At 59.2% G+C, this 57,671-nt stretch carries 52 protein-coding genes, 4 tRNA genes and 1 pseudogene (2 of these 57 only partly in view); 10 read left to right on the plus strand and 47 right to left on the minus strand.

The window, feature by feature from the left end; translation table 11 throughout:
* The 8 genes and pseudogenes from QRN38_RS06020 to QRN38_RS06055 form a co-directional block, all read right to left on the minus strand.
* A pseudogene (locus QRN38_RS06020) lies at nt 1–745 on the minus strand (AI-2E family transporter); it reaches 319 nt to the left of the window's first position.
* 91 nt (nt 746–836) lie between these two features.
* Nucleotides 837–1,667: a DUF4892 domain-containing protein gene (locus tag QRN38_RS06025; RefSeq protein WP_024666989.1), complete on the minus strand. Its 831-nt coding sequence runs from the start codon at nt 1,665–1,667 to the stop codon at nt 837–839.
* A 139-nt stretch (nt 1,668–1,806) separates the two neighbouring features.
* On the minus strand, nt 1,807–2,661 hold the full coding sequence (locus tag QRN38_RS06030; RefSeq protein ID WP_005765844.1) for an alpha/beta hydrolase: 855 nt from the start codon (nt 2,659–2,661) through the stop codon (nt 1,807–1,809).
* Entirely contained in the window at nt 2,658–3,467 is an 810-nt protein-coding gene (locus tag QRN38_RS06035; RefSeq protein ID WP_054090901.1) for an alpha/beta fold hydrolase, read from the minus strand. The genes QRN38_RS06030 and QRN38_RS06035 overlap by 4 nt, the downstream gene beginning before the upstream one ends.
* Nucleotides 3,468–3,586: 119 nt before the next feature.
* A complete protein-coding gene (locus QRN38_RS06040; protein ID WP_005618719.1) occupies nt 3,587–4,030 on the minus strand; it encodes a hotdog fold thioesterase in 444 nt (147 codons plus the stop codon).
* Nucleotides 4,031–4,097: 67 nt separating this feature from the next.
* Complete coding sequence (sixA, locus tag QRN38_RS06045; protein ID WP_057418878.1) at nt 4,098–4,553, minus strand: phosphohistidine phosphatase SixA; 456 nt, start codon at nt 4,551–4,553, stop codon at nt 4,098–4,100.
* On the minus strand, nt 4,550–4,840 hold the full coding sequence (locus tag QRN38_RS06050) for a DUF4389 domain-containing protein (RefSeq protein ID WP_230678149.1): 291 nt from the start codon (nt 4,838–4,840) through the stop codon (nt 4,550–4,552). Before QRN38_RS06050 ends, sixA begins: the two co-directional genes overlap by 4 nt.
* 93 nt (nt 4,841–4,933) lie before the next feature.
* Nucleotides 4,934–5,959 (minus strand): NAD(P)H-dependent glycerol-3-phosphate dehydrogenase, encoded by a 1,026-nt coding sequence (locus QRN38_RS06055; protein ID WP_057418879.1) that lies wholly within the window; start codon nt 5,957–5,959, stop codon nt 4,934–4,936.
* Between the two features lie 320 nt (nt 5,960–6,279).
* Here QRN38_RS06055 and QRN38_RS06060 point away from each other — a divergent pair, with 320 nt between their 5' ends.
* The 3 genes from QRN38_RS06060 to fabB all read left to right on the plus strand — a co-directional run bounded on the left by QRN38_RS06060 (nt 6,280) and on the right by fabB (nt 10,175).
* Entirely contained in the window at nt 6,280–8,205 is a 1,926-nt protein-coding gene (locus QRN38_RS06060; RefSeq protein WP_007244762.1) for a response regulator, read from the plus strand.
* Between the two features lie 220 nt (nt 8,206–8,425).
* Nucleotides 8,426–8,941, plus strand: a complete 516-nt coding sequence (fabA, locus tag QRN38_RS06065; RefSeq protein ID WP_003379759.1) for a 3-hydroxyacyl-[acyl-carrier-protein] dehydratase FabA — start codon at nt 8,426–8,428, stop codon at nt 8,939–8,941.
* Nucleotides 8,942–8,951: 10 nt separating this feature from the next.
* A complete protein-coding gene (fabB, locus tag QRN38_RS06070) occupies nt 8,952–10,175 on the plus strand; it encodes a beta-ketoacyl-ACP synthase I (protein WP_005769613.1) in 1,224 nt (407 codons plus the stop codon).
* Between the two features lie 187 nt (nt 10,176–10,362).
* Here fabB and QRN38_RS06075 read toward each other — a convergent pair whose 3' ends face one another.
* Together QRN38_RS06075 and htpG are read right to left on the minus strand one after the other, a co-directional pair.
* Complete coding sequence (locus tag QRN38_RS06075; protein WP_005769615.1) at nt 10,363–11,091, minus strand: dienelactone hydrolase family protein; 729 nt, start codon at nt 11,089–11,091, stop codon at nt 10,363–10,365.
* Between the two features lie 90 nt (nt 11,092–11,181).
* The gene (gene htpG, locus QRN38_RS06080) at nt 11,182–13,089 is read right to left on the minus strand and encodes a molecular chaperone HtpG (RefSeq protein ID WP_005769616.1); all 1,908 of its coding nucleotides are present in this window, start codon (nt 13,087–13,089) and stop codon (nt 11,182–11,184) included.
* Between the two features lie 313 nt (nt 13,090–13,402).
* Between htpG and QRN38_RS06085 the strand changes: the two genes are divergently transcribed.
* Nucleotides 13,403–13,663 (plus strand): lipoprotein, encoded by a 261-nt coding sequence (locus tag QRN38_RS06085; protein WP_005738079.1) that lies wholly within the window; start codon nt 13,403–13,405, stop codon nt 13,661–13,663.
* A gap of 97 nt (nt 13,664–13,760) precedes the next feature.
* On the opposite strand, the gene brnQ is transcribed toward QRN38_RS06085, so the two are convergent.
* On the minus strand, nt 13,761–15,074 hold the full coding sequence (gene brnQ, locus QRN38_RS06090; RefSeq protein WP_057418880.1) for a branched-chain amino acid transport system II carrier protein: 1,314 nt from the start codon (nt 15,072–15,074) through the stop codon (nt 13,761–13,763).
* Nucleotides 15,075–15,375: 301 nt separating this feature from the next.
* On the opposite strand from brnQ, the gene QRN38_RS06095 reads away from it, so the two are divergent.
* Entirely contained in the window at nt 15,376–15,951 is a 576-nt protein-coding gene (locus QRN38_RS06095; RefSeq protein WP_005769620.1) for a GNAT family N-acetyltransferase, read from the plus strand.
* A 90-nt stretch (nt 15,952–16,041) separates the two neighbouring features.
* On the opposite strand, the gene sucD is transcribed toward QRN38_RS06095, so the two are convergent.
* The 9 genes from sucD to sdhC form a co-directional block, all read right to left on the minus strand.
* Nucleotides 16,042–16,923: a succinate--CoA ligase subunit alpha gene (sucD, locus tag QRN38_RS06100; protein ID WP_005617294.1), complete on the minus strand. Its 882-nt coding sequence runs from the start codon at nt 16,921–16,923 to the stop codon at nt 16,042–16,044.
* Nucleotides 16,923–18,089 (minus strand): ADP-forming succinate--CoA ligase subunit beta, encoded by a 1,167-nt coding sequence (gene sucC / locus QRN38_RS06105; protein WP_002552981.1) that lies wholly within the window; start codon nt 18,087–18,089, stop codon nt 16,923–16,925. Before sucC ends, sucD begins: the two co-directional genes overlap by 1 nt.
* Before the next feature lie 208 nt (nt 18,090–18,297).
* Nucleotides 18,298–19,734 carry a dihydrolipoyl dehydrogenase gene (gene lpdA / locus QRN38_RS06110; RefSeq protein WP_007244767.1) on the minus strand — a complete coding sequence of 479 codons (1,437 nt, stop codon included), beginning with the start codon at nt 19,732–19,734 and terminating at the stop codon, nt 18,298–18,300.
* Between the two features lie 172 nt (nt 19,735–19,906).
* Complete coding sequence (odhB, locus tag QRN38_RS06115; protein ID WP_057418881.1) at nt 19,907–21,127, minus strand: 2-oxoglutarate dehydrogenase complex dihydrolipoyllysine-residue succinyltransferase; 1,221 nt, start codon at nt 21,125–21,127, stop codon at nt 19,907–19,909.
* 41 nt (nt 21,128–21,168) lie between these two features.
* Nucleotides 21,169–24,000: a 2-oxoglutarate dehydrogenase E1 component gene (locus QRN38_RS06120; protein ID WP_005769626.1), complete on the minus strand. Its 2,832-nt coding sequence runs from the start codon at nt 23,998–24,000 to the stop codon at nt 21,169–21,171.
* 259 nt (nt 24,001–24,259) lie between these two features.
* Nucleotides 24,260–24,964, minus strand: coding sequence for a succinate dehydrogenase iron-sulfur subunit (locus QRN38_RS06125; RefSeq protein WP_057418882.1), 705 nt, complete (start codon nt 24,962–24,964; stop codon nt 24,260–24,262).
* 12 nt (nt 24,965–24,976) lie between these two features.
* Complete coding sequence (sdhA, locus tag QRN38_RS06130; RefSeq protein ID WP_005769628.1) at nt 24,977–26,749, minus strand: succinate dehydrogenase flavoprotein subunit; 1,773 nt, start codon at nt 26,747–26,749, stop codon at nt 24,977–24,979.
* Between the two features lie 3 nt (nt 26,750–26,752).
* The gene (gene sdhD / locus QRN38_RS06135; RefSeq protein ID WP_003382006.1) at nt 26,753–27,121 is read right to left on the minus strand and encodes a succinate dehydrogenase, hydrophobic membrane anchor protein; all 369 of its coding nucleotides are present in this window, start codon (nt 27,119–27,121) and stop codon (nt 26,753–26,755) included.
* On the minus strand, nt 27,115–27,489 hold the full coding sequence (gene sdhC / locus QRN38_RS06140; protein ID WP_007244768.1) for a succinate dehydrogenase, cytochrome b556 subunit: 375 nt from the start codon (nt 27,487–27,489) through the stop codon (nt 27,115–27,117). The genes sdhD and sdhC overlap by 7 nt, the downstream gene beginning before the upstream one ends.
* Nucleotides 27,490–27,852: 363 nt before the next feature.
* Between sdhC and gltA the strand changes: the two genes are divergently transcribed.
* Nucleotides 27,853–29,142, plus strand: a complete 1,290-nt coding sequence (gene gltA / locus QRN38_RS06145; protein WP_007244769.1) for a citrate synthase — start codon at nt 27,853–27,855, stop codon at nt 29,140–29,142.
* Nucleotides 29,143–29,211: 69 nt separating this feature from the next.
* On the opposite strand, the gene QRN38_RS06150 is transcribed toward gltA, so the two are convergent.
* The 9 genes from QRN38_RS06150 to QRN38_RS06190 form a co-directional block, all read right to left on the minus strand.
* Entirely contained in the window at nt 29,212–29,817 is a 606-nt protein-coding gene (locus QRN38_RS06150) for an START domain-containing protein (protein ID WP_005769634.1), read from the minus strand.
* A 57-nt stretch (nt 29,818–29,874) separates the two neighbouring features.
* Nucleotides 29,875–30,132, minus strand: a complete 258-nt coding sequence (locus QRN38_RS06155) for a YkgJ family cysteine cluster protein (protein ID WP_005769636.1) — start codon at nt 30,130–30,132, stop codon at nt 29,875–29,877.
* A 94-nt stretch (nt 30,133–30,226) separates the two neighbouring features.
* Nucleotides 30,227–30,874 (minus strand): translation initiation factor 2, encoded by a 648-nt coding sequence (locus tag QRN38_RS06160; RefSeq protein WP_275576023.1) that lies wholly within the window; start codon nt 30,872–30,874, stop codon nt 30,227–30,229.
* Between the two features lie 115 nt (nt 30,875–30,989).
* Nucleotides 30,990–32,429 carry an aminotransferase-like domain-containing protein gene (locus tag QRN38_RS06165; RefSeq protein ID WP_003382014.1) on the minus strand — a complete coding sequence of 480 codons (1,440 nt, stop codon included), beginning with the start codon at nt 32,427–32,429 and terminating at the stop codon, nt 30,990–30,992.
* A 217-nt stretch (nt 32,430–32,646) separates the two neighbouring features.
* Nucleotides 32,647–33,462, minus strand: a complete 816-nt coding sequence (locus tag QRN38_RS06170; RefSeq protein WP_005769641.1) for an OmpA family protein — start codon at nt 33,460–33,462, stop codon at nt 32,647–32,649.
* Nucleotides 33,459–33,812, minus strand: a complete 354-nt coding sequence (locus tag QRN38_RS06175) for a DUF4398 domain-containing protein (protein WP_005769643.1) — start codon at nt 33,810–33,812, stop codon at nt 33,459–33,461. The genes QRN38_RS06170 and QRN38_RS06175 overlap by 4 nt, the downstream gene beginning before the upstream one ends.
* A gap of 10 nt (nt 33,813–33,822) precedes the next feature.
* Nucleotides 33,823–34,650 carry a substrate-binding periplasmic protein gene (locus QRN38_RS06180; protein ID WP_024667534.1) on the minus strand — a complete coding sequence of 276 codons (828 nt, stop codon included), beginning with the start codon at nt 34,648–34,650 and terminating at the stop codon, nt 33,823–33,825.
* Nucleotides 34,651–34,770: 120 nt separating this feature from the next.
* Nucleotides 34,771–35,700 (minus strand): electron transfer flavoprotein subunit alpha/FixB family protein, encoded by a 930-nt coding sequence (locus tag QRN38_RS06185; RefSeq protein WP_005769647.1) that lies wholly within the window; start codon nt 35,698–35,700, stop codon nt 34,771–34,773.
* Nucleotides 35,701–36,450, minus strand: coding sequence for an electron transfer flavoprotein subunit beta/FixA family protein (locus QRN38_RS06190; protein ID WP_005769649.1), 750 nt, complete (start codon nt 36,448–36,450; stop codon nt 35,701–35,703).
* 523 nt (nt 36,451–36,973) lie between these two features.
* Between QRN38_RS06190 and QRN38_RS06195 the strand changes: the two genes are divergently transcribed.
* Entirely contained in the window at nt 36,974–38,629 is a 1,656-nt protein-coding gene (locus tag QRN38_RS06195; RefSeq protein ID WP_007244774.1) for an electron transfer flavoprotein-ubiquinone oxidoreductase, read from the plus strand.
* A gap of 46 nt (nt 38,630–38,675) precedes the next feature.
* On the opposite strand, the gene QRN38_RS06200 is transcribed toward QRN38_RS06195, so the two are convergent.
* On the minus strand, nt 38,676–39,569 hold the full coding sequence (locus tag QRN38_RS06200; protein WP_057418883.1) for an AraC family transcriptional regulator: 894 nt from the start codon (nt 39,567–39,569) through the stop codon (nt 38,676–38,678).
* 181 nt (nt 39,570–39,750) lie between these two features.
* Between QRN38_RS06200 and QRN38_RS06205 the strand changes: the two genes are divergently transcribed.
* Nucleotides 39,751–40,803 carry an NAD(P)-dependent alcohol dehydrogenase gene (locus QRN38_RS06205; protein ID WP_007244776.1) on the plus strand — a complete coding sequence of 351 codons (1,053 nt, stop codon included), beginning with the start codon at nt 39,751–39,753 and terminating at the stop codon, nt 40,801–40,803.
* Nucleotides 40,804–40,814: 11 nt separating this feature from the next.
* On the opposite strand, the gene QRN38_RS06210 is transcribed toward QRN38_RS06205, so the two are convergent.
* The 9 genes from QRN38_RS06210 to leuC all read right to left on the minus strand — a co-directional run bounded on the left by QRN38_RS06210 (nt 40,815) and on the right by leuC (nt 50,731).
* Nucleotides 40,815–41,624, minus strand: a complete 810-nt coding sequence (locus QRN38_RS06210) for an IclR family transcriptional regulator (RefSeq protein WP_057416826.1) — start codon at nt 41,622–41,624, stop codon at nt 40,815–40,817.
* 81 nt (nt 41,625–41,705) lie between these two features.
* Nucleotides 41,706–43,016 carry an MFS transporter gene (locus QRN38_RS06215; protein ID WP_005769658.1) on the minus strand — a complete coding sequence of 437 codons (1,311 nt, stop codon included), beginning with the start codon at nt 43,014–43,016 and terminating at the stop codon, nt 41,706–41,708.
* Nucleotides 43,017–43,237: 221 nt separating this feature from the next.
* Nucleotides 43,238–44,386, minus strand: a complete 1,149-nt coding sequence (dgoD, locus tag QRN38_RS06220; protein ID WP_057418884.1) for a galactonate dehydratase — start codon at nt 44,384–44,386, stop codon at nt 43,238–43,240.
* Between the two features lie 60 nt (nt 44,387–44,446).
* The gene (locus QRN38_RS06225) at nt 44,447–45,082 is read right to left on the minus strand and encodes a 2-dehydro-3-deoxy-6-phosphogalactonate aldolase (protein WP_007244779.1); all 636 of its coding nucleotides are present in this window, start codon (nt 45,080–45,082) and stop codon (nt 44,447–44,449) included.
* A gap of 1 nt (nt 45,083) precedes the next feature.
* Entirely contained in the window at nt 45,084–46,088 is a 1,005-nt protein-coding gene (locus tag QRN38_RS06230) for a 2-dehydro-3-deoxygalactonokinase (protein ID WP_057418885.1), read from the minus strand.
* A 165-nt stretch (nt 46,089–46,253) separates the two neighbouring features.
* Nucleotides 46,254–47,366 (minus strand): aspartate-semialdehyde dehydrogenase, encoded by a 1,113-nt coding sequence (asd, locus tag QRN38_RS06235; RefSeq protein ID WP_007244780.1) that lies wholly within the window; start codon nt 47,364–47,366, stop codon nt 46,254–46,256.
* Nucleotides 47,367–47,436: 70 nt separating this feature from the next.
* Complete coding sequence (gene leuB / locus QRN38_RS06240; protein ID WP_057418886.1) at nt 47,437–48,519, minus strand: 3-isopropylmalate dehydrogenase; 1,083 nt, start codon at nt 48,517–48,519, stop codon at nt 47,437–47,439.
* Between the two features lie 146 nt (nt 48,520–48,665).
* Nucleotides 48,666–49,307, minus strand: a complete 642-nt coding sequence (leuD, locus tag QRN38_RS06245; protein WP_005738101.1) for a 3-isopropylmalate dehydratase small subunit — start codon at nt 49,305–49,307, stop codon at nt 48,666–48,668.
* The gene (leuC, locus tag QRN38_RS06250; protein ID WP_057418887.1) at nt 49,304–50,731 is read right to left on the minus strand and encodes a 3-isopropylmalate dehydratase large subunit; all 1,428 of its coding nucleotides are present in this window, start codon (nt 50,729–50,731) and stop codon (nt 49,304–49,306) included. Before leuC ends, leuD begins: the two co-directional genes overlap by 4 nt.
* Before the next feature lie 145 nt (nt 50,732–50,876).
* Between leuC and QRN38_RS06255 the strand changes: the two genes are divergently transcribed.
* Together QRN38_RS06255 and QRN38_RS06260 are read left to right on the plus strand one after the other, a co-directional pair.
* Nucleotides 50,877–51,749, plus strand: a complete 873-nt coding sequence (locus QRN38_RS06255; protein ID WP_057418888.1) for a LysR family transcriptional regulator — start codon at nt 50,877–50,879, stop codon at nt 51,747–51,749.
* 68 nt (nt 51,750–51,817) lie between these two features.
* Entirely contained in the window at nt 51,818–53,983 is a 2,166-nt protein-coding gene (locus tag QRN38_RS06260; RefSeq protein ID WP_057418889.1) for a putative bifunctional diguanylate cyclase/phosphodiesterase, read from the plus strand.
* A gap of 82 nt (nt 53,984–54,065) precedes the next feature.
* Here the strand turns inward: QRN38_RS06260 and QRN38_RS06265 are convergent, their stop codons facing one another.
* The 8 genes from QRN38_RS06265 to gltX form a co-directional block, all read right to left on the minus strand.
* Nucleotides 54,066–54,509, minus strand: a complete 444-nt coding sequence (locus QRN38_RS06265) for an Hsp20 family protein (protein WP_005769669.1) — start codon at nt 54,507–54,509, stop codon at nt 54,066–54,068.
* Between the two features lie 129 nt (nt 54,510–54,638).
* Nucleotides 54,639–55,592: a tRNA dihydrouridine synthase gene (locus QRN38_RS06270; protein WP_005769670.1), complete on the minus strand. Its 954-nt coding sequence runs from the start codon at nt 55,590–55,592 to the stop codon at nt 54,639–54,641.
* Between the two features lie 28 nt (nt 55,593–55,620).
* Nucleotides 55,621–56,082 carry an acyl-CoA thioesterase gene (locus QRN38_RS06275; protein WP_005769671.1) on the minus strand — a complete coding sequence of 154 codons (462 nt, stop codon included), beginning with the start codon at nt 56,080–56,082 and terminating at the stop codon, nt 55,621–55,623.
* Nucleotides 56,083–56,833: 751 nt separating this feature from the next.
* A tRNA-Glu gene (locus QRN38_RS06280) sits at nt 56,834–56,909 on the minus strand.
* A gap of 44 nt (nt 56,910–56,953) precedes the next feature.
* Nucleotides 56,954–57,029: transfer RNA gene (locus QRN38_RS06285), tRNA-Ala, on the minus strand.
* Between the two features lie 52 nt (nt 57,030–57,081).
* Nucleotides 57,082–57,157: transfer RNA gene (locus QRN38_RS06290), tRNA-Glu, on the minus strand.
* Between the two features lie 89 nt (nt 57,158–57,246).
* Nucleotides 57,247–57,322: transfer RNA gene (locus tag QRN38_RS06295), tRNA-Ala, on the minus strand.
* A gap of 149 nt (nt 57,323–57,471) precedes the next feature.
* On the minus strand, nt 57,472–57,671 hold the final stretch of the coding sequence (gene gltX, locus QRN38_RS06300) for a glutamate--tRNA ligase (RefSeq protein WP_007246316.1). The gene runs 1,282 nt beyond the window's last position; only the last 200 of its 1,482 coding nucleotides appear in the window; its start codon lies beyond the right edge, outside the window; it ends in the stop codon at nt 57,472–57,474.

Raw genomic sequence — 57,671 nt, forward strand, 5'->3', positions numbered from 1 at the left:
GGATGAGGCTGAACAGGAAAGTCAGAATGCCCAGCACCAGCGCTCCAGGAATGCCTGCGATCAGAAAACCGATCAGCGCGAGCAACGCCTGCGCCGCTGCGGTGCCAATCACACCGTTGACTACCCGCTGCACCGTGCCTGCAACCAGGTCCAGATAATACTGCGCCCTGTCACCGATCAAGCGTTCCAGCAGGCTCAACACGAACGCCGCCAGACGCGGACCGTCGCGATAGAAGAAAAAGGCGAAAACGATACTCAGAGTCAGCTCGAGGATGCCGCCACCGATCTGCGCGCTGCGCGCCAGCAACCAGTTGCCGACCTCGCCCAGGTACGGCTTGACCGTGGTCATGAACGCCGCGCCCTGCTGATCAATGGTGGTCCACAACCCCACCAGGCGCTCGCCCACCAGCGGAATACCCGCCAGCCATTGCGGCGGATCAGGCAGCCCGTCGACCTGTATATCCTTGATCAACGCCGTGGCGTCACGCACATGGTCGGCGAGATTGAAGCCCAGCCAGACGAGTGGTGCCGCGACCAGCAACATCCAGCACAAGCACATCACCAGCGCAGCCAGCGACTCACGGCCCTTGAACCAGCGCGTCAGCAAACGCATCAACGGCCAACTGGCAAACGCCAGCACCGCGCCCCAGACCAGCGCCGACCAGAACGGTGCCATTACCCAGAGACAGGCGCCGAATAGCGCCAGCAGCAGAATCTGCACCAGCAAACGATCATTGTTGAACATGCGGCATCCATCAGAAGGGCTCGGAGGTAGCGAGCATAAAGGCGAACAGGGCTGGCGTCAGCCGTTGTTCGCCATGTTCGCCAATCAGTGACTAGCGGATGACCTCGATTTTCAGCCCTTTGCCATCGAGCGCCCCGGTTTCCAGCCGGGCAGCGCGAACACCTTTGCCGATCAACGCGTCACGCCAGGCACCTGCGCTGACGCCGGACACGATCAAACGCAGTGAACTGTCGAGGTTGAGGCCGCGAGAAACCAGCGTGACCCAAGCCTCTTGTGGCTCGCCGGCAAGCCGGGGCAGTTCCAGCTTGCCGGTGCTTTTCAATTGACGCAGCAGCGTCGCCGAGGTGGGCAGCAGCTCGCCCAGTGGCGCAGCGGCTTCGAACTGCTCGACGTGCAGATAGGCTCGACGATTGCCGCGGGTAATGCTGTAGAGCGCCACCAGAGTGTCATTGCGGGGCTCTGCCATGCGCAACAGCAGATACGCCTGCCGGTCGTCCGCGCCGAACAGCTTGGCGTTGCCGAACACTTCGTTGGCCCACAGGCTGCTTTCTCCGCAGTCGCGTGCCTGACACCAGAACAGCAATTCAGCGCCCTGCTGCTGCAAGGCTTCGCGCGCGGCGGTAAAAGCGTCGTCGGACGTATGTTCGGCAGGTAACTGATAGGTGACCGAGGTCAGGTTGCCGCGCGCGCTGACCTGTCCGTCGAATCGCAACTGGCCACTGATCTTGCGGATCGAGCCCATCGGGTAGACACGCTCCAGTTCGGCGACGGGACGGTAGTCAACGATCTCGGCATCGGCCAGACGCGGCACAATGTCCAGATCACGGCTGCCTTCCAGATCGGCGGCGCTGAGTGCGCTGCTGAACAGGCCGCTGAAAATGACTGCGCACAACGCGGCGACTGGAACACGTGTTAAAAGCATGAGTGCTCTCATCGGCAGGCAAGCGTAAAGAAAGGATGTGGGTAATCGCCTGCAAGGCGATCATGGCGGGCTGCGGGTTGATCCATCACGGTTGACTCCTGTTTCAACCCGCCCAGCGTCGGCAGTTGCCGGCCTCAAGTCAAGAAGCAGCGAAAAAGCGATTGATACAGTGTGCAACAGAGCGCGCTCCCTCCTCGTCGTCCAGGTGCAAATGATGCCCGCCGGGCAGCCGTGCAACGTCAAACGGCAGGCCGGACAGCAGCTCGTGTTTTTTCGCCAGCATGCCGTCCGACGCAATCACCAATTGTGTCGGACAGCGAATGCCGTGAACGAACGCCATCGCCTGGCGCTCGGTAAACCGTATCGCTGAGGGCAAAGTCAGGCGGCTGTCGCTGCGCCAGGTATAACCGCCCGGCACCGGCATCAAACCCCGTTGAGCGAGCAGTTCGGCCGCCCCACGACTGACCGCCAGCATGCCTTTCATGCGCGCCTGAACGGCGCGCTCCTGATCCCGATAGACCGGTTTTTTCTTGTTCGACAGCGCCAGTTGCGCCTGCAAGGCTGCGCCCATACGCTCGGCGGCAGACTGGGGGTCACCGGTCAGCGGCACAAGCCCGTCAATCAGAGCCAAGCGCGTAACCCGCTCGGGCAGCGAACTTGCGAGCAACACCGCAATGATCGCGCCCAGCGAGTGCCCTAACAAGGCAAAGCGCTGCCAGCCCAGTTGTTCGGCGACCTGCAGGACGTCAAACACATAGTCGGCCAAGGCATAGGCAGCACCCGCCGGGCGATGATCGGAGTGGCCATGCCCGGCCAGATCCAGCGCGACGATCCGCAAACCGTCAAGGTGCGGGGCCAGCCGGGCAAAACTGTTGGCGTTGTCGAGCCAGCCGTGCAGCGCGATGACCGGCTGGCCGTCTTCAGGGCCGAACAGATGGGCCGCCAGCTCTATATGCCCAAGGTTCAAGCGCACTTCCTCGACAGCCAGCCTCATGCGCCCGCCCGTTGCAGCTGTCGCGCATCCCAGCGTGCGAACAGCGATTTGAGTAACTGCGCCGTTTCATCGGGGCGTTCCAGTGGAAACATGTGCCCTCCGGGCATGGACAGGTATTCGCCATCGCGCATACGCCGGGCCAGATAGCCATGATGCGGCATGATGACCCGGCTGTGCTTGCCGCGCACCATCGCCAGCGGCACCTTGAGCTGACGCGACGGCAACGGGCTGGTGTGGGGAATGCTGCGATAGATGCTGATCTCTGTCGCCGGATCGAAGCGCAGACGCAGTTGCTCACCGTCCTGCTGTAAGCCGTGTTGCAGGTACGCCGTCAGGCAGTCGGGGTCGAACCGGCGAAACAAGGTTTTGCTGGCAAAATAAGTACGGGCCGCATCAAGGTCGGCGAAGGCCTCACGACGGCCCAGTGTGCGACCTGCCGGGGTGATGCGGTCAATGAAACCCAGGCGTTTGGCTGCGCGGATGAACAGCTTGTCCGCCAGCCCCAGCACCGGAGAATCAAGCATCACTACCCCACGGTACAGCTCAGGGCAACGCAGCGCGGCATGAAAATGCAGCACTCCGCCAAGCGAGTGCCCCACGCCCCATACCGGACCGGCCTGCTCGCGCAGGTGATGGATCAGCTCATCCACCAGGTTCAACCAGTTGTCATCCACCGGAAAACGCGGGTCGTGAGCATGCAGCTCAAGGTGGGCTACTTGATATTCCGGCGCCAACGCGCAGAACAACTTGCCGTAAGTGGCGGAAGGGAAGCCGTTGGCGTGAGCGAAGAACACCGATTGCGACATGCCACTACTTCCAGAGGCCGTATGAGTCGCAATTGTGCGCAGCCGCCTTGCGCAACGGCAATGACTGGAACTGCCATCACAGACGGCACTCCGGCCATCGCGTACCGAACCATACATACTCAGCGGGCAGGCGGCTCCTGGCCATGCGGCACGACTGCCACGGTCAGTCGCGAAATGCAGCTCAACTTGCCTTCGTCATTGCTGATGCGGATGTCCCAGACGTGGGTGGTACGGCCGATGTGCACGGGACGCACGACCCCAGTCACGCGCCCGGTACGCACGCCACGCAAATGGTTGGCGTTGACCTCGATCCCGACGCAGAAGTGCGTACCCGGATCGACCAGCAGATAGCTGGCCATCGAGCCCAGTGACTCGGCCAGCACCACTGACGCGCCGCCGTGCAGCAGCCCGAACGGCTGGTGGGTACGTTGATCGACCACCATACTGGCAGTCATCGAGTCTTCGGTGAACGACTCGAAACGAATGTCGAGCACTTCGCCGATGGTGTTTTTCTGAGCCGCCATGAGGGCTTCGATGTCGGGAGCCTGACGCCATATGCTCATGTCAAATCCTTTTTAGAGTGGGTTACGCTTGCTTCACAAGCGCGAGGTCGATGTTCGGACAGCCTGTTCAGACGTGTCGAACGCTGTTGAGTGTCAGGGTGCCGGCCGCCACGAATTCGCCTTCCAGCTCGGCCAGGCTGGCAGTGCTCATGGGTTCGGCCTGCTGCGCGCTGCCATGCACCAGCACGCCCATCAGTTCACCCACCAGAGGCTGATGACTGACCAACAGCACGTTGTCGACACCCAGCGTGTCGAGCTGTGCCAGCACCTGACTCGGGCTGCTATCCGGCGTCAGCCAGGGCACTGTCACCACCGGCGCGTCGAAACCCAACGACTGACGCACCAGTTCTGCGGTCTGCTGGGCGCGTACATAGGGGCTGGCGAGAATGCGCTGGAGGGGCTTGCCGGTCAGATGCAGGGCGCTTTTCTGCACTTCCTCGCGGCCATGCGCCGTCAGCTCGCGCTCGGCGTCGCTGCGCGCACGGGACTGGGCTTCGCCATGACGCAACACCCAGACCTTCACAGTCTGGGCTCTTCGTCGCGAACCGGGTGCGGCGCAGGCGCGACGTGATGCGCGGCTTCACCGTTCGGGTCACGGGGTGCAGGCCAGTCGGCAAACGGCCAAGGCTTCTGATCACTGTGAAACGTACCGAAACGGCCAATCTGCGCCAGATACTGGCTCAGGCTGTCGCCGAAGTTCATCAGGCTGCCACTCGGCGCGCCGTAGATAAGGCGATACCCCAGTTGCACCAGCACCACGCCCGCCAGCACGATCTGGGCCACGTGCCACACACACAGAAACAGCAGCATCCAAAGGATACGCAGAAGGATCGATTCGTTATCAGCAGTTTTCGACTCGTTCAAAACCTTCTCCCTGATGAAGTTGAATGGAGCAAATTGAATTCAATTGAAGCCGGTAATCGAAATAAAATCGACGTCGGTCTTCGGCTCGGCACGCATCAGCGCCTCGATGACCTGACTGAGCGTACGGCCTTCAAAAAGAATCGCATGCAGTCCCGCGACCAACGGCATGTAGGCCTGAACCTCCTGCGCCTTGACCTTGAGCACCTTGAGGGTGTTGACACCCTCAGCCACTTCGCCCAGGCGAGTCACCGCTTCTTCCAGCGAGAGGCCCTGCCCCAAGGCAAAACCGACCTGATAATTACGGCTTTTGGGCGAGGAGCAGGTCACGATCAGATCGCCCACCCCCGCCAGCCCCAGAAAGGTCATCGGATTGGCGCCCTGACTCACAGCAAAACGGGTCATTTCCGCCAGCGCACGGGTAATCAGCATGCTCTTGGTGTTTTCGCCCATGTCCAGCGCCACGGCCATACCGGCAATGATCGCGTAGACGTTCTTCAATGCCCCACCCAGTTCGACGCCAAACCGGTCGTTGCTGGCATAGACCCGGAAGGTTCGCCCGTGCAGGGCAGCCTGAACCTGCTGACACAGGTCTTCATCTTCACTGGCCACCACGGTGGCAGTCAGGGCGTGCTCGGCTATTTCGCGCGCAAGATTGGGCCCGGACAACACGCCGATACGCGCCTGGGGGACAATTTCTTCAAGAATCTGACTCATCAGTTTGAAGCTCTGCGCTTCAATACCTTTGGTCAGGCTCACCAGCATCTTGCCGCTCAGGCGCTCGATATGCGGCGACAGCACGGAACGCAACGCACTGGAGGGCAAGGCGACGAAGATCAGTTCGCTGACCTCGAGCGCCGCGGTCAGGTCGGTTACCGGCTCGACCTCAGGGCGCACCTTGATGCCTTTGAGGTAACGAGGGTTTTCGCGATTGACGCGAATCGCCTCTGCCTGCTCCGGATCGCGCATCCACTGACGAACCTGATGACCGTTTTCGGCCAGCAGATTTGCAATGGCGGTACCGAAGCTGCCGCCACCAAGAACCGCTACGGGCTGCTGCGTGGTCATAAAACTATCCATCCAGGGCCATCAAATGGCGATGCTGGCATTATACGGAGCGCTGCGCCACGAGCCAGCACCAAAAAGCAGCCAGCAACATGAAGAGAGATGATCTGCCACAAAGATGGCCTTCAAGGGCCGTACGTCTTTACCAGGCAACAAGTTGGCTGGAAAGCCGCGCCATCTCGGTTAACATGCGCGCACTGCACGAATTATCGCCACGACCGGCTTGTTACAGGGCCAGGACGATGCGCGACCACTGAGCGAACAGGCATGGATGCATCAAGCGTAGTTCCGGCGTATCGTCTTGCGTGCAAGGCGCGCCGCCGATGAAGTTCCGTCAATGGGATATCAATACCCGCACCCAGATCATCAGCCTCGGCCCTGCCCTGTTGCTGACCGTTATGCTGATCAGCTTCTTTACGTTCGTGCGGCTTCAGGACCTGCGTCAGGAGCTCAATCACACCGGGCAGCTCATCGCCAATCAACTCGCCCCGGCGGTCGAACCCGGCGTGACGGCAGGCGACATCGACGGGCTCAAGTCGCTCATGCGCGCAACCCTGTCCATGCCCAGCGTGCGTTATGTAGAAATACAGGACGCCTCCAACACCGTCATGGTCTACATCGACCAGACCCGCGAAAACGAGCATCAGCCCAGGCAGATGGAAATCTTCCAGGCGCCCATCCGTCACCAGCGCGCAGCGGCGCACACCGCTCCCGCAGCACGCAGGGAAACGCAGGACGCCGCGTCGCCCGACTATCTGGGTCGCGTACTGGTGGGCATGTCCAGCGAGGCGTTCAATCGACGCCAGCAGGAGATACTGCTCAAGGCAGGGATTCTGGCGTTGTGCGCCCTGCTGTTCACCTTTCTGCTGGCCCGACGCCTGTCATTGAGCCTGTCCAGACCTATCAGCGACATGGGTGAAGCCCTCAAGGCCATTCAGCAGGGCGACTACCACACACCCATGCCGGTCAGCGACGACGCCGAGCTGGGAGCGCTGGCTCGGCATATCAATAGCCTGGCGGAGAACCTGCACCGCACCAGCCTTGAACAGCAGCGCTCGGTGGCGCAACTGATCCAGACCCGCGAAGAAGCCGAACGGGCCAACCGCGCCAAGTCGGATTTTCTGGCGATGATGAGTCATGAGCTGCGCACCCCCATGAACGGCGTTCTGGGCATGCTGCAACTCATGGAAACCACGCGCATGACCGATGAGCAGAGCGAGTACGCGACGCTGGCCACCGAGTCCACCGAACATCTGTTGAAGGTCATCAACGACATCCTCGATTTTTCCCGCATCGAGCGCGACGCTCTGCAAATGGAAGGCATCGCGTTCAACCTCGCCGAACTGGTCAGCGTCTCGACCCATGCGTTCAACCACAGTGCACTGCAGCGCAAGCTGTTGCTGGAACTGCACGTCCAGCCGGGCCTGGAGGCAATGACGGTGATCGGCGACCCGACCCGCATCCGTCAGATCCTGGTGAACCTGATCGGCAACGCGCTGAAATTCACTGAAGAAGGCAAGGTCTGCGTCGAAGCCGACTGGTTGATGCTTGACGATGAACAGCTGCGTTTTACCTGCAAGGTGCATGACAGCGGCATTGGCATCGATGCCGAGCGACTGGAGTCCATGTTCGATGCCTTCAAGCAGGCAGACAGTTCGATTTCCAGACGCTATGGCGGCACCGGGCTGGGGTTGCCGATTGCCCGTAAGCTGGCGGAACGCATGGGCGGCACGCTTTACGCAGAAAGCGTGGAAGGTGCTGGATCGGCGTTCACCCTGCAGATCGCTCTGCCGGTTTCGCGCTATGTTTCGGTCGATGTCGTCCCGCCGCCATCTGCACTCTATGCGTATGGCAAGGAGCGCAGCATATTGCTGGTCGAGGACAACCCGGTAAACCGCACCGTGGTGCAGGCCATGTTGCATAATCTGGGCTGCAAAGTGGATGTCGCGGTCGATGGTGTCGACGCCGTCATGAAAGCCGGTGCAGGAAACTACGCGCTGATCCTGATGGATTGCCGACTGCCGGTCATGGACGGTTATGAGGCCACACGCAAAATCAGGCAACTTTCCGGACTGGAAAGGATCCCAATCATCGCCTTGACTGCCAACGCGCTGCATGGGGATCGGGACGCCTGTTTACAGGCAGGGATGGATGATTATCTGCCGAAGCCGTTCAAACATGCTGATTTGCAGCAGGTTTTGCAGCGCTGGTTGTCCTTTCAAGCACCTGCGACTGGCGATAAATGTTAAATTGCGGCAGTCTTGGTTACCCCATCGGCCAGCAAAATCGGCTGGATGACAAAATTCAGTGTACAGGTGTACTTTGATTTCACCTGAGCTGTGACTTTCATTACAACGCAACAGTCTATGAGTAGGCTGCCGGACAGGGTCCTGGCGAATTGGTACGTCAGAACCGGCGTTCGAGCCAGTGGCGCCACAACCTGCCACACAAGATTATTGAGGAGCTCGCATGACCAAACAACACGCCTTTACCCGGGAAGACCTGCTGCGCTGCAGTCGCGGCGAGCTGTTCGGCCCAGGTAATGCGCAACTGCCCGCCCCCAACATGCTGATGGTTGATCGCATCACCCACATCAGCGAAGAAGGCGGCAAGTTCGGCAAAGGTGAATTGGTCGCCGAACTGGATATCAACCCGGACCTGTGGTTCTTTGCCTGCCACTTCGAAGGCGACCCGGTCATGCCCGGCTGCCTGGGCCTGGATGCCATGTGGCAACTGGTCGGTTTCTACCTCGGCTGGCAGGGTAATCCTGGCCGTGGCCGCGCCCTGGGTTCGGGCGAAGTGAAGTTTTTCGGTCAGGTGCTGCCTACTGCCAAAAAAGTCACCTATAACATTCAAATCAAACGCACCATGCGCGGCAAACTGGTCCTGGCAATCGCCGAAGGCACCGTGAGCGTCGATGGTCGCGAAATCTACAGCGCCGAAGGCCTTCGCGTCGGTCTGTTTACTTCCACTGAAAATTTCTAAGGGTACTCGCATGCGCCGCGTCGTTATCACTGGTCTGGGTATTGTTTCCTGCTTGGGCAATGACAAAGAGACCGTCACCGCAAACCTGCGTGCTAACCGCCCTGGCATCCGCTTCAACCCGGAATATGCCGAAATGGGTCTGCGTAGCCAGGTTTCCGGCTCCATCGACCTGAATCTGGAAGAACTGATCGATCGCAAGATCTATCGCTTCGTCGGCCATGCGGCAGCCTATGCCTATCTGGCGATGAAAGATGCCATCACCGACTCCGGCCTGTCCGATGACCAGGTGTCAAACGTTCGTACCGGCCTGATCGCCGGCAGCGGCGGCGCGTCCACCCTCAACCAGATGGAAGCGCTGGACACTCTGCGCGAAAAAGGCGTGAAACGCGTCGGCCCTTACCGTGTCACGCGGACCATGGGCAGCACCGTTTCGGCCTGCCTGGCCACGCCCTTCAAGATCAAGGGAGTGAATTACTCTATCTCGTCTGCCTGCGCCACCAGCGCCCACTGCATCGGCAACGCTGTGGAGCAGATCCAGCTCGGCAAGCAGGACATCGTCTTTGCCGGCGGCGGTGAAGAAGAGCACTGGAGCCAGTCGTTCCTGTTCGACGCGATGGGCGCATTGTCCACCCAGTACAACGAGACACCGGAAAAAGCCTCCCGCGCCTACGACGCCAAGCGTGACGGTTTCGTCATTGCCGGTGGCGGCGGCATGGTGGTAGTCGAGGAGCTGGAACACGCTCTGGCACGTGGCGCGAAGATCTACGCAGAAATCGTGGGCTACGGCGCAACATCCGACGGCTACGACATGGTTGCGCCAAGCGGTGAAGGTGCGATCCGCTGCATGCAGATGGCCCTGGCTGACGTCGACAAGAACGATGTCGACTACATCAACACCCACGGCACCTCGACCCCGGTTGGCGACGCCAAGGAAATGGAAGGCGTGCGAGAAGTGTTCGGCACCAACGCGCCGGCCATCAGCTCTACCAAGAGCCTGTCAGGTCACTCGCTGGGTGCTGCAGGTGTTCACGAAGCGATCTATTGCCTGCTGATGATGGAAAATAACTTCATCGCCGGTTCCGCGAACATCGACGAACTGGACCCGGCCATCGCCGACATGCCGATCCTGCTCAAGACGCGTGAAGACGCCAAGCTTGATCTGGTCATGAGCAACAGCTTCGGTTTCGGCGGCACCAACGCCACGCTGGTACTGAAACGCTGGGCGGGCAAGTAATACTGCTTTTGCCACAAACAAAGAAGGCGCCTTTCGAGGCGCCTTTTTTGTGGTTCGGGCAAAGTAGCTAATGCTCCCAGGTATGCCTGAGGGGAAGATGGATCTTCAGAGCATTTCTCGCTCCTCACGCTCCAGCGTGGGCACGATAGTGTTTTCCAGCACGCCTTAGGGGAAGATAGCTGTTCCTTCAGCCGAACACTTCTTTCAGCAAATCATGCATCGACTTGAACGCGCGGGCCGACACTTTGGCGTCGTACATCATCATGCCTGGCACATTGGCGTGCGGGTCGGTGAATGAGTGGAATGCACCGCCGTGGCTGTGCAGTTGCCAGTCCACGCCAGCGGCGTTCATTTCTTCCTCGAAAGCAGGCAACTGCTCTTTCGGCACCAACGGGTCAGAAGCGCCGTGCAGGACCAGCACCGAGCCCTTGATGTTGCTGGCATCAGCCGGGTTTGGCGTGTCCAGCGTCCCGTGGAACGAGATGGCTGCTTTCAGCTCAGCCCCGGTACGCGCCAGCTCCAGCGAACAGCAGCCGCCGAAGCAGAAACCGAACGTTGCGATTCTGCTCACATCCAGCGACACATCCGCCTGACTCAACAACTGGTCGAGCCCCGCCTGCATGCGCTTGCGCAGCAGGCCACGGTCGTTCTTGAGCGGCGTCATGGCAGCGCCCGCCTCGTCATTGTTACTCGGGCGAAGCTGCTGACCGTAAAGATCCGCCAGCAGCACCACGTAGCCCTTCGCAGCCACAGCCCTGGCAATGTCCTCGGCACCCCGACTGACACCCATCCAGTTAGGCGCCATCAAGAGACCGGGCTGCAGGGCGGTAGCGCTGCTGTCATACACCAGTCGGCTTTCATAAGGCTGACCTTCAATCTGATAGACCACAGAACGGATTTCGATAGTGCTGCTCATTACTGACTCCTGGTCATACGCAAGATGAGAGTGGGTGGTTACTGCCCCCAACAAAAAACCCGCCGAAGCGGGTTTCTTGTCAGTCGGCTATCAAACCGACAGTTCTACCAACAGCTTGTTCAACCGGCGCACATAAGCGGCCGGGTCTTTCAGGCTGTCGCCGGCAGCCAGCGCCGCCTGGTCAAACAGGATGTGCGACAGGTCGCCAAAGCGCTCTTCGCTCTGCTCGGCGTCGAGCTTGCCGATCAGCGGGTGAGCCGGGTTGAATTCGAAGATTGGCTTGGAGTCCGGAACCTTCTGCCCGCTGGCTTCCAGAATCTGACGCATCTGCAAGCCCATGTCCTGCTCACCTATGGCCAGAATCGCTGGAGAATCGGTCAGGCGATGGGAGACTCGCACCTCACTCACAGACTCGCCCAGTGCAGCCTTCAGACGTTCGATCAGGCCTTCTTTGTCCTTGGCAATCTCTTCCTGCGCTTTCTTGTCCTCTTCGGAATCAAGGTTGCCCAGATCAAGGTCGCCACGCGCCACATCGACGAAGTTCTTGCCGTCGAAATCGCTGAGGTAGCTCATCAGCCACTCGTCGATACGGTCGGTCAGCAGCAACACTTCGATGCCCTTCTTGCGGAAGACTTCAAGGTGCGGGCTGTTTCTGACCTGCGCGTAGGATTCGCCAGTAAGGTAGTAGATCTTGTCCTGACCTTCTTTGCCGCGCGCCAGGTAATCGGCCAGAGAAACGCTTTGCTCGCCGCTGTCGTCGGAAGTCGATGCAAAACGTAGCAGACCCGCGATTTTTTCCTTGTTGGCGAAGTCTTCCGCCGGGCCTTCTTTCAGCACCTGACCGAAGTTCTTCCAGAAGCCCTTGTACTGCTCGGGTTCGTTCTTCGCCAGCTTCTCGAGCATGTCCAGCACACGCTTGGTCAGCGCCGATTTCATCGAATCGATGATCGGGTCTTTCTGCAGGATTTCGCGGGACACGTTCAGCGACAGGTCATTGGAATCGACCACGCCCTTGACGAAGCGCATGTACAGCGGCAGGAACGATTCGGCCTGATCCATGACGAACACGCGCTGCACATAGAGCTTCAGGCCGCGCGGTGCTTCGCGCTGATACAGATCGAACGGCGCACGCGCAGGCACGTACAGCAGCGAGGTGTATTCCAGCTTGCCTTCGACCTTGTTATGGCTCCAGCTCAGCGGGTTCTCGTAGTCGTGGGCGACGTGCTTGTAGAACTCCTGATACTCCTCGTCCTTCACCTCGGTGCGAGGGCGTGTCCAGAGTGCGCTGGCGCGGTTGACGGTTTCCCATTCCTGCGCCGGTGCTTCTTCGCCTTCTGCGGCAGGAGCCTGCTCTTTGGGCAGCTCGATCGGCAAGGCGATGTGGTCGGAGTACTTCTTGATGATGTTGCGCAGACGGTAACCGTCCGCGAACTCTTCTTCACCGTTTTTCAGGTGCAGCACGATACGCGTACCGCGCTCGGCCTTGTCGACGTTGGCGACTTCAAACTCGCCTTCGCCTTTGGAGGACCAGTGCACGCCTTCGCTGGAGGGCGAACCGGCGCGGCGGCTGAACACTTCGACCTGGTCAGCAACGATGAATGCCGAGTAGAAGCCCACGCCGAACTGACCGATCAGGTGCGAATCCTTTTTCTGATCGCCCGACAGGTTTTTCATGAAATCAGCGGTGCCGGATTTGGCGATGGTCCCCAGGTGGGTGATCACATCTTCACGGCTCATACCGATGCCGTTGTCTTCAAGGGTAACGGTCTTCGCGTCCTTGTCGAAGCTCACGCGGATCTTCAGCTCGGCGCCGCCTTCCAGCAGCTCAGGCCTGGACAACGCTTCAAAACGCAATTTGTCGACCGCGTCAGACGCGTTCGAGATCAATTCGCGAAGGAAAATTTCCTTGTTGGAATACAGCGAATGGATCATGAGGTGCAGCAGCTGCTTTACCTCGGTCTGGAAGCCCAGGGTTTCCTTTTGAGTTTCCACACTCATAATCATCAAACTCCGATCTGGATGGTATAAGCCGTCACAATCAGGCTAAAGCCTCTATGACAGCGGGTAGTCATCAAGGTGGGGGCTGGGTCAGGGATTTCAAGAGCCAATGATGCCCGACGCGTGTTTCATGCTTGGAATGCGACCGGCGAGGCATTGAACGCTGCTCGTTTGAAACCGGCGCAATGGGGTCAACGTCTTCGGTCTGCCCCCACGATGAAACAGGTGTTTCCAATATTGTCGTCACGGTTGGAACTTAACTCTCGGGGGCAGGCTCTTAGGCACGTGAATACTTAATAAGGAGAAACACCCCATGCGTAAATCTTTAGCCTATGCCTTGATGCTTTCTGCCACCCTGGGCCTCGCCGCCTGTGACAAGAAGTCCGAAAACACCCAACAAGATGCCAACAAGGCAGCTCAGCAGTCCCAGGAGTCGATGGAAAAGGCTCAGGACAAAGTGAATGACGCGGCCAAGGAAAGCCAGGAAGCTGCCCAGAAAAACGCGGAAGCTGCTCAGCAGCGCGCCGCTGAAAACGCCAACAAGGCGCCAGAAGCAGCTCCAGCCACCAAGTAAGGCTGGCCTGCTCGCTGAACTGAAAAGGCCCGCTTCGAGCGGGCCTTTTCATTGACTACGATTTACCCGGCAATCAGCCGGCGCAATACCCGAGCACTCAAGCCAGCGCCTCGCTACGCTTGCCCATGACCCGGTCGATCACCACTGCGCCCGCCAGGGTGATGACCGATGGCACCAGCCACGCAAGCCCCTGATCACTCAGCGGCATACTGGTCAGCGCACCCGGCAGGTACTCACCAAAACCTGCCCCCTTGAGCGCGTCGACAAGGCCGAAAACGAACGACACCAGCATGACTGGCGCGACCACCCTGCCCTGACTCTGCCAGAGGCCTTTGCAGAAGCTCAGCGCGACCAGCACGATGCACGGCGGATAGATCGCTGTCAGCACCGGAATCGAAAACTGGATCAGCCTGGTCAGCCCCAGATTGGACACCAGTAACGAGAACACCGCCAAAATGATCACCAGCGTTCGATAGGACAACGGCAGCACCTTGGCGAAGTATTCCGCACAGGCGCAGGTCAGGCCCACCGCCGTGACCAGACAGGCCAGAGAAATCAGCACGGCAAGAAAGCCGCTGCCCAGCGAACCGAAGGTGTGCTGCACGTAGGCATGCAGGACCGCAGCGCCGTTGCTCGCGCCTGCTGCGACCGCATGACTGCCGGAGCCCAGACGAAACAGGCTGACATACACCAGCGCCAGCCCGACACCGGCAATCAGCCCGGCGATGATCGCGTAGCGAGTGATCAGATGCGGCGACTCGACACCGCGAGAGCGGATGGCATTGACGATGACAATGCCGAAGACCAGCGCACCCAGCGTGTCCATGGTCAGATAGCCATTGATGAAACCCTGAGAAAACGGCGCGATCGCATAAGCCGGCTCGGCCTCGCCTATGCCGCCTGCTGGCAAGGCGAACGCCGCAACCCCCAACACCGCCAGGGCGAAGATCTTGAGTGGTGCCAGAAAGCGCCCGACCGTATCCAGCAAGCGCCCCGGATACAGCGAGACCCAGAACACCACCAGGAAATACACCAGACTGTAGAGGAGCAGCGCCATCGGGCTGTCGCCGGTCAGCGGGGCCAGACCGACTTCAAACGAAACGGTGGCTGTGCGCGGGGTCGCGAACAGCGGACCGACCGCCAGATAGCAGACCGCCGCAAGTGCCCCGCCGGCAATCTTGCCGATCGGGCTGCTCAAAGCATCCATCGCGCCGCCAACCTTGGCCAGGGCGATCACGGTGATCACCGGCAGGCCGACCGCCGTGACCAGAAAACCGAGCGCCGCCATCCACACATGCGGCCCGGCCTGCAGGCCTACGATGGGCGGAAAGATGATGTTGCCAGCCCCGACAAACAGGGCAAATGTCATAAAACCGAGTGCCAGGATGTCCTGGCCTTTCAAGACTTTCATTACGAGGGACCACACGGATTCGAGATGAGGGATGGGACGTCACCCATGAATGAGGTAGACGCAGCCCGTCGGCGTAAGACGTGGCAGTACCTTGCGAAACACCCCTCGTGAGGGCACCGCAAAAACGGCGGACAGGGTAGCCAACTTCGACCAAAAATGCACTGTCTCAGGGCGTATCACCCGACGACGCACCGTTGAACAGCAGTCGAACAAGCTGCCGGATATTCGGAAATATCCGACAGACCCACCGTTGATTGATCGGTAGATTGACGGTCATCTCTGCTGCCAATGACTGATGTCCATGCCCGAAACGAAAACCCGGTCTGTAGCCCTCACCCCGCCCCTGCACACGCCACGTCTGCTCCTGCTGCCACTGCAACTCGAAGACGCGCCCGCCATGCAGAGCCTGTTCAACCACTGGGAGGTCGTGCGCTACCTGACCCATCACGTGCCCTGGCCCTATCCAGAAGGCGAAGCACTGCGCTACCTGCGCGAAGACGCTCTGCCTGCGATGCAGGACGGGGAAGAATGGCATTGGTCGATTCGTCTGCGCAGCCAACAGGACCGCTTGATCGGCAGTGCCTGCATGATGGACGAGCAGGATAACAATCGTGGCTTCTGGCTTTCACCGGCCTATCAGGGGCTGGGGCTGATGTCAGAGGTCTGCGTGGCGATTGATCGCTTCTGGTTTGAAACACTCAAACGCCCTGTTCTGCGCGTGGCCAAGTGCGCCTTGAATGAAGCGTCCTGCCGCCTGTCGCAGCGCGAAGGCATGCGCCTTGTGACCGTTCAGGAATCGCAGTTTGTCTGCGGCACGACGCAGGAACAGCTATGGGAATTGACGCGGGACGAATGGCGGGCAAATAACGGCGGTTAGCCAAGCTGGCCTGGGTATGACTTTTAACTCGCCCAAACAAAAGCCACCCGAAGGTGGCTTTTGTCGATTGCTCGAATCAGTAAGCGAAGCTTACTTGGTCGGCCAACCGGTCAGCTCGGCCAGGGCCTTGCCGATGTCTGCCAGGGAGCGCACGGTTTTTACGCCAGCGTCCTGCAGTGCAGCGAATTTCTCGTCTGCAGTACCTTTACCACCCGAGATGATTGCACCGGCATGGCCCATGCGCTTGCCCGGAGGAGCAGTCACACCAGCGATGTAGGAAACAACCGGCTTGGTCACGTGTGCCTTGATGTAGGCAGCCGCTTCTTCTTCAGCCGAACCGCCGATCTCGCCGATCATGACGATCGCCTCGGTCTGCGGGTCTTCCTGGAACAGTTTCAGGATGTCGATGAAGTTCGAGCCAGGGATCGGGTCACCGCCGATGCCGACGCAGGTGGACTGACCGAAACCGGCGTCAGTGGTCTGCTTCACAGCTTCGTAAGTCAGGGTGCCGGAGCGCGACACGATGCCGACTTTGCCTGGCAAGTGAATGTGACCTGGCATGATGCCGATCTTGCACTCGCCCGGAGTGATGACGCCTGGGCAGTTAGGACCGATCAGGATCACACCCAGTTCGTCACACTTGACCTTGGCTTCGAGCATGTCGATGGTCGGAATGCCTTCGGTGATGCAGACGATCAGCTTGATGCCGCCGAACGCTGCTTCAAGGATGGAATCCTTGCAGAAAGGAGCTGGAACGTAGATAACGCTGGCGGTAGCGCCAGTGGTGTCTACCGCTTCTTTCACAGTGTTGAACACTGGCAGGTTCAGGTGCGTAGTGCCACCCTTGCCTGGCGTCACGCCGCCAACCATTTTAGTGCCGTAGGCAATGGCTTGCTCGGAGTGGAAAGTACCTTGCGAACCAGTGAAACCCTGGCAGATAACCTTGGTGTCTTTATTGATCAGGACGCTCATTACTTGCCCTCCGCGGCTTTGACAACTTGTTGAGCAGCGTCGGTCAGGCTGGTAGCAGCGATGATGTTCAAACCGCTTTCTGCCAGTACTTTAGCGCCCAGTTCAGCGTTGTTGCCTTCAAGGCGCACAACAACCGGGATTTTCACGCCGACTTCTTTCACTGCACCGATGATGCCTTCGGCAATCATGTCGCAACGAACGATGCCGCCGAAGATGTTGACCAGTACTGCGGCGACATTGGTGTCGGACAGAATGATCTTGAACGCTTCGGTAACGCGTTCCTTGGTGGCACCGCCGCCAACGTCAAGAAAGTTTGCAGGCTTGCCGCCATGCAGGTTGACGATGTCCATGGTTCCCATGGCCAGGCCAGCACCATTGACCATGCAGCCGATGTTGCCTTCCAGCGCAACGTAGTTCAGTTCGAACTTGGCAGCGTGAGCTTCGCGAGGATCGTCCTGCGAAGGATCGTGGAAGCCCTTCAGCTTAGGCTGACGGTACATGGCGTTGGCGTCGATGTTGATCTTCGCGTCCAGGCAGTGCAGATCGCCGTCGGCCTTGATCACCAACGGGTTCACTTCCAGCAGAGCCAGGTCATGGTCCTGGAACAGTTTGGCCAGACCAGTGAAGATCTTGGCGAACTGAGTGACCTGCTTGCCTTCCAGACCCAGCTGGAAAGCCAGATCGCGACCCTGGAATGGCTGAGCGCCAACCAGTGGATCGATCGTGGCCTTAAGAATCTTTTCAGGAGTGTCGTGAGCAATCTTCTCGATGTCCACGCCACCTTCGGTGGAAGCCATGAACACGATACGACGGCTGGAACGATCGACCACAGCGCCCAGATACAGCTCTTTGGCGATGTCGGTGCAGGACTCGACCAGGATCTTGGTCACTGGCTGACCGTTGGCGTCAGTCTGGTAAGTCACCAGGCGCTTGCCCAACCACTGTTGAGCGAACGCTGCAGCGTCTTCCTTGCTACGAACCAGCTTTACGCCGCCCGCTTTACCGCGACCACCTGCGTGAACCTGGGCTTTGACGACCCACTCGGTCCCGCCGATCTTGTCGCAGGCTTCTGCTGCTGCTTCCGGGGTGTCTACCGCGTAACCTTTGGATACTGGCAGGCCGTACTCAGCGAACAGCTGCTTACCCTGATACTCGTGAAGATTCATGCTTATTACCGTCTTCGTTTAGGTACTGCGCATTCGGTGCTGCACGTCAGCGTGCCGCACCACCTGTGACCGCTACTCCGGGTGGACCCCGCAAATGCCGTCGGGCACTCGTGAAGCCGCCTGAGAGGTCGAGTCCGGCGCAGATTCCGCGGTAAGCCCTGCTGGCAAGGCTCACGACGGGCACTGCGTCGTGGTTTCTCTTGTTGTCTTAGCGTTTCTTGCGATTCTGAATGTGGATGGCGCCGCCATTCACAGCCAGTGCAGCTTCATGCAGTGCCTCGGACAGAGTCGGGTGCGAGAAGACCATCATGCCGATGTCCTCTGCGCTGCTGCCGAATTCCATCGCGATGGCGCCCTGCTGTACCAGTTCGGCAGCGCTCGGGCCAATAACGTGAACACCCAGAACGCGGTCGGTCTTGGCATCGGCAATGATCTTGACGAAACCACCGGTGTCGTTGGCTGCCATGGCACGGCCGCTGGCTGCGAACGGGAACGTACCGACATTGACTTCAACGCCTTCGGCCTTGAGGGTCTGTTCGGTCTTGCCTACCCACGCGATTTCCGGGTGGGTGTAGATAACCGACGGGATCAGGTTGTAGTTCATCTGGGCCTTGTGACCCTTGATGCGCTCGACAACCATGATGCCCTCTTCCGAGGCCTTGTGCGCCAGCATCAGGCCGCGAACCACGTCACCGATGGCATAGACGCCCGGAACGCTGGTGGTGCAGTAGTCATCGACGTAGATGAAACCGCGCTCGTCGAGGTCGACACCGCTGTCGGAGGCCAACAGGTCGGTGGTCACAGGACGACGTCCGACAGCAACGATCAGACGGTCGAACGTGATCGACTGCTCGCCTGCTGCGTCGGTGTAGCTGACCACCACTTCTTCGCCGTTGACCTTGGAGCCGGTCACACGAGCGCCCAGCTTGATGTCCAGGCCCTGCTTGGTGAAGGTTTTCAGCGCTTCCTTGGAAACGGCTTCGTCAGCGGCCGGGATGAACTTGTCCAGCGCTTCCAGAACAGTGACCTGAGCGCCGAGGCGAGCCCAGACCGAACCCAGTTCCAGACCGATCACGCCTGCGCCGATAACGCCCAGTCGCTGTGGAACCTGTTGGAATTCCAGCGCACCGGTGGAATCAACGATGACTTTCTGATCAACCGGAGCTGGCGGAATATCGATAGGACGCGAGCCCGAAGCAAGGATCACGTGGTCCGCTTCGATGATTTCAACAGTGCCGTCGGCCGCTGTCAGCTCGACTTTCTTGCCGGCCAGCAATTTGCCGTGGCCTTGCAGAGTGGTCACGCCGTTGGCTTTGAACAGACTGGAAACGCCGCCAGTCAGGCCTTTGACGATAGTCGACTTGCGACCGATCATGGCGGGCACGTCGATGGCCACTTCAGATGTCGAAATACCATGCACGGCGAAACCGTTCTTGGCTTCGTAGAATTTCCAGGAGCTGTCGAGCAGCGCCTTGGATGGAATGCAACCTACGTTCAGGCAGGTACCACCGAGGGCCAGTTTGCCCTCCTTGTCCTGGTATTTCTCGATGCAGGCAGTCTTGAGACCAAGTTGCGCTGCCTTGATGGCGGCAACATAGCCGCCAGGGCCTGCGCCAATCACTACCACGTCGAATTTCTGGGACATAACAAAGAGTTCCTCTTTAGCTGCAAGCTTTTAGCTGCAAGCTGCAAGTCAGTCCGCGTTTCAACGCGAGGCCGACTTGCGACCTATTGATTAGGTAAAACACATCAGCCCCGACTGCACGCCCTTTCGCTTCTGACTTGAAGCTGGAAGCTTGCGACTCGAGACTGCCTCATCAGATATCCAGCAACAGACGAGCTGGATCTTCCAGCAGGTTCTTGATGGTAACGAGGAAAGTTACTGCTTCTTTACCATCGATCAAACGGTGATCGTAAGACAGCGCCAGATACATCATCGGGCGAATCACAACCTGACCGTTGACTGCCATCGGGCGTTGCAGAATGTTGTGCATTCCCAAAATTGCAGCCTGTGGCGGGTTGACGATCGGCGTCGACATCATCGAACCGAAAGTACCACCATTGGTGATCGTGAAGGTGCCACCGGTCATCTCATCAATGGACAGCTTACCGTCACGGGCTTTTTTGCCGAAGGTGGCGATGCCGCCTTCGATTTCAGCCAGGCTCATGTGCTCGGCGTTACGCAGAACCGGCACAACCAGGCCGCGATCGCTGGAAACCGCTACACCGACGTCGGCATAACCATGGTAAACGATGTCAGAACCGTCGATCGAAGCGTTGACTGCCGGGAAGCGTTTCAGCGCTTCGGTGGCCGCTTTTACGAAGAAGGACATGAAGCCCAGACGTACGCCATTGTGCGACTTCTCGAACAGGTCCTTGTACTTCGAACGCAGCGCCATGACTTCGGTCATGTCGACTTCGTTGAACGTGGTCAGCATCGCCATGTTCGACTGGGCTTCGACCAGACGCTTGGCAACGGTTGCACGAACGCGGGTCATCGGCACGCGCTTCTCGGTGCGGTCGCCAGCGGCAACGACCGGAGCAGCAGCGGCGGCAGGCTTGGCAGCAGGCGCAGCGGCTGGAGCGGATTTCTTCGCTTCAACGGCAGCAACGATGTCTTCCTTGGTGATACGGCCGTCTTTACCGGTGCCCTTGACGCTGGCCAGGTTGATGCCGTTCTCTTCAGCCAGTTGACGCGCAGCAGGCGCGGCAATCGGGTCTTCTTCGCCAGCGGCAGCCGGTGCAGCGGCAGGTGCCGAAGCAGGCGCAGCAGCGGGTGCTGGAGCAGAAGATGCCGTGGCACCGTCATTCAACGTGCCAAGCACTTCATTGGACAGGACGATAGCGCCCTCTTCCTTGGTGATCGCGCCCATCACGCCATCAGCTTCGGCCAGTACTTCCAGGACAACCTTGTCAGTCTCGATGTCAACCAGCATCTCGTCGCGCTTTACCGCATCACCCTCTTTTTTGTACCACTTGGAAATGGTGCCATCGGCAACGGATTCCGGGAAAGAGGGGGCTTTGATATCGATAGCCATTATCTGTAATTCCTTAATTCGGTTTCTAATGCTCGAAGGCGTTAAACAGTGAAGGCATCGCGCAGGAGTTTTTCCTGCTGCTCAGCGTGCATCGAAGCGTAACCACAGGCTGGTGCGGCAGAAGCATCACGACCGGCGTACTCGAGAACGAGTTCGCGTTTGTGGTTGCCCATGCTGCGACGCAAATGGTGTTGGCTGCTGTACCAGGCACCCTGGTTCATCGGCTCTTCCTGACACCAGACCACATGCTGCAGGTTGGTGTACGGCGCGATGGTTTCCATCAGGTCGTCTTCAGGGAACGGGTACAGCTGCTCGAGACGAACGATAGCGATGTCTTCACGACCTTCGGCACGGCGTTTTTCCAGCAGGTCGTAGTAGACCTTGCCGCTGCACAGCACCAGACGCGTGACCTTGGCCGGATCGAGGGTATCGATTTCCGGAATGACGGTCTGGAACGAGCCTTCGGCCAGATCTTCCAGCGTCGAAACAGCCAGCTTGTGACGCAGCAGCGATTTCGGAGTCAGCACGATCAACGGTTTGCGCAGCGGACGGATGACCTGACGACGCAACAGGTGGTAGATCTGCGCCGGAGTCGTCGGTACGCACACCTGAATGTTGTGCTCTGCGCACAATTGCAGGTAGCGCTCAAGACGTGCCGAAGAGTGCTCCGGCCCTTGGCCTTCGTAGCCGTGAGGCAACAGCATGGTCAGACCGCACAAACGGCCCCACTTGTGTTCACCACTGGTGATGAACTGGTCGACAACCACCTGGGCGCCGTTGGCAAAGTCGCCGAACTGCGCTTCCCAGATAACCAGTGCATCCGGCTGGGTAGTCGAGTAACCGTATTCAAATGCCAGCACGGCCTCTTCCGACAGGAACGAGTCGTACAGGTCGAAACGCGGCTGACCGGCGTACAGATTCTGCAGCGGAATGTACGTCCCGGCGTCTTTCTGGTTGTGCAGCACAGCGTGACGGTGCGAGAACGTACCGCGACCGATGTCCTGGCCTGTCATGCGGATCGGGTGGCCTTCGAACGCCAGCGTGGCGTATGCCATGGTTTCGGCGTAGCCCCAGTTGATCGGCAAGCCACCGGCCTGCATCTTCTGGCGATCTTCGTAGATCTTCTGCACCTGACGCTGCACGACGAAGCCTTCTGGCAACTCCATCAGTTTGGCGGACAGTTCCTGCAGGGTCTTGAGATCGAATCGGGTGTCGTGACGCGCAGTCCAGGCATGGCCCAGATACGGACGCCAGTCGACGAACAATTCCTTGTTCGGCTCCTTGACCAGGCTTTTCACCACGTGCAGGCCGTTGTCCAGCGCGCTGCGGTAGTCATCGACCTTGGCCTGAACGCGGGCTTCATCGAGGACGCCGGTCTTGATCAGATGCTCGGCGTACAGCTCACGGGTGGTGCGCTGCTTGGTGATCTGCTGATACATCAGAGGCTGGGTGCCGCTAGGCTCGTCAGCTTCGTTGTGACCGCGACGGCGGTAGCAGACCAGATCGATGACGATGTCCCGCTTGAACTGCATGCGGTAGTCGATCGCCAACTGGGTGACGAACATCACGGCTTCCGGATCATCACCATTTACATGGAGGATCGGCGCCTGAATCATCTTGGCAACGTCGGTGGCGTACTCGGTGGAACGCGAGTCCAGCGGGTTGCTGATGGTGAAACCGACCTGGTTGTTGATAACGATGTGGATCGTGCCGCCCGTCTTGAAGCCGCGAGTCTGCGACATCTGGAAGGTTTCCATGACCACGCCCTGACCGGCAAAAGCCGCATCGCCGTGGAGGGAAATCGGCAGAACCTTGTCACCGTTCGGATCGTTGCGACGATCCTGACGCGCACGCACTGAACCCTCGACCACCGGAGAAACGATCTCCAGGTGAGACGGGTTGAATGCCATGGCCAGGTGAACTTCACCGCCTGCGGTCATGACGTTGGACGAGAAGCCCTGGTGGTATTTGACGTCACCGGAACCCAGTTCCACTTTTTTCTTGCCTTCGAACTCGTCGAACAGGTCGCGCGGGTTCTTGCCGAAGGTGTTGACCAGTACGTTCAGACGACCACGGTGGGCCATGCCGATCACGACTTCCTTGGTGCCATAGGACCCGGAACGCTGAATCAGCTCGTCGAGCATCGGAATCAGACTTTCGCCGCCTTCCAGACCGAAACGCTTGGTGCCTGGGTATTTGGTGCCCAGGTATTTCTCGAGACCTTCCGCCGCAGTGACACGCTCAAGCAAGTGGCTCTGGATGTCAGCCGAAAACGCCGGACGACCACGAACACTTTCGAGACGCTGCATGAACCAGTTGCGCTGCTCGGAATCCACGATGTGGGTGAACTCGGAGCCTATGGTGCGACAATATGTCTGCTGCAACGCTTCGTGAATTTCGCGTAGGCTCGCTTCCTCTTTGCCGATGAACAAGTCGCCAGCGCGGAAAGTCGTGTCCAGATCGGCATTGGTCAAGCCGTAGTGATTGATCGACAGATCTGCGGGTGCAGGACGCTGCCACAGGCCCAGCGGATCGAGCTGAGCAGCCTGATGGCCACGCATCCGGTACGCCTGGATCAGTCGCAGCACTTCAACCTGCTTCTTTTCGTGCTCGCTGCTCACACTGCCGGCGGACACCGGTTGAGCGCGGCGCTGGTTTTTAGCCAGCAACACGAAATGATCGCGAATAGTCGAATGCGATACATCAGTGGCAGAGCTGCCGTCTGCTGGCAACTTCTGAAAGTAGGTGCGCCATTCTTCTGGCACAGCGTTAGGGTCGTGCAGGTAGAGCTCATAGAGCTCTTCCACATAGGCAGCGTTACCACCGGATAGGTGGGCACTGTTCCACATGCGCTGCATCACGCTTTCTTGCATGCTTGGTCACCCTCGGTAAGGGGACACCACCGGCGAAGACACCAGAGCAATCCTGAAATAGTCGTGTGCAGCGACTGTATCAAGTCACCAGGGATCACGCAGATAGTCCGGGTACCAGCCCGGATGCCCCTGCTGGTCTCATTTCTTCAAAATAAGAGCGGCAGCTTTGCGAGCTACTGCTCAGGTTAAAACTACGGCGCCGGTTGAAGCCTGCGCCGCAGCCACTTCTGTGCAACGGTGTAACAGATAAAGCGATGAATCAGATGCCGCTTTGCAACAACATGTTGCGCACGTGACCGATAGCCTTGGTTGGGTTCAGGCCCTTCGGACATACGTTGACGCAGTTCATGATGCCGCGGCAGCGGAATACGCTGAACGGGTCATCAAGCGAAGCCAGACGCTCGTTGGTGCGGGTGTCACGGCTGTCAGCCAGGAAACGATAGGCTTGCAGCAGTGCAGCTGGACCGAGGAACTTGTCGGGGTTCCACCAGAAGGACGGGCAGGAGGTCGAGCAGCAAGCGCACAAAATGCACTCGTACAGACCATCGAGCTTTTCGCGCTCTTCTGGCGTTTGCAGACGTTCGATGGCCGGAGCCGGCATGTCGTTCTGCAGGAATGGTTTCACCTTCTCGTATTGCTTGTAGAAGATGCTCATATCGACGACCAGGTCACGAATAACCGGCAAACCTGGCAGAGGGCGGACAACCAGCTTGTTCTTGGCGACAACCGCAGACAGCGGCGTGATGCACGCCAGGCCGTTCTTGCCATTGATGTTCATGCCATCGGAGCCGCACACGCCTTCACGGCACGAACGACGGTACGAAAAGCCTTCGTCCTGTTCTTTGACCAGCGCCAGCACGTCCAGCACCATCAGGTCCTTGCCACCGGTATCGACCTGAAACTCCTGCATGAACGGAGCAGCGTCCTGATCAGGGTTGTAACGATAAACACTGACTTGCAACATATCGGTCACCCCTTAATAAGTCCGAATCTTGGGTTCAAACGTCGGGACAGTCTTCGGTGAGAAGTTCACGGCACGCTTGGTCACGCGCTTGTCACCCGGGAAATACAGGGTGTGGCACAACCAGTTCTCGTCATCGCGATCTTCGAAGTCTTCACGGGCGTGAGCGCCGCGGGACTCTTTACGATGCTCTGCGGCGATCGCCGTGGCTTCGGCAACTTCCAGCAGGTTTTGCAGTTCAAGCGCTTCGATACGGGCAGTGTTGAAAGCCTGGCTCTTGTCGTTGATCTTGACGTTGGCGATACGAACGCGCAGGTCAGCCAGTTGGGCAATACCCTTCTGCATGTATTCGCCGGTACGGAACACACCGAAATAGTTCTGCATGCAGCTTTGCAGCTCTTTACGCAGCGTGGCCACGTCTTCGCCGGTGGTGCGCTCGTTCAGGCCGGCAAGGCGTGCGAGAGCAGCATCGATGTCGGACTCGGAAGCGCGGGTGTAGTCGATACCCTCGCTCAGCGCCTTCTCCAGGTGGATACCCGCAGCACGACCGAACACCACCAGGTCGAGCAGCGAGTTGCCGCCCAGACGGTTGGCACCGTGCACCGATACGCAAGCCACTTCGCCCACCGCAAACAGACCCGGGATGATGTGATCGACGCCATCAGCGTCCTGAGTGATCGCCTGACCATGAATGTTGGTGGCAACGCCGCCCATCATGTAGTGGCAGGTTGGAACTACCGGAATCGGCGCTGTTGCAGGGTCTACGTGGGCAAACGTCTTGGACAGCTCCATGATGCCTGGCAGGCGGCTGTGCAACACTTCTTCACCCAGGTGATCGAGCTTGAGCATTACATGGTCGCCATCCGGACCACAGCCGTTACCGGCAATGATTTCCTTGACCATGGAACGCGCGACCACGTCACGACCGGCAAGGTCCTTGGCGTTCGGAGCATAACGCTCCATGAAACGCTCGCCGTGCTTGTTGATCAGGTAACCGCCTTCACCACGGCAGCCTTCGGTAACCAGTACACCTGCGCCGGCAATGCCGGTCGGGTGGAACTGCCACATCTCGATGTCCTGAACCGGGACACCGGCACGCAGTGCCATGCCGATACCGTCACCGGTATTGATCAGGGCGTTGGTGGTGGACGAGTAGATACGCCCTGCACCGCCGGTTGCCAGCACGGTGGCGTTGGCACGGATGTAAGAGGTTTCGCCGGTTTCAATGCAGATGGCGATGATGCCGACAAAGGCGCCATCCTGATTCTTGACCAGATCCACACCGTAGTATTCGTTGAGGAATACGGTGCCGGCCTTGAGGTTGGCCTGATACAGGGTATGCAGCAGTGCGTGACCGGTACGGTCGGCAGCAGCACAGGTACGTGCAGCCTGACCACCCTTGCCGAAGTCCTTGGACTGACCACCGAACGGACGCTGATAGATGCGACCCTGCTCGGTACGAGAGAACGGCAGACCCATGTGCTCGAGTTCGAAAACGGCTTCCGGGCCTACGGAACACATGTATTCGATAGCGTCCTGGTCGCCGATGTAGTCGGAACCCTTGACGGTATCGTACATGTGCCAGCGCCAGTCATCGTTAGGATCGGCAGAGGCGATTGCGCAGGTGATGCCACCCTGTGCGGAAACGGTGTGCGAGCGGGTCGGGAACACCTTGGTGACCACGGCAGTCTTGTGACCGCCCTGGGCGAGCTGCAGGGCAGCGCGCATGCCGGCACCGCCACCACCAATGATGATGGCGTCGAAGGAAAGCGAGTTTATATTAGCCATGAATCAGATACCCCAAAGAATCTGCACACCCCAGACGAAGTAGGCGAACATCAGAACGCCGCATACCGCCTGAAACAGAAAACGTACCGCAGTGGCGGACTTGCCCAGCGCCATCGGCGTCAGGTAGTCGGTCGCGATGGTCCACATGCCGACCCAGGCGTGAGCGCCAAGGGCAACGAGGGCCAGCAGACTGAAGATACGCATCCCGTTGTGTGCGAACAGATCATGCCATTGGGCGTAGCTCAGACCCGGATGAAAGACCATGTACCCGATCAGGAATATGAAATAAGCCGCGAGCACGACCGCAGATACACGCTGGGCCATCCAGTCGTAGAGGCCCGAACGCGAAAGGTTGGTGACGTTGGTTACCATATCCATACTCCCGCCAGAAGAATCAGTACCACGGAAACCGCGATAACGATTTTGGAGCCCAGCTTGCCGCCCTCGAGCGTCTCGCCTACCCCGGTGTCCATGATCAGGTGACGGATACCGGCCACCATGTGATACAGCAGGGCAGACAGAAGCCCCCAGATGATCAGCTTGGCCAGCGGGCTGGTCAGACACGCCTTGACTTCACCAAAGCCTTCTTCGGACGCCAGCGACTTGTCCATTGCATACAGCATGATTGCAATACCGACAAAGAGGATGACACCGGAGACGCGGTGGAGAATGGACGTGTAAGCGGTGACTGGGAGCTTGATGGTCCTTAGGTCTAGATTTACAGGTCGTTGGCTATTCACGGCTTTTTTTCACACTGAAGAGCCCCTAACAATCAGGGCAAGTTGTTGGGAAGTGCACTGGTCAGGTACCCACCACCCAGGAAGTGACGACCCCCTTGAAACAGGCCAAAAAGCCTCTGGCGGTCGGACGTCGAGTATAGACAGTTAGGTCGCTAATGACAACGCGCAGACTTACCGCCAATAGCGCATTGCTTTGCCAGCACAAAAGGCGTAAACGGCAGGAAATGCCCTGAAAAATTTCACGGCCCGGGCCTTGTGGAACACGACTTTAGGCAAATTGACTTTAGAATTTATCTCACTATAGTGATGCGGGCCCTGCGTGGGGGGCCTGTCTGATGATTTGAAGCATAAATAGGAGGCCACATGGCTGACAAAAAAGCGCAGTTGATCATCGAGGGCGCTGCCCCCGTCGAGCTGCCAATACTGACCGGTACAGTGGGTCCGGACGTGATCGACGTACGCGGTCTGACCGCCACCGGCCGCTTCACATTTGACCCTGGCTTCATGTCCACGGCCTCTTGCGAGTCGAAGATCACCTACATTGATGGTGACAACGGAATTCTGCTGCACCGCGGCTACCCGATCGAACAACTGGCCGAGCAGTCCGATTACCTCGAGACCTGCTACCTGTTGCTCAACGGCGAGCTGCCAACCGCCGAACAGAAAGCCCAGTTCGTGGCCGTGGTCAAGAACCACACGATGGTTCACGAACAACTCAAGACCTTCTTCAACGGCTTTCGCCGTGACGCCCACCCGATGGCCGTCATGTGCGGTGTAGTCGGCGCCCTGTCGGCGTTCTACCACGATTCGCTCGACATCAATAACCCGCAGCACCGCGAAATTTCGGCTGTACGCCTGGTCGCCAAGATGCCGACCCTGGCAGCGATGGTCTACAAGTACTCCATGGGCCAACCCATGATGTACCCGCGCAACGACCTCAGCTACGCCGAAAACTTCCTGCATATGATGTTCAACACGCCGTGCGAGATCAAACCGATCAGCCCGGTGCTGGCCAAGGCGATGGACAAGATCTTTATCCTTCACGCCGATCACGAGCAGAACGCGTCGACCTCTACCGTGCGCATGGCAGGCTCCTCGGGTGCCAACCCGTTCGCCTGTATCGCAGCCGGTATCGCGGCACTCTGGGGCCCGGCTCACGGCGGCGCCAACGAAGCCGTGCTGACCATGCTCGATGAAATCGGCGACGTGTCGAACATCGATACATTCATAGCCAAAGCCAAGGACAAGAACGATCCGTTCAAGCTCATGGGCTTCGGTCACCGGGTCTACAAGAACCGTGACCCACGCGCGACCGTGATGAAGCAGACCTGCGACGAAGTACTCAAGGAACTGGGCATCAAAAACGATCCTCAGCTCGAGCTGGCCATGCGTCTTGAAGAGATCGCCCTGACCGACCCGTACTTCATCGAGCGCTCGCTGTACCCGAACGTTGACTTCTACTCGGGCATCATCCTCAAGGCTATCGGCATCCCGACCAGCATGTTCACCGTGATCTTCGCCCTGGCGCGGACCGTCGGCTGGATCTCGCACTGGAAAGAAATGCTCTCCAGCCCTTACAAGATCGGTCGCCCGCGCCAGCTCTACACCGGCAACGTGCAACGCGACATCGTTGCATTGAAAGACCGCAAGTAAGCGACACGACGCAAAAAACAAGGGCTGCCACTGGCAGCCCTTTTTTGCACCCCTCAAAAAGGCCGCAGATTACTGCGCAGCCCGCTCCCTGAGCGCTTTCAACGTATTGAATGGCGCATCGACAACAAACTTGTTGGCGATCATCGAGGGCACACTGCCGCCCGGCTCGGTATGCACCTGATACGTCACTTCGGTCTGATTGGGGCCTTTGGGCACCATTTTCCAGAAGCCCTTGACCTCGCTCACGCGCACAAAGCCCTTTTCCTCGGGAATGTACCTGGGCTGCTCTTCGAGATTGCGGGTAATACTCCCGTCAGCGCCCTCTTGGGTGGTAATCAGCAATACCGAGTCGCGAGGGGTTACCGGCCAGGGTGTATTGAACTGGCTGTAGGTCCAGGTCTTGTCGCCTTCATGCTTGAGCACTTTCTGCAATTTACACTCATGAATCCAGGCACAGGCGCCCGCGACGTCTTCCTGAAGCGCGCGCAGCTTGCTTACGCTGGCGTTGATCACGGCAATGCCCTGATAAGCCTTGTAGTCGGAGCCCGGCACCTCACTCAGCGAAACCTTGATTCCGTCTTCGTTCCTGGCCACCTTCCAGTCTTCAGCCTGCACTGCCCCGACAACCATGACAGTCAACCCACAAGCAACAACCATGCGATACAGCGAACTCATTGTTTTATTCCTTGTTTTTGAAGTGCCGACAAAGCGCTCGCGCTCACTGATTCCGTTTCAAGCCACCGCAGTAGCCTTTTCCCACCAGCCGATAAGACGAATGGCGTCTGCCTGATCGACACCGCAGACATCTTCCGCCGCCTTGAACTGGCTGCAGACCGCAGGACGCTCGGCCTTGCCGAACAATGCACACAGAAGCCCGACCGACAGGTGCAGACAGCGCTCCCCTGCCGGCTTTCCGTGAGGCATACCCGGTATGGGAGACGTGATGGATGGCGCTATGCAACACGCACCACAATCGGAACGGCAGTCCATGACCAGACACCTGACTGAAAAGTTGACAAAGAAGAGACGATATTAACCGTCAAAACGTTTGTTTGAAAATGCCGTATCGGACGATAGGCAGGGCTTACTGCTTGAATTTGAAATCCAGCGCAGCGCCTTCGACGTCGCGACGGTTGTCATTGCGCATCTGCAACTGCATTTCATTGGTCAGCAGCCGACCTTCAAGCTCGAAGGGGCCAGGGTTGGCCGAGTCGCCTTTGTCACTGAACATCTGCGGCAATATTGGCTTGCGCTTGCTGGTGATCACATTGGCAGGCGGGGCCAGTTCCTTGACCAGCTCGGGAGGCAGGCTCAAGTCCAGCCTGGGCGACTTGATTCGCACATCCTTGGCCTTCGCCGCTTTTGCTTCCTTGGCCTTCTGACGCTTGTCGGCGGGCGCCTTGACAGCAACGACCTTTGACAAAGGCTTTTCAGAATCGGTCGTCGTGGCCTTGCCGGAATGAGCTGCCGAGGGTTCGGATTTCTCCTTGCCCACCACGACCGGAACAACCGGAACGCCCGGCATCAACTGATGCACTGTATCCGGTGCCTTGATCTGCCGGGCATCAGTGGCCACTGCCTCTACAGGCGCCTCGGTTTTCAAGTGAACCTCGGGGGAGACCGGCGCAGTGATAACCGCCTCGACCTTGGGCTTGGGCACAGACGATTTCTGAGCGTCACAACCACTCAGAAGCACGACGACAATCAACCCCAGACAGCGAAAAACATTCATAGGCAAAGAATCAGGCAAGACAGTGGCAAAAAGCCGGGAAGGAATACATGCTGTCCTTTTGAGGCCAACCTGACAAGGCAAGAGTTCAAAACAACTGACAAAAAATCTTTACAACTCAGTACACCTGTATCGCTTCCTGACACAACTGCTTGGCCAACATACCCAGCGTCATCAGCGCGCGCTCAGCCTCTTTGTTCCACGGCATGCCGCAATTGAGGCGAATGCAGTGGTTGAACTGCTCGGTGTTACTGAAGATCAGCCCCGGCGCGATGCTGATGCCCTGCTCCAGCGCACGCACATGCAGCTCCTGGGTATTGACGCGCCCCGGCAGACTGACCCACAAGATAAACCCGCCCGCAGGACGACTCATCTGCGTGCCCTCAGGAAAGAACTGCTGCACCGCCAGTTGGTAGGCGCTCATGTTCTTGCGGTATTCCAGGCGAATGAAGCGCAGATGCCGGTCATAGCCGCCGTTTTCAAGGTAGGCAGCTACGGCCATTTGCGTGACGCTGCAAGCCGAGTGAGTGCTGAAAGTCTGCAGACGCTGAATTTCAGCCTGGTATTTGCCCGCGATTGTCCAGCCGATACGCACACCGGGCGATAGCGTTTTGGAGAAGCTCGAGCAATAAATCACCCTGCCCAGCCGATCAAACGCCTTGAGTGCCTTGGTTCGTCCGACCTCGAACATCAGCTCGCCGTAGACATCGTCTTCAACCACCTGAATATCAAAATCCGAGGCCAGCCGCAGCAGGTTCTTCTGGCGCTCCTCAGGCATGGTGCCGCCCAGCGGGTTGCTCAGCCGCGAGGTCAGCACCAGAGCCTTGATCGACCACTGATTGGCCGCCAACTGCAGGGCCTCCAGGCTGATGCCGGTGGCCGGGTCGCTGGGGATCTCGATGACTTTCAGGCCCAGCAGATCGGCGAGTTGCAGCAAGCCGTAATAGGCCGGCGACTCGGCAGCGATCAGATCGCCAGGCCGGGTCAGCACACGCAGGGTCATTTGCAACGCATCCACACAGCCGTGAGTAATCACCACTTCGGATGGATCAACCACTACCCCCGCGTCGCGCATACGGATGGCAACCTGCCTGCGCAGTGGCTCGAAGCCCGGACTGAACATGTAACTGAACGCACGCGGACTGTGAAAGCGCGTCACTTTCGCAAGCTGCTGATGCAGGGCGCGTACCGGCAGGTAATCCACATGAGGCACCGCTGCGCCCAGGGCGAACACGCCTTCGCGTCGCGACTCTTCAAGCACCTGCTGGATAATGCTGCTGCGCGTGACCAGCCCTGGCCGCTCGACCCGCGCGATGTCCGGCGTCGAAGCCGTCAACGCAGGGGTCTGGTGAACGTAGTAACCCGACTGCGGACGCGCCCTGATCAAGCCCTGATCCTCAAGGTTCGCATAGGCCTGCAACACGGTTGCATGGCTGACATTGAGCTGCGAGCTCATTTTGCGAACAGAAGGCACACGCTCACCGGGCTGGTACACACCACGACGGATGTCTTCAGCCAGTTGTTGAGCGATACGTTGATAGAGCAAAAGGTTGGTCATGACACAGCCTCGAAAAGACCGGCGATTTATTGTTTTTAAAAATACAGATGGGTAATAACCGGCTCAGTACAGAAGTGTACGGGAACAGTTTGCGTTCAAGCCAGCGATCACAGAGGCTGCGCGAAAATAAACGCGGCCAAAAACGCCATATTCAAAGTGTTTAAAGCCAAAAAAGCCCGAGGCCGTTTCCGGCGTCGGGCTTTTTTGGCCATTAGCGTTAACGAGCAGCGCCTAAATGACCTTTTTCGTCAGAAAAAACGATTTCGACACGGCGATTCTGTGCACGCCCTCGTTCGGACGCATTGGCATCGACCGGAAACTGCTGACCATAGCCTTCGACCTGAATGCGTTTATCGTCGACACCCAGGTCCATCAGAACATCGGCAACTGCTTGCGCACGGTCCTTCGACAGGGTCAGATTGTCCTCACGGTCGCCGGTGCTGTCGGTGTAGCCCTCGATCCTGACCACGCGCCGCGGATTGATCTGCAAAAACTGCACAACCTTGAGAATGGTGCGACTGGCCGAGCTTTTCAGTTCGGCATGCCCGGCGTCGAAAAGCACGTCACCCAGCGTCATGACCAGCCCGCGATCGGTCTGGGTGGTGGCCAGACTGAGGATCTGGTCTTCCAGCCAGCGCCCCTGCTGCTGAGCGCTGGCCAGCTTGGCTTCGCGCAACGCCAGCTGCATGCGCTGGCGCTCCATGTCCATTTTAGCCAGACGCTCCTGACTCAGCATGAGGTTGCTGTGCTCGCGGGCGATTTCGCTGTAGCGACTGCTGAGGTAGGCGTAGTGGCTGACATCGGCGCCACTGCCCAGATAGCTGGACAAGCGCTCGGCGCGAGCCAGCGATTCACCCGCGCGAATCACATCCTTGGGCGCGCTGCGCAGCACGTCGGTGTCTTCCTTGACCTTCTGGAAGTCGGCACTGGCCTGTTGCAGGGCCTGCGCGCTGTCCTGATGACCGGCACAGCCGTAAAGACCCGCCGAACCCAGCAACAGGCACACGCTCAACACACGTGGAATACGGTTCATTGCGCCTCCCCCAGCTGCTTGCGCAAGCGATTGAGACGGGTATTCAACTGATTGACCTGTTCCTGACTCTTGAGCGTGAGCACTCGCGCCTCTGCCAGCCGCGCATCCAGCTCGGCCTGCTCGGCCTTCATGCGCGCATCGCGGTAAGCGTGTGTAGTCATGGACGCACGCGCTTCGGCGAAGCGGGCCAGCGCTATTTCCATCTCGGGCTGATCTTCCGTTGCGCCGACCGCCTTGGCCTGCTGCAGTGCCTGCTCGGTCAGTTTGAATTGCTCGCTCGGAACGGGATCGCTGGCGCAGCCGGCCAGCGTGGCGATTGCCATGACAGCCATTGAAAAACGAATACTCACAAAAACATTCCTACTTGTTTGGGACGCTGGCGCTGGCAGGTTGCAACAACTGGGCTTTCCACAATTCCAGGTTGTGCCTGATGACGTCGCCCGCAAGGCCGGAGGCGGCCGATTCTGCCATCTTTTTCGCCAGCTGTCCGCGCAACCATGGATCGTTGCAGGCCGAATTGAACGATAACGCCAGATACAGGCCCGGCGTATCAACCGGCAACGGTTGTGCAATCAGGTCTGCCGACAGGCTCAGCGTCTGCACCATGACCATCCCGGCATACCGCCCGGCCAGCACATAATCCACCTCGCCCAGCGCCAGTTTCTGAAAGGCCGGCGTCAGGCCCGACACGCGCTCCAGAGTCAGATGTTGCCGGGTCTGTGCTTCAAACAACGGCGTCAGGCGGGTCTTTTCCGAGATAGCGCCGGGATGCCCGTACAGTTCGCTGATGGCATTGAACGGTACGGCATGATCGCGGCGCGTCCAGACCATAATGTCGTTCTGCACGATCGGCGGATGAATGTAATCGAGTGATTCAAGCTGTGCGGTATTCATCGGCGCATCAGCCAGCAGATCCATACGCCCGGTGCGCACCTCTTCAAGCGCCTGGCTGCGCTTGCCGCCGTACACAACCTCGAGCTTGATGCCCAGTTCGCCCGCCGCCTGCGTCAATAGATCGGCATTGGCCCCCATCAGGCGCTTAGGGTCCTGAGGGTCACGCCACAGATAAGGCGGCGCGTCGGGGCTGCCAGTCACGATCAGGCGCTCGCACTTGCCGGCAGCGAATGCCAGCGTCGGCAGCATGACCAGCCCGAGTAAAAGCGACGACAGCAGCCGGGAATGGCACATGAAAAGTCCTTTTGAAAGTCAATAAAAAACCCGTTCTGTCCGGGCAAGCGCACTGCAGGCAAGCTGCTGGCACGCAAACCCCGAACGGAACGGGCTCTCTTTATAGTAGAAGCGCGTGGCTTAGACCAGCTTCTCCAACTCGGGAATGGCTTCGAACAAATCCGCCACCAGACCGTAATCAGCCACCTGGAAGATCGGCGCTTCTTCGTCCTTGTTGATCGCGACGATCACCTTGGAGTCCTTCATGCCGGCCAGATGCTGAATCGCGCCGGAAATACCGACGGCAATGTACAGCTGTGGCGCAACGATCTTGCCGGTCTGACCGACCTGCATATCGTTGGGCACAAAACCGGCGTCAACCGCAGCGCGGGAAGCGCCGACCGCAGCGCCAAGTTTGTCGGCCAGGGTGTACAGGTGCTTGAAGTTGTCGCCATTCTGCATGCCGCGACCGCCGGAAACGACGATCTTGGCGGCGGTCAGTTCAGGACGATCGGACTTGGCCAGTTCTTCACCGACGAAGCTCGACGTGCCGGCGTCGTGAGCAGCCGACACCGCTTCAACGGTGGCCGAACCACCTTCGGCAGCCACCGGGTCGAAACCGGTGGCACGCACGGTGATGACCTTGACCGAGGCGATGGACTGCACGGTGGCAATCGCGTTACCGGCATAGATCGGGCGGGTGAACGTGTCAGCCGAGACCACCGAAACGATCTCGGAGATCTGATCCACATCCAGCTGCGCAGCGACGCGCGGCAGGATGTTCTTGCCATTGGAGGTGGCAGCGGCCAGAACGTGGCTGTGGCCGGCGGCCAGTTCGACCACCAGCGGCGCAACGTTTTCAGGCAGTTGATGCGCGTAGGCCGCATTGTCGGCGACCAGCACTTTACTCACGCCAGCAATTCTGGCTGCGGCTTCGGCAACAGCGCCGATACCGGAACCTGCAACCAGCAGATGAATATCACCGCCGATCTTCTGGGCGGCAGCAACGGTGTTGAGCGTAGCCGGGGCTACGGTCGCATTGTCGTGTTCAGCGATAACCAGGATCGTCATTTAGATTACCTTCGCTTCGTTTTTCAGTTTCTCGACCAGTTCAGCCACCGACTTGACCTTGATACCGGCGCTGCGTGCAGCCGGCGCTTCGACCTTGAGGGTCTTGTTGGTCGAGGCCGTGGACACGCCAAGCGCATCGGGCGTCAGCACTTCAAGCGGCTTTTTCTTGGCCTTCATGATGTTGGGCAGCGAGGCGTAGCGCGGCTCGTTCAGACGCAGGTCTGTGGTCACGATGGCGGGCAGGCTCAGGGAAACGGTCTGCAGGCCGCCGTCGATTTCGCGGGTCACGGCAACCTTGTCGCCGGTCACTTCGACTTTCGACGCGAAAGTACCTTGCGGGTAGCCGCTCAGCGCAGCCAGCATCTGGCCGGTCTGGTTGTTGTCGCTGTCGATCGCCTGTTTACCGAGGATCACCAGGTGTGGCTGCTCCTTATCGACCACGGCCTTGAGCAGCTTGGCCACGGCAAGCGAAGTGAGTTCTTCTGCGGACTCAACCAGCACGGCACGGTCTGCACCCAGCGCCAGAGCCGTACGCAATTGTTCCTGAGCGGTGGTCGGCCCAATGGTCACGACCACGATTTCCGTTGCCACGCCCTTCTCTTTCAAGCGCACCGCTTCTTCAACAGCGATTTCGCAGAACGGGTTCATGGACATTTTGACGTTGGCAAGATCGACGCCGGAGTTGTCCGCCTTGACGCGAACCTTGACGTTGTAGTCGACCACTCGTTTGACAGCTACAAGAACCTTCATGGATTCCTCACTCTCCGGTGAAAAGATGTCGCCCGGCACTACCAGGCGATCGATAAGTGTCCTCAACAAGCAATCGCAATATGTGCAGGCCAGCGGCAGGGCTTTAAAAAGCCTTATAAATGCCGGGCATCACCCGTCAAGCAGCGGCAGGGTGTGTAAAATGCGCCGTGCGACGTTGACCTGTTGCCTGCACCGCGTTTGCCTGATGCCTTTTGGGAGATTCTGTCGAACCTCGTTTCAGCCTACGGCAAACGCAAAACCGCCCGTATCTTGACCGTTACGCCTTATCCGGTCAATACGCCAAATCGGCCAGTTCCGGGTCTGGCGTCTATGATTTATCTGGCCTGCGGCCGATTCAAACAAACGTTTGTATTGGACCCGTGCAGTGGTGTAGATATAATGCGTGCCATTAAAAAGGCAGGCGGTGTCTAACACCTCCATACGCCCAGACTTCGGCCTGCAGCGACACATAAAGCAGTGCCACATAAAAAACACCGTGAGCCTTGAGAGTAGGAGATAGCCTGTGGAACGCGAATACATGGAATTCGACGTCGTCATCGTCGGAGCCGGCCCTTCCGGGCTTTCTGCCGCTTGCCGCCTTAAACAGAAGGCCGCTGAAGCCGGGCAGGAAATCAGCGTCTGCGTGGTGGAAAAAGGCTCCGAAGTCGGCGCGCACATTCTGTCCGGTGCCGTGTTCGAACCGCGCGCACTGAACGAGTTGTTTCCGAACTGGCAGGAATTGGGCGCGCCACTCAATACGCCGGTCAAGCGCGATGACATCTACGTGCTGCGCGACGCCGAAAAAGCCCAGAAAATCCCCGACTTTTTCGTGCCAAAGACCATGCACAATCATGGTAACTACATTATCTCACTGGGCAATCTGTGCCGCTGGCTCGCCCAGCAGGCTGAAAACCTGGGCGTGGAAATCTACCCGGGCTTTGCGGCCCAGGAAGCGTTATTCGACGAAAACGGCGTGGTGCGCGGCATCGTCACCGGTGATCTCGGCGTCGACCGCGAAGGCAACCCGAAAGAAGGCCTGTACACCCCCGGCATGGAACTGCGCGCCAAGTACACGCTGTTCGCCGAAGGCTGCCGTGGCCACATCGGCAAGCAGTTGCTCAAGCGCTTCGACCTCGACAACGAAGCCGACGTGCAGCACTACGCCATCGGCCTGAAGGAAATCTGGGAAGTCGATCCGGCCAAACACGAACAAGGCCTGGTGGTGCATACCGCAGGCTGGCCACTGGATGATGCCAATCCGGGCGGCTCTTTCCTGTATCACCTGGAAAACAATCAGGTGGTGGTCGGCCTGATCGTCGACTTGTCCTACACCAACCCGTACCTGTCACCGTTCGATGAATTCCAGCGCTACAAGCATCACCCGGTCATCAAGCAGTACCTGGAAGGCGGCAAACGCATCAGCTACGGCGCACGCGCCATTGCCAAGGGCGGCCTGAACTCGCTGCCGAAAATGGTCTTCCCTGGCGGCGCGCTGATCGGTTGCGACCTCGGCACCCTGAACTTCGCCAAGATCAAGGGCAGCCACACTGCCATGAAGTCCGGCATGCTGGCTGCAGAATCGGTAGCGGACGCCCTGTTCGCCGGCAAGGAAGGCGGCGACGTGCTGACCGCCTACGTCGATGCCTTCAAAGCCAGCTGGCTGCATGCGGAGCTGTTCGCCAGCCGCAACTTTGGCGTGGCGATCCACAAGTACGGCGCGATCAAGGGCGGCGCATTCAACTTCATCGATCAGAACATCTTCGGTGGCAAGCTGCCGTTTACCCTGCACGACACTAAGCCGGATTACGCCTGCCTCAAGCTGGCGGCGGACTCAAAGAAGATCGATTACCCCAAACCCGACGGCAAGCTCAGTTTCGATAAACTCAGCTCGGTATTCCTCTCCAGCACCAACCATGAAGAGGAACAACCCTGCCACCTTAAGCTGACCGATCCGAGCATCCCGATCAGCAAAAACCTGCCGCTGTACGACGAACCGGCCCAACGCTACTGCCCGGCAGGCGTGTACGAAGTCATTACCAGGGAAGATGGAGAGAAACGCTTCCAGATCAACGCGCAGAACTGCGTGCACTGCAAGACCTGCGACATCAAGGACCCTTCGCAGAACATCACCTGGGTGGCACCGGAAGGCGCTGGCGGACCGACCTACCCCAATATGTGAGGTGAAGCAGCTGCAAGTTGTAAGCGGCAAGCTTAGAGCTTGCAGCTTATGGCTTGCAGCTAGCCTCTCCAGGACTCCGTTCAAAATAGCGTTTGTATTCCCGACTGAACTGTGACGCGCTCTGATAGCCGACCCTGAGCGCGACCTGGGCCACGTTCAATCCATCGGCTACCAGCAATTGCTGGGCCTTGAGCAGGCGCAGGCGTTTGAGGTACTGCACAGGCGACAATAACGTGCTGCGCTTGAAGTGTTCGTGGAAGGTCGAGGTGCTCATGTTCGCGCAGCGGGCCAGGGTGTCGACGTTCAATGCGTGATCGTAATGATCATGCAGATACGTCACCGCCGAGGCGATCCGCGCAAACTGCCCCTGCTGCTCGACCAGCGCCCGCAATACACCCGATTGCGGGCCGCGTAGCGCGCTGTACAGCACTTCACGAATACGCGCCTGCCCCATCGCCTGACACTCCAGCGGATCGTGCAGACAGCGCAGCAGGCGTTCGACGCTGTCGCGCATCGCAGGGTCGATGCGTACCGATGTCATGGACTCCGGGGTCTGCATCTGGCTTTCCTGGCCGCTGGCCGGACCCATCGCTTGCACCAGCTCGCCAAGCAGCACGCGGTCGATGGCCACCGACACGCCATACAGCGGCTTGCCCGGGGAGGCGAAGGTCTCGCATTTGAACGGCACCGACAGCGCCTGAATCAGGTAATGCCCAGTGCCGTATTCAAAAGTGCGCGGCCCCAGACAGGCGACTTTGCTGCCCTGCACCACAATCATCAGGCTCGGCTCGTAGATCTGCGGGCTACTGGCCACATAACCAAAAGCCGACAGCACACGGACCTCGGGCAAATGCGTGGCCACAAAGCCGGGACGTACCGCCAGCGGCTGAATCAGGGACACAAGCGTGGCATTGCCATCAGGGGAAAAAGCGAGTGACATGGAAAGCAGGCCGACAGAGAAATAGACAGCTGTATAATCGCAGATTTGCGCGCCGGAGCCGACCCCGAATTATCCGGCCGGAGGAATAGGCATGAAACACGGAGGATTCACCATAGCCGCGCACTCTCCATACAAGGACAATTGCTTGCCTCTGTTTCTGTAACACTCTGTGAGGTCAACAATGTACACAGCTATCGGCTACGCCGCTCAATCAGCTACCGCCCCCCTCGCCCCGATGACTTTCGAACGTCGCGCTCCGCGTGCCGACGACGTGGCCATCGAAATCCTGTTCTGCGGCGTCTGCCACTCTGACATTCACCAGGCGCGCAACGAGTGGGGCATCGCTGTCTACCCGCTGATGCCCGGCCACGAGATCGTCGGTCGCGTCACCGCCACTGGCGCCAACGCCACCAAATACAAGGTCGGTGATCTGGTCGGTGTCGGTTGCATGGTCGACTCGTGCCGCGAGTGCTCGGCCTGTAAATCGGATCTCGAACAGTATTGCCTGGAAGGCCCGACCATGACCTACGCCACGCCAGACCGCGTGGACGGCAGCAACACCATGGGCGGTTACTCGAACAGCATCGTGGTCGCCGAGCACTTCGTCGTTCGCGTTCCGGAAAAGCTCGACCCGGCCGCAGCCGCTCCGATTCTTTGCGCAGGCATCACCACTTATTCGCCACTCAAGCACTACGGCGTCAAGGCCGGTGACAAGGTCGGTATTCTGGGCATGGGCGGTCTGGGCCACATGGGCATCAAGTTCGCCAAGGCAATGGGTGCTGAAGTCACCCTGTTTACCCGCTCCGCAGCCAAGGCTCAGGAAGCACGTCGCCAGGGCGCCGACCATGTGATCGTTTCCACCGATGCCGAACAGATGAAGGCCGCGGCCGGGCATTTCGACTTCCTGCTCGACACCATTCCGGTGCAACACGACCTGAACCCCTACCTGGAAACGCTGCGCTTTGACGGCGTGCATATTCTGGTCGGTCTGATCGAACCTATCGAGCCGCCCGTCCATGCAGCCCATCTGGTGATGAGCCGTCGCGTGTTGGCCGGTTCGTTGATCGGCGGCATTGCCGAAACCCAGGAAGTGCTGGATTTCTGCGCCGAGAACGGCATCACCTGCGACATCGAAATGCTCGATATCCGCAACATCAACGAAGCCTACGAGCGCATGCTGGCCGGTGACGTGAAATACCGCTTCGTGATCGATATGGCCACATTGCAGGCCTAATTGGCCAGGAATCAGCCGCCGAGATCGGCCGAGAGTTCCGCTGCTATCTGTTTGATCAGCGGAACCAGCTCGGCCATTTTCTCCAGCGGCATGTAAGGCACGGTACTGGCGACACTGATGCCGGCAACAATCTGTTTGCTGGCATCACGTACCGGCGCTGCGACACAACGAATCGACGGTTCGTTGTCCTCCAGGTCAAACGCATAACCGCCCTGCACGTACTCCTCCCTTCGCGCTTTAAGCTGTTCCCAGGTTTGCTGCTCATGAGCAGGCCACAGCGGGTTTCTACCTGACGCCGGCATGCTGACCTCGTACAGCCGCTGCCACTCTGCTTGCGTACTGTCCAGCAACAACGCCTTGCCGATACCGGTGCGCACCAGCGGCATACGGTGCCCGACCCGCGAGCGCATTTCCGGTCCGTTGCGACCAGGGTTCTTGTGCAGGTACAACACGTCGTCCCCCTCCCGAACCGCCAGATGCACCGTATCGCCGGTCAGTTCCGACAGCCTATCCAGATACGGGCGGGCGAGAATGGCCAGCGGCACTTCTTCGCGCGCCTGAAAACCCAGCTCGATCAGCTTCGGCCCCAGCAAATAACCCACTTGCGGCACCACCCGAAGGTAGCGCTCCTCGACCAGGCAACTGGCCAGCCGGTGAGTAGTGCTGCGCGTGGTGCCGATCAGCCGGGCGATCTCTTTCAGGTCCCGTGCGCCACTGGCCACCGCCTGAACCACGCCAAGGCCGCGCAACAGGGTCTGGGTCCCGCTTGGCGCCGGTTCTTTGCCAGTGGTTTTTTCAGGGATGATCGAATCGTTGTGCATGACAGGCCAGGTTCAAATAGGGAAAGGTTCGGATCAGCAAGCTGGCAGCATTATCGCCGCCAGCGTCCGCACGCGTCGACATCAGAGTTCGATACGCTCCACCTTCCCAACCAGCAGGATGTAAGACAGCGCGCCCAGCAGTGCCAACGCCGAAATGTAGGTGATGGCTGGCGCAAACGAGTCACCGGTTGCCAGAAAGCCGATCACGATCGGTGTGGCGATGGCGGCGAGATTGCCGATGAAGTTGAACGTGCCACCGGTCAGGCCCAGCAAGCGCGCCGGGGCCAGGGTCGAGACCAGCGACCAGGTGATCGATGCCAGACCGTTACCGAAAAACGCCAGCGCCAGGAAGGTGATGACCAGTGGTGTGGAATCGACGAAGTTGGCGCCGATGATCGACGTGGAAATCAGCAGCCCGGCAATGATCGGCAATTTGCGGGCAAAGCCCACGCTATGGCCACGGCGGATCAGCCAGTCGGAGAAAAACCCCGAACACAACACCCCGACAAACGCCGCCAGAAACGGCAATGACGCCAGCAACCCGGACTTGATGAAGTCCATGCCGCGGTATTTGACCAGATAGGTCGGGAACCAGGTCAGGAAGAACCACAGCGTGGAGTTCAGGCAGAACTGCCCCAGATAGATCCCCCACAGCTTACGCTTGCTCAGCACGATGCCCAGGTCCAGCCAGCTGAAACCCTGCTTCTGCTTGTCGGCTTCGGTCTGGATGTCCACCAGTCCGCCGCCCTCTTTGATCAGGTCGATTTCCTGTTGGTTAACGCCTTTGAAGTCACGCGGTTCGCGATACACCGCGTACCAGATCAACGCCCACAACACGCCGACGCCACCCGTTACGACAAACACCATGTGCCAGCCGTAGTGCGCCTGCAACCAGGCCAGCACCGGCGTCAGAAACGCCAGACCGACGAACTGCCCGGAGGTGTAAACGCCAATGGCGGTGGCGCGCTCGCGCTCTGGAAACCAGGTGGTCACCACACGACTGTTGATCGGATAGGCCGGTGCTTCGAGCGCACCGACGGCCATGCGCAGCACGAACAGTGCGATGAAGCTGGCGGCAAAGCCGAGCATGATGGTCGCGATGGACCACAGCAGCAGTGCGGCGGTGTAAAGGATGCGCGGCGGCACCCGGTCCACCAGCCAGCCACCGGGCAATTGCATGGCGGCGTAGGTCCAGCCGAACGCCGAGAAGATCAGCCCGACGTGCACCGTATCAAGGCCCAGTTCGGCGGTCAGTGCCGGGGCGGCTATGGACAGGTTGCTGCGGTCCAGGTAGTTGATCACCACTGTAATGAACAGCAGCACCATGATGAAGAAACGTTTGCGGGACGGCGTCACCAGCGACGCCGCGCCTTCCATCGTACGAGTACGCATGGCCTGTAGCCTCTTGTTGGATTTATTGAGGTCTGTGCTTCGATATAAATGAGCTGAAGACACGCTGATTCTCGTCCCCACGCTCCGCGTGGTGATGCATTTCGTGACGCTCTGCGTCACATACATGCGCCGCGTAGCGCCCTCAAAATCGGACGCAGAGCGTCCAGAACGGCATTCCCACGCAAAGCGTGGGAACGATGATCACGGAGATTTACTGCGCCCTACCACTCCGCAAAACTGCCATCGGCATGACGCCAGATCGGGTTGCGCCAACGGTGGCCGATGGCGGCGCGTTCGATGACGTATTCTTCGTTGATTTCGATGCCCAGGCCCGGCCCGTTGGGGATCTTGACCATGCCTTTGTCGTAGTCGAACACTTCCGGATGCTTGACGTAATCGAGCAGGTCGTTGCTTTCGTTGTAGTGAATGCCCAGGCTTTGTTCCTGGATAAAGGCGTTGTAACAAACCGCATCCAGTTGCAGGCACGCCGCCAGCGCAATCGGCCCCAGCGGGCAATGCAGCGCCAGCGCGACGTCGTAGGCTTCGGCCATGTTGGCGATCTTGCGGGTTTCGGTGATACCGCCCGCATGCGACGCATCCGGCTGAATAATGTCGACGTAGCCCTCACTCAACACCCGCTTGAAATCCCAGCGCGAGAACAGCCGTTCGCCCAAGGCAATCGGCGTGCTGGTCAGCGGTGCCAGTTCTTTCAGGGCTTCGTAGTTTTCGCTGAGCACCGGTTCTTCGATGAACATCAGCTTGTACGCATCCAGCTCTTTCATCAGCACCTTGGCCATCGGCTTGTGGACGCGACCATGGAAGTCCACACCAATGCCGACATTCGGCCCCACCGCATCACGCACGGCAGCCACATTGGCCAGCGCCAGATCGACCTTGTCGAAGGTGTCGAGAAATTGCAGCTCCTCGGTGCCGTTCATTTTCACCGCCGTAAAGCCGCGCTCGACGGCTTCTTTGGCTGCACGCGCCGTGTCGGCAGGACGGTCGCCGCCGATCCACGAGTACACACGGATCTTGTCGCGCACCTGGCCACCCAGCAAATCACTCACCGAAACACCCAGCGCCTTGCCCTTGATGTCCCACAACGCCTGATCAATGCCGGCCAGTGCGCTCATGTGGATCGCGCCGCCCCGGTAAAAACCGCCGCGATACAGTACGGTCCAGATGTCTTCGATGTTGCGCGGGTCCTTGCCGATCAGGTAATCGGACAGTTCCTCCACAGCAGCGGCCACGGTGTGTGCGCGACCTTCGACCACCGGCTCGCCCCAGCCGACAACGCCCTCGTCAGTCTCGACCTTGAGGAAGCACCAGCGTGGCGGAACGATGAACGTGGTGAGTTTGGTGACTTTCATGGGTGCGGTTTCTCTTGTTGACTCTCTTATTGGATAACGGCTATCGAACAGCGATGCCGATCAGTCTGCAAGCCCTGCGGTATGTAGCTTCCAGGCAGCCACATAAGCCTTGGCCCGCTCGGCGACGTCGGCAGCGCTCATACCCGGTTTGAACAGCCCGGAGCCCAGGCCGAAACCTTTCACGCCGGCGTCCAGAAACACTTTCATGTTGTCTGGCGAGATACCGCCGACCGGCAGCACAATCGTGCCCTTGGGCAGCACCGCCAGCCACGCCTTGACCACCGCGGGCGACATCTGCTCGGCAGGAAACAGCTTCAGCACGTCAGCACCTTCGGCCAGCGCGGCAAACGCCTCGGTCGGCGTCGCCACGCCCGGCGACAAGAACAGCCCGGCCGCCTTGGCTGCACGCAAGACGTTGGCATCGCTGTGCGGCATGACAATAACCTGCCCTCCGGCATCCTTGACCTGCGTCACCTGCTCCGGGGTCAGCACCGTGCCAGCACCGATCAGGCAATCGGCAGGCAGTTGCTGACGCAGCAAGCGAATGCTGTCGAACGGCTGTGGGGAATTGAGCGGCACTTCGATGACCCGAAACCCGGCCTCATACAACACGTCGCCAATCGCCGGTGCCTCTTCGGGGCGCAGGCCGCGCAGAATCGCGACCAGACCGTTTTCCTTCAATGCTTGCTTGAGCATGTCAAACCTCTTGAATGTGTTGGGATGGCTGGCGTGCGATCAGGCCCGCCTGCACCGCGACCTGCCACAGGCCGCGCTCGGTCGCCTGTTCGGCCAGTGTCACTTGCGGGAAACCACAGACCGTCAGGCCACGTGAATAACGCGCGCACAGCGCTTCGCTGCCGATGAGGATCACCGCAGGCAATTGTTCATGGGTATGCAGATGCAGCCTGGCGATGGCACCCAGTTCATGGCCGATCAGCAGACCGGAAAGGTAGTCCGGCTGAGCGCTCGCCGCCAGTTGCCCGGTCAGGCCGAGCGTTCGGGTGCTGAAAATGGTGGAAAGCGGTCCGGCGGACCCGGTGTCCGACAGGGCAATTGACAATCCGCGATCAAACGCCTGGTCATCAAACGCCTCGGCAGGCTGCATGGTGCGCCCCAGAATGGTGTGCGCGCACAGGGCGGCGTAGACCTCGCCGGTCATGAAGGTATCAAAATGAACGATGCGCCCGCGCATGACCTGCACCCATTTGGAATGGCTGCCCGGCAGGCCAATCAGCAGGGGCTGGTTGTCGAGTTGCGTCTCCAGCCCGGCCAATACGCCGAGCACCTGGGTTTCTTCGCCACGCATGACGTTGGGCAGGGTCGAACGTTGCAGTACGCCCGGAATGATATGCACGGTCACCCCACTCTGGCTGCGCACCGTTTGCAGCGCTGCGCTCAGTTGGTTGACGCTGGCCGGAGTTTCCCGATAAGCCGCCTCGCGCCAGCCCTGCGCGCTGCCGACCATGCCACAGGCAATCACCGGCAGGCCGGGCTCGGCGTCAAGCCAGTCGCCGCAGGCCTGATCGAAAGCCAGTTCAAAACCGTCACTGCACAGCTGCCCGGAAATCAGACGCGGCGTGGTCGGCAACTGCATGATGCCCGCGCTCAGGGCGCGCTGTTCCAGCACCTGGCCGTGTTCGCCAAGTCGATAAGCACGAAGGGAGGTCGTCCCCCAGTCGAGTGCGATCAATTGCGCCTGCATTGCTTCACCTGTTGTTTTATTGGAAGTGAGTGCCAGACGACTATAAACCTGTTGTCATACTTATCTCAATATGTAAATTACAATCCCACATAATGGGATTTTAACAGTGAGACATTAAAAAACCCGCTGCCCTTTCAGACAGCGGGTTTGGTGTAAACCGAAGCATCAACGCTCCAGCAGGATCCTCAGCATGCGCCGCAGCGGTTCAGCCGCGCCCCACAGCAGCTGATCACCGACGGTGAAGGCGCCCAGGTACTGCGAGCCCATGTTCAGCTTGCGCAGACGGCCCACCGGCACACTCATTGTGCCGGTCACCGCCGTCGGGCTCAGCTCTTGCGCGCTGGCTTCGCGGGTATTCGGCACCAGCTTGACCCATGGGTTGTGCTGGCTGATCAAGCCTTCGATGTCCGCAATCGGCACATCCTTGTTCAGCTTGATGGTCAGTGCCTGGCTGTGACAGCGCATGGCGCCGATGCGCACGCAGATGCCGTCGACCGGGATCGGGCTCTTGAAGCGACCGAGAATCTTGTTGGTCTCGGCCTGGCCTTTCCACTCTTCGCGGCTCTGGCCATTGGGCAGCGCCTTGTCGATCCACGGGATCAGACTGCCGGCCAGCGGCACGCCGAAGTTCTCGGTCGGGAACGACTCGCTGCGCATGGCTTCCGCCACCTTGCGGTCGATATCCAGAATGGCGCTGGCCGGGTTGGCGAGTTCATCCGCAACAGACGCGTGCACCGCGCCCATCTGCTTGATCAGTTCACGCATGTTCTGCGCGCCGGCCCCGGAGGCCGCCTGATAGGTCATGACGTTCATCCACTCGACCAGCCCGGCGTCAAACAGGCCGCCCAGGCCCATCAGCATCAGGCTGACCGTGCAGTTGCCGCCGATGTAGTTTTTGGTGCCCGCGTCCAGTTGCTGGTCGATGACCTTGCGGTTGACCGGGTCGAGCACGATAACCGCGTCATCCTGCATGCGCAGGCTGGAGGCCGCATCGATCCAGTAACCCTGCCAGCCCGCTTCGCGCAGCTTGGGGAACACCTCGTTGGTGTAATCGCCGCCCTGACAGGTCAGCACCACGTCCAGGGTTTTCAGTTCGTCGATGCTGTAGGCATCTTTCAGCGGGGCAACGTCCTTGCCCACCGAAGGCGCCTGGCCACCGACATTGGAGGTAGTGAAGAACACCGGCTCAATGAGATCGAAGTCCTGCTCTTCCCGCATCCGCTGCATGAGCACGGAACCGACCATGCCACGCCAACCGATCAGACCTACACGTTTCATCGCAACTGCACCTTGAATAAAAGTGGGACCGCCGCCCTGCGTGTGTACAGCAGGCGGCGGGCCAGAGAGATTACAGATTCCGTAGCGCGGCGACTACTGCATCGCCCATTTCCTTGGTACCGACTTTGACTTTGCCCTCGGACCAGATGTCGCCGGTGCGGATACCCTGATCCAGCACCAGGCTGACGGCCTGTTCGATGGCGTCGGCAGCGGCGGTCAGGTTGAAGCTGTAACGCAGCATCATCGACACCGACAGAATGGTGGCCAGCGGGTTGGCAATGCCTTGGCCGGCGATGTCCGGAGCCGAACCGTGGCAAGGCTCATACATGCCCTTGTTGGCGGTGTCCAGCGAAGCCGACGGCAGCATGCCGATGGAACCGGTGAGCATCGACGCTTGATCGGACAGAATGTCGCCAAACAGATTGTCGGTCACGATCACGTCGAACTGCTTGGGCGCACGCACCAGTTGCATGGCGGCGTTATCGACGTACAGGTGGCTCAGTTCGACTTCCGGGTAATCCTTGGCGACCTGCTCGACAATTTCGCGCCACAGCTGGCTGGACGCCAGTACGTTGGCCTTGTCTACCGAGCAGAGCTTTTTGCCACGCACCATGGCCATGTCAAAACCGACCTTGGCAATGCGACGGATTTCGCTCTCGCTGTACGGCAGCGTGTCGTACGCCTGACGCTCGCCATTGTCCAGCACGCGAGTACCGCGTGGCGCGCCAAAATAGATGCCACCGGTCAGTTCGCGAACGATCAGGATGTCCAGGCCCGCGACGATTTCCGGCTTGAGGCTCGAGGCGTCCGCCAGTTGCGGGTAGAGAATCGCCGGGCGCAGATTGCCGAACAGGCCCAGTTGCGAACGGATTTTCAGCAGGCCGCGCTCAGGACGGATGTCACGCTCGATGGTGTCCCATTTCGGGCCGCCCACCGCGCCGAGCAGTACCGCATCGGCCGCACGGGCGCGGTCCAGTGTCTCGTCGGCCAGCGGCACGCCGTGCTTGTCGATGGCCGCGCCGCCGATCACGTCGTGGGTCAATTCAAAACCCAGTTGATACTTCTGGTTGGCCAGCTCCAGCACCTTGACCGCTTCGGTCATGATCTCGGGGCCAATACCATCACCTGGGAGAATCAGAATCTGCTTGTTCATAACATCCTCGATGTGTGCAGCGGCACCTTGGGTGGCGCCTTTTTATAACGCTGAATACGGCAAAAAATTTATCACCTGGCTAAAACACTGTTGCCAGCAAGGTGCAACGGCACCTTACTGGCAAACAAGCCTGCGGTGGCTACTGATCAGTCGCGAAACAACCATGGCTGGCTGGCGCGATGCTTGCCTTCAAAGCTGGCAATGGCGTCGGCGTCCATCAGCGTCAGGCCGATGTCATCCAGACCGTTAAGCAGGCAGTGCTTGCGGAATGCATCGATTTCAAAGCTCAGCACCTCGCCGTCAGGGCGGGTCACTGTCTGCGCCTGCAGATCAATGCTCAACTGATAGCCAGGGCTGGCCTCGACCTGCTTGAACAGTTGATCGACGTCGTCTTCAGCCAGAATGATCGGCAGCAGGCCGTTCTTGAAGCTGTTGTTGAAGAAGATGTCGGCATAGCTAGGGGCGATGATGGCGCAAAAACCATACTCTTCCAGCGCCCAGGGTGCGTGCTCGCGGCTGGAACCACAACCGAAGTTTTCCCGCGCCAACAGCACGCTGGCACCCTGATAACGTGCGTTGTTGAGCACGAAATCATGGTTCAGCGGGCGCTTGGAGTTGTCCTGATACGGCTGGCCCACATCCAGATAGCGCCACTCATCGAACAGGTTCGGGCCAAAGCCCGTGCGCTTGATCGACTTGAGAAACTGCTTGGGGATGATCTGGTCGGTGTCGACGTTGGCGCGATCCAGCGGAGCGACCAGGCCATTGTGCTGGGTAAAGGCTTTCATGCTGGATTCCTCAATTCGCGAACATCGATGAAACGGCCAGTAACCGCTGCAGCAGCAGCCATCGCCGGGCTCACCAGATGCGTACGACCACCTGCGCCCTGACGGCCTTCAAAGTTACGGTTGGAAGTTGACGCGCAATGCTCGCCGGAGCCGAGGCGATCCGGGTTCATGGCCAGGCACATCGAACAGCCCGGCTCGCGCCATTCAAAACCGGCGTCAATGAAGACCTTGTCCAGCCCTTCTTTCTCGGCCTGCGCCTTGATCAGCCCCGAGCCTGGCACCACGATGGCCTGCTTGATGGTTGCAGCCACCTTACGGCCCTTGGCAACGTCCGCCGCGGCGCGCAAATCTTCGATGCGCGAGTTGGTGCAGGAGCCGATGAACACCCTGTCCAGCTGGATATCGGTGATCGGCTGATTGGCTTTCAGGCCCATGTATTTCAAGGCGCGCTCAATGGAGCCACGCTTGACCAGGTCCGGCTCCTGCGCAGGGTCCGGCACGTTCTGATCGACGGCCAGGACCATTTCCGGCGAAGTGCCCCAACTGACCTGTGGCTTGATCTGTGCGGCATCCAGCTTGACCACGGTGTCGAACACCGCATCAGCGTCGGACACAAGATCCTGCCAGGCCTCGACGGCAAGGTCCCATTCAGCGCCCTTCGGTGCAAACGGGCGGCCTTTGACGTATTCGACGGTCTTCTCGTCAGTGGCGACCATGCCGACCCGCGCACCGGCCTCAATGGACATATTGCAAATGGTCATGCGGCCTTCGATCGACAGGTCACGAATCGCGCTGCCAGCGAACTCGATGGCGTAACCGTTACCGCCTGCGGTGCCGATCTTGCCGATAACCGCCAGCACAATGTCTTTGGCAGTCACGCCGAACGGCAATTGCCCTTCGACCGACACCAGCATGTTCTTCATCTTCTTGGCCACCAGGCACTGGGTCGCCAGCACATGCTCGACCTCGGAGGTGCCGATACCATGGGCTAGCGCGCCGAATGCGCCGTGGGTCGAGGTGTGCGAGTCGCCGCAGACCACGCTCATGCCCGGCAGGGTTGCGCCCTGCTCCGGGCCGATGACGTGGACGATGCCCTGACGCGGGTCATTCATCTTGAATTCAGTGATGCCGTATTCGTCGCAGTTGTCGTCCAGAGTCTGCACTTGCAGGCGCGACACCTGGTCTTCGATAGCCTCAATCCCGCCCTTGCGTTCCGACGTGGTCGGCACGTTGTGGTCGGGGGTGGCGATGATCGAATCGATCCGCCACGGCTTGCGCTTGGCCAGGCGCAGGCCTTCAAACGCTTGCGGCGAGGTCACTTCGTGGATGATATGACGGTCAATGTAGATCAGCGCCGACCCGTCGTCGCGCTGTTTGACCAAATGTGAATCCCAGAGCTTGTCGTAGAGCGTTTTCCCGGCCATCGGACGTACTTCCTCATCAGCTTGTTTCTATGCCTTGGGCAATCGTGACGATGACCCCTTGGCTTGTGCGGTCATCCTATGGAATGTGCTTAAATAACTCAAATTCATAATTTTCATGCTTTGGATAACCAAGTGGAATCCGACTATGGACCTCGCCAATCTCAACGCCTTTATAGCCATCGCCGAGACCGGCAGTTTCTCGGGTGCCGGTGAGCGGCTGTACATCACCCAGCCTGCCATCAGCAAGCGCATCGCCGGTCTGGAGCAGCAGCTCAACGTGCGCTTGTTTGATCGCCTGGGCCGCGAAGTCAGCCTGACCGAGGCCGGTCGCGCCCTGCTGCCGCGCGCCTACCAGATCCTCAATGTGCTGGACGACACGCGCCGCGCACTGACCAACCTGACCGGCGAAGTCAGCGGCCGGCTGACCCTGGCAACCAGTCACCATATCGGCCTGCATCGCCTGCCGCCGGTGCTGCGGGCGTTTACCCGTGCCTACCCCGAGGTTGCGCTGGACATTCAGTTTCTCGATTCGGAGGTGGCCTATGAGGAAATTCTTCACGGGCGCGCCGAGCTGGCAGTCATTACACTGGCGCCCGAGCCCCATGCGTTGATCCGCGCCATGCCGGTGTGGGACGACCCGCTGGACTTCGTCGCCGCGCCGGAGCACCCGCTGGCCAACAGCGGGCCGATGCAACTGGCGGATATCGTGCGTTACCCGGCGGTGTTTCCGGGCAGCAACACGTTCACCCACCACATTGTCAGCGGGCTGTGCGAGGCCGAGGGCCTGAAGCCCAATATAGCCATGAGCACCAACTACATGGAGACCATCAAGATGATGGTCTCCATCGGCCTGGCCTGGAGCGTACTGCCGCGCACCATGCTCGACGAACAGGTGGCGCGCATTCCTTTGCCGGGCGTGCAGCTCAATCGCCAGCTAGGCTACATCCTGCACACCGAACGCACGCTGTCGAATGCCGCCAGAGCATTCATGAAATTGCTCGATGCGCAGACACAGTGAGTAGACCATGCTGCGCCGCAGCAGACTGATCGCTTTATCGGCTTTATTCAGCAAAGGCTCGTGATCACATGCTCAACCTTCCGCCCGACTCCGTGCCGCAAGCCCCTGCACAGCCAACCTCCAGCGGGCGGTCGACGACAGACACGGAGCGCATTCTCGAGGAAACCCGCGCGCGCCTCGAACTGGCGCTGGACCTGGCGCAGATGGGCACCTGGGACCTGAACATCACGCACAGCCGGCTGCAAGCCTCGGCGCGTGCATCGTTTCTGCACGGCATGGACGCACAGCCCTTCGACGATGACTCCAGGCTGTTTTTCGACAGGTTGCCCGCCGAGGAGCGCGATCGGGTCCGCGCGGCCTACACAGCGGCACTTGAAAGCCGGCAGGATTGTCTGCAGATGACCTACCGCTTTCAAATGAAAGACGGCACTTCACGCCTGATTGAAAGCCGTGCACGGATCTACAGGGATGAAATTGGCAACCCCGTCAAGTTGGCCGGCACCCTGCTGGACATCACCCAACAGTGCGCTCAGGCGGCGCTTGAGGCCAGCGAAGAGAAATTTGCCAAAGCGTTTCACTCAAGCCCTGACTCGATCACCATCACTGAAATCGAGTCCGGTCGCTATGTCGAGGTCAACGACGGCTTCTGTCGCCTGACCGGCTTCAGCGCCAGAGAAGTGCTTGGCCGTACCGCCCACGAAATCGGCATATGGACCGACACCGTGCAGCGCGAGTTCATGATCGACGAACTTCGCCAGAAAGGCCGGATGCACCACCGGGAAATGAACGGGCGAGACAAAAAAGGTGCGCCGCTGGTGCTGGATGTATCGGTCGAGTTCATCACCCTGAACAATACCGCCTGCCTGCTGATGAATGCCCGTGACATCGGCCAGTTGAAAAGTGCCCAGGCGCAGATCCAGCACCTGGCGTATCACGACCCGCTGACCGGCCTGCCCAATCGCGCCCTGTTGATGGATCGTCTGAGCCAGCAAGTGTCGCTGCTCCAGCACCAGAACCTGCGCGGTGCCTTGTTGTTTCTTGACCTGGACCACTTCAAACACATCAATGACTCACTCGGCCACCCGGTGGGCGACAGCGTCCTGAGCGTCATTGCCGCACGCCTGGAAGCCAGCGTGCGCCAGGAGGACACCGTGGCCCGACTGGGCGGTGACGAATTTGTGGTGCTGATCTGTGGCCTGGACGGTTCTCTCGAGCACGTCACCCATCAGGTGCGCGTGCTGGCAGACAACCTGCGCGTGCTGCTCGCCGAACCGATGTTCCTCGACGGTCATCGCCTGCAGGTCACACCAAGCGTCGGCATCGTGCTCATCCCGGACGACGGCCTGACCCCTGCCGACCTGCTCAAGCGTGCCGATATCGCCCTGTATCGCGCCAAGGACTCCGGGCGCAACGCCTCGCAGTTTTTCCATGTCTCCATGCAACAGGCGGTCAGTCAGCGTCTGCGCCTTGAAAACGACCTGCGCCTGGCGCTCACCCGCAACGAATTTCACCTGCACTTCCAGGCGCAGGTCGATTGCCGCACCAATCAGATCACCGGCGCGGAAGCCCTGCTGCGCTGGCAGCACCCCGAATACGGGCTGCTGGCGCCCGACCAGTTTGTCCAGATACTGGAAGAGAGCGGCATGATTCTGGAGGTTGGCAGCCGGATTCTCGACGATGCCTGTAAAATCGGCGGGCTTCTGCTGAGTCAGGGGCTGGTCTCGAAAGACCGCTTTCTGATGGGCGTCAATGTCAGTCCGCGTCAGTTTCGCCAGAGCGACTTTGTCGAGCGCGTCGAACACAGTCTCAAACAGCATCACTTGCCGGCGACCATGCTCAAGCTGGAAATAACCGAAGGCATCGTCATCCAGAATCTGGACGACACCATTCTCAAGATGCGCACCCTGAGGGACCTGGGTGTAGGCTTTGCGATGGACGATTTCGGCACCGGCTATTCATCGCTCACCTACCTCAAGCGCTTGCCGGTGGATACGCTGAAGATCGACCAGTCATTCGTTCAGGACGCCACCAGCGACCCCAACGACGCAGAAATCATCCGCGCCATCGTCGCCATGGCGCAGAGCCTCAACTTGCACGTGATTGCCGAAGGCGTCGAAACCCCGGAGCAACTGGCGTTTCTTGAGCGCGTGGGTTGTTACAACTATCAGGGCTACCTGTTCAGCGAGCCACTGCCAGGGCCTGAGTTCGAGACGCTTCTGCAACTCAGGCGCTAGTTGCAGAGGTCTGCTTCTATCGAATGAAAACAGCAAAGGCGCCCGAAGACGCCTTTGTTGTGTGTTGCGTGCTGCGTATTGATCAGCTGTTCAGTACTTTCTGAGTATTGAGCGGAATACGCTTTGGTTTCGCTTCTTCCGGCACGTTGCGCACCAGGTCGATGTTCAGCAGGCCATGAGAAAGATCGGCCCCTTTGACTTCAATATTGTCCGCCAGCCTGAACGACAGCTTGAATTCACGCCGGGCAATACCCTGATGCAGATACGTTACGTTATCAGCTTCTTGCTCACGCTTGTTGCCGATGACGGTCAATACACCCTTCTCGACTTGCAACTCGAGATCCTGCTCTTGCATGCCTGCTGCAGCGATCACGATGCGGTAATGATCATCGGTATGCCGCTCCACGTTGTAAGGAGGGTAACCGCTGGCTGTCTCATTTCGCGCCGCCGACTCGAAAAGGTCGTTGAAGCGGTCGAAACCCACGGAATGACGAAAGAGTGGAGCCAGTGAAAATGCAGTCGCCATGATAATTTCTCCTGTTTGTCAGCGAGTGGTTTACGCGACCCGTATTCGGCATCGCTTGATCACCAAAATAGGGACGGCCGTTTGCTTTTCAAGAGAGGTTTTTCAGGTTTTTTTGACCGTTCGTCAGGGTCAGCTTTTAGTGGAGCAACCGAGCAGTACGGTGATTCGGTCGCAGTCGGTTTCGCGACGCAGCGTATTGAACATCAAGGTCGCTTCGGGGTAGCTCTTGGTCAGCAGCACCAGCCATTGCTTGAGGCGACCCGGTGCCTGAACAAGCGTCATCTTGACCAGGCAGGCTTGCCAAAAGGTGCGCAACATTGGCTGCAACTCAGCCCAGGTCATCGGCACCACCTCTTCGCCCTTCTGCGCCGCAGCAATCTGCCGGGCCAGATCAGGGCGCGCCACCAACCCGCGACCAATCATGATGTCCCGCGCGCCGCAGATTTCGCGGCAGCGACGCCAATCCTCAACGGTCCAGATCTCACCGTTGGCGACTACCGGGACCTTGACCACTTCCTGAATGCGCGCAATCCACTCCCAGTGCGCGGGCGGCTTGTAGCCGTCGACCTTGGTGCGTGCGTGAACGACGATTTGCGCTGCCCCGCCGTCGGCCAGCGCTCTGGCGCAATCCAGCGCGCCGTCGGTATTTTCGTAGCCCAGGCGCATCTTGGCGGTGACCGGTATGTCTTTGGGCACAGCACGGCGCACCTGGCTGACGATGGTGTGCAGCAATTCCGGCTCTTTGAGCAGGATTGCGCCGCCTCGCGAGCGGTTGACGGTCTTGGCCGGGCAACCGAAGTTCAGGTCCAGCACCGGTGCACCCAGTTCGCAAGCGAACGCCGCGTTCTCGGCCAGACACACCGGGTCGGAGCCCAACAGCTGGAGCCGTAACGGCGTGCCGGCATCGGTCTTCGCGCCGTTGTGGAACTCCGAAGCGTACTTGTAGAAGTAATGCGCCGGCATCAAACGCTCGGACACCCGAATGAACTCGGTCACGCACCAGTCGATGCCACCCACTTTCGTCAGGGCATCGCGCAGGATGTCGTCAACCAGCCCCTCCATGGGCGCCAGAGCAATTTGCATGGGTCATACTCGAAAAAAGTCCGGCAGTTTACTGCCCGGCGTGCGGATTGGGAACGTCGCTGTCGGGAATGGCTGCACCGTAGCCTTCGATGAACTCGGCGGGCATGCGTTTGGGCCGACCGCTGGACAGTTCGATGCAGACAAAGGTGGTTTGCGCGCGTAATAGCGTCAGGTTGTCGGCAGGCCGCTTGAGCTGAAAGCAGCGGGTCATTTTCAGGCGGCGGTCCCAGTCGGTGATCCAGGTTGCCAGTTGCAGTTCGTCGCTTTCGTAGGCGCTGGCCAGGTAGTCGATCTCGTGCCTGACCACTGCCATGGCCCGGTCCAGACGCTGATATTCGGTCAGGTCCAGGCCCAGAAACTGCGAATGCCGCCAGGCGCAGCGCTCCAGCCAGGAGACATACACGGCATTATTGGCATGCCCCAGCCCATCAATGTCTTCGGCGCCGACGTTCAGGTCAATGACGAAAGGCGTTGCCCGATCCCAGACCATGCGTGCTCCTGCTTGAGTGGATGTGATTGGCGGGAGTGTAACGAAGTCAGGATCCGTGGGAGCGAACTTGTTCGCGAAATGGCCCGTACAGTCGCAGAAATCGGGTCGCCTGAAACACAGTCTTCGCGAACAATGCGGATCGCCGCCCCGGTCGCCCCCAGCCCTTCGGGCAGAAGCAGGCTTGTGCATGACTATCGTGCCGATGCTCCGCGTCGGCATGCAGTTCTGGACGCTCTGCATCAAAGCGGTTCTGCAATGTCAGTGATGTCTGTTTCCGGCTCAGGTCACCTTTTCGCCCCTCGGCGACTCACTTTGAGGGACCAAAGTGAGCAAAGTCCCGGCTCCGTTTCCGGCCCGACTTCGTCGGGTTCCTTCGCCCTGACACTGATCCGGGGGTCGCCGCAACGTGCCATCCCTGGCACGGTGCGGCTAGCTCGGCGTCCTGCCGAGCCACCCCCGGATCAGTGTCAGGGCTCAGCCGTCACTTACGTCGCAATCGGCGTCGTCAGTGATATCGCGATGAAAAAGCGCTTTCGTTTATGTGCAGTGATTACCGGCAAGGCATGACGTCATGCTACGGCGTAGATGCGATGAGGGGTGCCACCTGATGCGTGCAAACGCACTGGCACGAGACTTAGTCAGGGTTATGTATGAAGAATAAGAATCAGAAAGAAAGGGTTTTCAAACCCCGGAAAAACAAAAGGGCCATTCAATAATCGAATGACCCTTGGTCCCGCAGAGCGGGAAATCGTGGCGTCCCCTAGGGGACTCGAACCCCTGTTACCGCCGTGAAAGGGCGGTGTCCTAGGCCACTAGACGAAGGGGACGCAAACCTTCAGTCAGGATCACCGAGCGGTGAACCCTGGCAAATTGGTGGAGCTTAGCGGGATCGAACCGCTGACCTCCTGCATGCCATGCAGGCGCTCTCCCAGCTGAGCTAAAGCCCCGGATTTATCGCCTCGCGGCGGAGATCAACGTTGAAGTATCACTCGGTGAAACTGGCGTCCCCTAGGGGACTCGAACCCCTGTTACCGCCGTGAAAGGGCGGTGTCCTAGGCCACTAGACGAAGGGGACAAAACCTTCTCGTAAAAGCAAACGGTCGCTGGATCCGTTTGTTTCACATCGAATCAGAACAATGTAGCTGCGCTCTGAAACGCTAAATTTGGTGGAGCTTAGCGGGATCGAACCGCTGACCTCCTGCATGCCATGCAGGCGCTCTCCCAGCTGAGCTAAAGCCCCACATCAGTGGACGGGGCGCATATTAAGCGTGAGTCGCTGAGCTGTCAAATTTATTTTTTGCAATTTCCAAAGTTTTTTGTCGGTAATACAACCACTTACCCTTCAACCCCCGGAAAACCGGGGGCGATTCAGACCTGCGGGCATGTCCCTCAGGCGATGGCACCCAGCAGCTTTTCCCATTCTTTGTTTTCTTTCTTCGAAACGCCGCCCAGCAAATCGAGTGCCTGGCGCAGGCGGAAGCGGGTCAGGTCAGGCCCGAGGATTTCCATCGCGTCGGTCACCGAGACCGAATTGGCCTGACCGGTGATCGCTGCAAACATCAGTGGCATGGCGTCACGCAACTTGAGTT

This window comes from Pseudomonas sp. CFBP2511 (assembly GCF_030209255.1).
Classification (GTDB): domain Bacteria; phylum Pseudomonadota; class Gammaproteobacteria; order Pseudomonadales; family Pseudomonadaceae; genus Aquipseudomonas; species Aquipseudomonas avellanae.

Coding starts and splice junctions, on each gene's coding strand:
- QRN38_RS06025 (WP_024666989.1), bottom strand. CDS start 1,667: ATGCTTTTAACACGTGTTCCAGTCGCCGCGTTGTGCGCAGTCATTTTC.
- QRN38_RS06030 (WP_005765844.1), bottom strand. CDS start 2,661: ATGAGGCTGGCTGTCGAGGAAGTGCGCTTGAACCTTGGGCATATAGAG.
- QRN38_RS06035 (WP_054090901.1), bottom strand. CDS start 3,467: ATGTCGCAATCGGTGTTCTTCGCTCACGCCAACGGCTTCCCTTCCGCC.
- QRN38_RS06040 (WP_005618719.1), bottom strand. CDS start 4,030: ATGAGCATATGGCGTCAGGCTCCCGACATCGAAGCCCTCATGGCGGCT.
- QRN38_RS06050 (WP_230678149.1), bottom strand. CDS start 4,840: ATGCTGCTGTTTCTGTGTGTGTGGCACGTGGCCCAGATCGTGCTGGCG.
- QRN38_RS06055 (WP_057418879.1), bottom strand. CDS start 5,959: ATGACCACGCAGCAGCCCGTAGCGGTTCTTGGTGGCGGCAGCTTCGGT.
- QRN38_RS06060 (WP_007244762.1), top strand. CDS start 6,280: ATGAAGTTCCGTCAATGGGATATCAATACCCGCACCCAGATCATCAGC.
- fabA (WP_003379759.1), top strand. CDS start 8,426: ATGACCAAACAACACGCCTTTACCCGGGAAGACCTGCTGCGCTGCAGT.
- fabB (WP_005769613.1), top strand. CDS start 8,952: ATGCGCCGCGTCGTTATCACTGGTCTGGGTATTGTTTCCTGCTTGGGC.
- QRN38_RS06075 (WP_005769615.1), bottom strand. CDS start 11,091: ATGAGCAGCACTATCGAAATCCGTTCTGTGGTCTATCAGATTGAAGGT.
- htpG (WP_005769616.1), bottom strand. CDS start 13,089: ATGAGTGTGGAAACTCAAAAGGAAACCCTGGGCTTCCAGACCGAGGTA.
- QRN38_RS06085 (WP_005738079.1), top strand. CDS start 13,403: ATGCGTAAATCTTTAGCCTATGCCTTGATGCTTTCTGCCACCCTGGGC.
- brnQ (WP_057418880.1), bottom strand. CDS start 15,074: ATGAAAGTCTTGAAAGGCCAGGACATCCTGGCACTCGGTTTTATGACA.
- QRN38_RS06095 (WP_005769620.1), top strand. CDS start 15,376: ATGCCCGAAACGAAAACCCGGTCTGTAGCCCTCACCCCGCCCCTGCAC.
- sucD (WP_005617294.1), bottom strand. CDS start 16,923: ATGAGCGTCCTGATCAATAAAGACACCAAGGTTATCTGCCAGGGTTTC.
- sucC (WP_002552981.1), bottom strand. CDS start 18,089: ATGAATCTTCACGAGTATCAGGGTAAGCAGCTGTTCGCTGAGTACGGC.
- lpdA (WP_007244767.1), bottom strand. CDS start 19,734: ATGTCCCAGAAATTCGACGTGGTAGTGATTGGCGCAGGCCCTGGCGGC.
- odhB (WP_057418881.1), bottom strand. CDS start 21,127: ATGGCTATCGATATCAAAGCCCCCTCTTTCCCGGAATCCGTTGCCGAT.
- QRN38_RS06120 (WP_005769626.1), bottom strand. CDS start 24,000: ATGCAAGAAAGCGTGATGCAGCGCATGTGGAACAGTGCCCACCTATCC.
- QRN38_RS06125 (WP_057418882.1), bottom strand. CDS start 24,964: ATGTTGCAAGTCAGTGTTTATCGTTACAACCCTGATCAGGACGCTGCT.
- sdhA (WP_005769628.1), bottom strand. CDS start 26,749: ATGGCTAATATAAACTCGCTTTCCTTCGACGCCATCATCATTGGTGGT.
- sdhD (WP_003382006.1), bottom strand. CDS start 27,121: ATGGTAACCAACGTCACCAACCTTTCGCGTTCGGGCCTCTACGACTGG.
- gltA (WP_007244769.1), top strand. CDS start 27,853: ATGGCTGACAAAAAAGCGCAGTTGATCATCGAGGGCGCTGCCCCCGTC.
- QRN38_RS06150 (WP_005769634.1), bottom strand. CDS start 29,817: ATGAGTTCGCTGTATCGCATGGTTGTTGCTTGTGGGTTGACTGTCATG.
- QRN38_RS06155 (WP_005769636.1), bottom strand. CDS start 30,132: ATGGACTGCCGTTCCGATTGTGGTGCGTGTTGCATAGCGCCATCCATC.
- QRN38_RS06160 (WP_275576023.1), bottom strand. CDS start 30,874: ATGAATGTTTTTCGCTGTCTGGGGTTGATTGTCGTCGTGCTTCTGAGT.
- QRN38_RS06165 (WP_003382014.1), bottom strand. CDS start 32,429: ATGACCAACCTTTTGCTCTATCAACGTATCGCTCAACAACTGGCTGAA.
- QRN38_RS06170 (WP_005769641.1), bottom strand. CDS start 33,462: ATGAACCGTATTCCACGTGTGTTGAGCGTGTGCCTGTTGCTGGGTTCG.
- QRN38_RS06180 (WP_024667534.1), bottom strand. CDS start 34,650: ATGTGCCATTCCCGGCTGCTGTCGTCGCTTTTACTCGGGCTGGTCATG.
- QRN38_RS06185 (WP_005769647.1), bottom strand. CDS start 35,700: ATGACGATCCTGGTTATCGCTGAACACGACAATGCGACCGTAGCCCCG.
- QRN38_RS06190 (WP_005769649.1), bottom strand. CDS start 36,450: ATGAAGGTTCTTGTAGCTGTCAAACGAGTGGTCGACTACAACGTCAAG.
- QRN38_RS06200 (WP_057418883.1), bottom strand. CDS start 39,569: ATGTCACTCGCTTTTTCCCCTGATGGCAATGCCACGCTTGTGTCCCTG.
- QRN38_RS06205 (WP_007244776.1), top strand. CDS start 39,751: ATGTACACAGCTATCGGCTACGCCGCTCAATCAGCTACCGCCCCCCTC.
- QRN38_RS06210 (WP_057416826.1), bottom strand. CDS start 41,624: ATGCACAACGATTCGATCATCCCTGAAAAAACCACTGGCAAAGAACCG.
- QRN38_RS06215 (WP_005769658.1), bottom strand. CDS start 43,016: ATGCGTACTCGTACGATGGAAGGCGCGGCGTCGCTGGTGACGCCGTCC.
- dgoD (WP_057418884.1), bottom strand. CDS start 44,386: ATGAAAGTCACCAAACTCACCACGTTCATCGTTCCGCCACGCTGGTGC.
- QRN38_RS06225 (WP_007244779.1), bottom strand. CDS start 45,082: ATGCTCAAGCAAGCATTGAAGGAAAACGGTCTGGTCGCGATTCTGCGC.
- QRN38_RS06230 (WP_057418885.1), bottom strand. CDS start 46,088: ATGCAGGCGCAATTGATCGCACTCGACTGGGGGACGACCTCCCTTCGT.
- asd (WP_007244780.1), bottom strand. CDS start 47,366: ATGAAACGTGTAGGTCTGATCGGTTGGCGTGGCATGGTCGGTTCCGTG.
- leuB (WP_057418886.1), bottom strand. CDS start 48,519: ATGAACAAGCAGATTCTGATTCTCCCAGGTGATGGTATTGGCCCCGAG.
- leuD (WP_005738101.1), bottom strand. CDS start 49,307: ATGAAAGCCTTTACCCAGCACAATGGCCTGGTCGCTCCGCTGGATCGC.
- leuC (WP_057418887.1), bottom strand. CDS start 50,731: ATGGCCGGGAAAACGCTCTACGACAAGCTCTGGGATTCACATTTGGTC.
- QRN38_RS06255 (WP_057418888.1), top strand. CDS start 50,877: ATGGACCTCGCCAATCTCAACGCCTTTATAGCCATCGCCGAGACCGGC.
- QRN38_RS06260 (WP_057418889.1), top strand. CDS start 51,818: ATGCTCAACCTTCCGCCCGACTCCGTGCCGCAAGCCCCTGCACAGCCA.
- QRN38_RS06265 (WP_005769669.1), bottom strand. CDS start 54,509: ATGGCGACTGCATTTTCACTGGCTCCACTCTTTCGTCATTCCGTGGGT.
- QRN38_RS06270 (WP_005769670.1), bottom strand. CDS start 55,592: ATGCAAATTGCTCTGGCGCCCATGGAGGGGCTGGTTGACGACATCCTG.
- QRN38_RS06275 (WP_005769671.1), bottom strand. CDS start 56,082: ATGGTCTGGGATCGGGCAACGCCTTTCGTCATTGACCTGAACGTCGGC.